The sequence below is a fragment of the Streptacidiphilus sp. BW17 genome, assembly GCF_041262485.1.
Lineage (GTDB): Bacteria > Actinomycetota > Actinomycetes > Streptomycetales > Streptomycetaceae > Streptacidiphilus.
The window spans coordinates 1-55,853 of the sequence record NZ_JBGCCR010000019.1 but is presented as its reverse complement, the minus strand read 5'-3'; the positions used below and the strand labels follow the sequence as shown (position 1 = coordinate 55,853).

Genomic DNA, 55,853 nt, shown 5'->3' with positions numbered 1-55,853 from the left:
GTACGCCGGGTCGTTGTACTGCGGCGGCAGCCAGACGTAGAGGCTGCCCTCGATGCCGGAGGTCGCGCCGACCGTGCGGGTCTTCATGACGCCGGGCAGGTAGGAGGTGAAGGTCAGCTTGCCGCCGGGCGCGACGCCGTCGCCGCCGTGGTGGGCGCTGTTCTCGGAGAGCGCGGTGTCGGTGACCGTGGTGCTGCCGCCGAAGAGGTCGCTCCAGCTGTCGTAGAACGGCCCCATGCTGTTGTTGACGTAGGTCAGCACCATGACCACGGCGGTGACCTGGCTGAGGACCGCCAGCCCGAGTCTGCCCGCCAGCCGGGCCGCGCCAGGGCCGGGTATTCGGTTCCAGAGCCCGAACAGCGCGGCGAGGGCGACGACCACGAGGACGGCGGTCAGCACGAAGAACGGTGTACCGGTGAGACTCATCGCGACCCTTCAGGAAACTCCCGCCGTCTCCTGGTGCGACTACCGGGCGAGAACCAGACTGTGTACCTCTTTTTCACGCTCGTTTTTCGAGCTCATTCGAGCCTACTCAGCCGATTGACAGCGTCTTCATACCCGCGGATGAACCCCGAACAGTCGGTCGGCGGGGTTACCCTCACCCGACTACCCCTCCCACGGCAGCGCGGCGAACATGTCCCGCAGCCGGTGCTTCAGCACCTTCCGCAGTGTCTCGTTGCGCGGCAACGCGTCGACGACCTCCAGCTGCTCCGGGATCTTCTGCGTCATGAGCCCCGCCGCCCGTAGCCGCGCCGCCACGTCGGCCAGCGTCGGCGGTTCGACGCCCGGCTTCCGTTCCACCACCGCGCAGACGCGTTCGCCGCGCACGGCGTCCGGCAGGCCGATCACGGCGACGTCGCCGACGCGCGGGTCCTGGTAGAGCAGGTCCTCGATCTCCTTGGCGGAGATGTTCTCCCCCTTGCGGATGATGATGTCCTTGAGCCTGCCGGTCAGCCGGACGTGCCCGTCGGGACGGACGTGGCCCAGGTCACCCGTACGGAACCAGCCGTCGGCGGTGAACGCGTCGGCGGTGAGTCCGGCGTCCGTGTAGCCGCGGCAGACCATCGGGCCGCGCAGCCACATCTCGCCGTCGACGACCCGGACCTCGCAGCCGCGCACCGGGTGGCCCTCGGTGTGGGCCAGCTGCTCGGGGGTGTCCCGGGGTGAGCCCATGGTGATGGCGGGGGCCTCGGTCATGCCGTAGCCGTGCGCGAGGACGACGCCCATCTCCTCGGTGACCTCCCGGTAGAGCTCGGGCGGCATCGGCGCGCCGCCGCCGGAGATGATCCGCAGGGTCGGTATCAGCCGCTCGCCCGGCGGCAGTCTGCGCTGCTCGGCCAGGAACGCGGAGTAGAACGCGGTGCTGCCGCCCGCCATGGTCACGCCGTTGCGCCGGTACGTGGGCAGCACGTCCGGCAGCGCGAAGACCTCCAGCAGCAGCGCCGGGAAGCCGTGCACCAGCAGCGCGACCAGGTAGTCGGGACCGCCGATGTGCGCGTAGGGGAAGGCGATCGAGCCGACGTCGTCCGGGCCCATGTCCAGCGCCCGCGCGAAGCCGCTGCCGCCCGCGATCAGCGTCCGGTCGGTGTGCCGGGCGCCCTTGGGCGCGGAGGTGATGCCGGAGGTGTAGTAGACCCACCGCACCGGCGCGTGCGCGTCGGTGAGGTCCGCGCGCGGCGCGGGCGGCAGGGTGGCCGGGTCGCCGTCGGGCAGGTCGGCGTCGTCGTACAGGACGCGGACGGCCGGTGGCCGTTCCCAGCCCCGGGTCAGCTCCTCGGCCATCTTGACGTAGTCGAAACCGCGCCAGACGCCGGGGACGAGGTAGAGCCGCGCGGCGGACTCACCGAGGATGTGGCCGACCTCCGCGCCCCGGTAGATGGCGATGATCGGCGTCTGCACCGCGCCGAGCCGGGACAGCGCGAGGGAGACCAGCACGGTCTCGATCCGCGTCGGCAACTGCCAGGCCACCGGCGTGCCGTCCTCGATCCCGTACTCGGCGCGCAGTCCCGCCGCGATCCGCTCCGCGCGGTCCCGCACCTGACGGTAGGTCAGCCGCCGGTCCGGCTCGCCCGCGGGGTCGGCGGTGTTGGCCGTGTCGGCGGCGTCGGCGGTCTGGATCAGCATCGGCGCGTCCGGCGTGGCCGCGACGCGTTGTTCCAGCAGGTCCCACAGCGATCCGGCGTCGGCGATGGTCACGAGTCTCTCCTTGCTCCAGCTGTTGTGGCTGATCCGGCGGCTTCGGCAGCTCCGGCGGCGAGCACGGCCGCCACGCCGGCGGTGTCGGTGAGGGTGGCGACGAGGGCGAGGGTGTTGGCCAGCACGGCCTCCGCGTACTCGGGCGGGGTCCCGGCGACCGCGTCGGTCGGGATCACCACCTGCAGTCCGGCGTCGACCGCGCCCAGGGTCAGCTCCAGCAGCGCGACGTTGACCGAGACGCCGGTGACGACGACGGTCGTGGCCCCGAGATTGCGCAGCACGGACGCCAACCCGGTGTCCTGGAACGGACCGAGGCCGTGCAGCCGGGGGAGGACCAGGTCGCGCTCCGGATCCGCGCCGATGCCCGCGTGCAGCGCCGGGTCGAAGGGCGTGCGCGCGGCGGCGGCGAAGAGCCGGGCGTTGGTGTTGGCGCCCAACCCGTCCGCGCGGCGCTCGGCGGTGCAGTGGACGACGGGCACGCGGGCCCGGCGGGCGGCCTCGCAGAGTAGCCGGACGTGCTCCACCAGTCCGGTCTTGGCGGCGGCCTCGGCCAGCGCCGGGAAGACGGCCCCCTCGCCGAGCACACCCTGCTGGCACTCGCAGGTGATGACGGCGGTGTGCGCCGGGTCGAGCAGTCGGTCGAGTAGCTGATCGAGCCGATTCTTTCCGTTTACACCCATCCGGTCCTCGCTCGCTTGCCGCTTCAGCTGTCCGTCATTAGTCTGAATCTGACGGACCGTCAGGTAAAGGGTTGTGGAGAGGGTGCCTCGCATGGATAACTCCGCCGAACTTCCGATGGTGGTGAGCGTCGACGACCACGTGATCGAACCGGCGCATCTCTTCGACACGTGGCTGCCGGCCAAGTACCGCGAGCGCGGCCCGCAGCCGCTCCGCGCCGGGATCGGTCAACTGGAGTACGTGGGCGGCAAGTACCGGATCAGCATGGACCCCGACGGACCGCCGACCGACTGGTGGATCTACGAGGACCTCCAGTTCCCGTACAAGCGCAACATCGCCGCCGTCGGCTTCAGCCGCGACGAGATGACGCTGGACGGCATCACCCGCGACCAGATGCGGCGCGGCTGCTGGGACCCCAAGGCGCGCATCGAGGACATGGAGAACAACCACGTCGAGGCGTCCCTGTGCTTCCCGACCTTCCCCCGGTTCTGCGGCCAGACCTTCGCGGAGGCGAAGGACAAGGAGGTCGCGCTGGCCTGCGTGCGCGCCTACAACGACTGGATGGTCGAGGAGTGGTGCGGCGACAGCGGCGGCCGCCTGATCCCGCTGTGCCTGATACCGCTCTGGGACGTGGAGTTGGCCGTCGCCGAGATCCGGCGCAACGCGGCGCGGGGCGTGCGGGCGGTGACCTTCAGCGAGATCCCGACCTATCTGGGCCTGCCGTCGATCCACTCCGGCTACTGGGACCCGTTCTTCGCGGTCTGCGAGGAGACCGGCACGGTGGTCAACATGCACATCGGCTCGTCCTCGCAGATGCCGGCCGCCTCCCCGGACGCGCCTCCGGCCGTGCAGGCGACGCTGAGCTTCAACAACGCGATGGCGTCGATGACGGACTTCCTCTTCTCGGGCGTGCTGGTGAAGTTCCCGAGGCTCAAGCTCGCGTACAGCGAGGGCCAGATGGGCTGGATCCCCTACGCCCTGGAGCGGGCGGACGACGTCTGGCGCGAGCACCGCGCGTGGGGCGGGGTCCGGGACGTCATCCCCGAGCCGCCGTCGACGTACTACTACCGGCAGATCTTCGCCTGCTTCTTCCGTGACCGGCACGGGGTGGCCTCGCTGGACACGGTGGGCGTGGACAACGTGACCTTCGAGACGGACTACCCGCACGTCGACTCGACCTGGCCGGAGACGAAGGCCGTCGCGGCGGAGCACATGGCCGGCTTGGCGCCGGAGGTTGTGTACAAGGTTTTGCGCGGCAACGCGATCCGCATGCTGGGGCTGGACCTGGACAAGCACCTCGACGCCAACGGACGGGCTCTTTAGGGGCGCGGGGAACTGCGCGACAAGCCACCCACCTAGTTGGCGCGCCGAACGGTCAGGGCCATCCGCACAGGGTGGTGTCTCGCGCAGTTCCCCGCGCCCCTGGTGGCTGCAGCACAAGGAGAGTGCACAGGTGCAGCTCAGCGATACAGCGGACGAGGCTGACTACCGTCGTCGTCTTCGCGAATGGCTCGGCAAGACCCTCCCCGAACTCCCGGCACCTCCAGATCCCTCCGACTGGCCGGGCCGCCGTTCCTACGACACGGCCTGGCAGCGGCGACTGTTCGACGCCGGGTACGCCGGCATCCACTGGCCAAAGGACGCCGGAGGCCGTGGCGCCTCGCCGTCCGAGCACCTGATCTTCCTTGAGGAGACCGAGCGCGCGGGCGCGCCCTACGTCGGGGCCAACTTCGTCGGCCTGCTGCACGCCGGGCCCACCATCGCCGCGGAAGGCACCCCCGCACAGCGTTCGCGCTTCCTGCCGCCGATCCTGCGCGGGGACGAGATCTGGTGCCAGGGGTTCAGTGAACCCGGCGCGGGCAGCGACCTCGCCGCCCTCCGCACCCGGGCCGTCCGGGACGGGGACGACTACGTCGTCACCGGCAGCAAGATCTGGACCTCGCACGCCGAAGTCGCCGACTGGTGCGAGCTGTTGGTCCGCACGGACCCCGACGCGCCCAAGCACCGGGGCATCAGCTGGCTGGCGATGCGGATGGACAGCCCGGGAGTCACCGTCCGGCCGTTGCGGACGCTGGCCGGGACGACCGAGTTCGCCGAGCTGTTCCTCGACGAGGTGCGGGTGCCGGTCGCCAACCGGGTCGGGGAGGAGAACGACGGGTGGCGGGTCACCATGGTCACCCTCTCCTTCGAGCGCGGGACGGCCTTCGCCGGCGAGGCCGTCGCCTGTCAGCGCGAGGTGCGTGAACTCGCCCGCGTCGCACGGCAGAACGGCGCCTGGGACGACCTGGAACTCCGCCGCGCGCTCGCCACGCTCGCCGCGGAGTTCACCGCGCTGTGGCGGCTGGTGCAGTGGAACGTGTCCGAGGCCGCGTCGCGCGGGGTGCCGGGCGCGGGCGGGAGCGTGTTCAAGCTGCGGTTCAGCGAGTCGCGGCAGCGTCTCCAGGACCTGGCCGCCCGCGTCGTCGGCGCGGAGGCGCTGGTGGACGGGCCGTGGACGGCGCAGCGGTTGCAGGGCCTCTCCTACACCATCGCCGCCGGGACCTCGCAGATCCAGCGCACCATCGTCGCCCAGCGCATTCTGGGCCTGCCGAAGGGACGGTGACGATGCACTTCCAACTGACCGACGACCAGCGCGCCCTCCAAGCGGGCCTGCGCGACGTCCTGAAGGGTGGCGGCGTCGAGTGGAGCGAGCTGGTCGACGTCGGACTCTTCACGCTGCGCCTGCCGGAGGCGGACGGCGGGGTCGGGCTCGGGCTGCCGGAGGCGGTCCTCGCCTTCGAGGAGGCCGGGCGCGCCCTCGTCCCCGGGCCCTTGGTCGGCACGGAACTGGCCGCCACGCTCGGGCTGACCGGCCGCGCCGAGGTGGTCCGCGTCCCCGCACGCGGCACGCTGCTCGTCCCGCACCTGCCGACGCTCGCCCAGGTTCTGCTCCTGGACGACCACGAGTTGACGGTCTTCGGCCCCGAGACGCTCGACGCCGAACCCGCCCGCGCCGTCGACCCGCAGACACCGCTCTGGCGCGTCACCGGACCGCTCCCCGCCCCGCGACAGCGCCTCGACCCACCCACCGCGCACCGCATCGCCGCCGAGGCGACCCTGCTGACCGCCGCGCTCCAGGCGGGACTCGCCGCCCGCACGGTCGCGGACGCCGTCCGCTACGCCCAGCAGCGCGAGCAGTTCGGACAGCCGATCGGTGCGTTCCAGGCCGTGCAACACCTGTGCGCCGACATGCTGGCGCGCGCCGAGCTGGCCCGGGTCGCCGTCTACGCCGCGGCGGTCTCCGGCGACGCCGACGAGATCGCGGGGGCCAAGCTGCTCGCGGACGACGCGGCGGTGCACGGCGCGCGGGACTGTCTGCAGGTCCACGGCGGTATGGGGTTCACCTGGGAGGCCTCGGTGCACCTGCTGCTCAAGCGGGCCTGGGCCTGGGAGCAGGCCTGCGCTGACCGCGACCGGTGCCTCGACCAGTTGGCCACCGGGCTGGCCGACGGGCTTGCTGAACACTTGTAGGAAGGGTGGTTTTGCCGCGACGCCCCCCAGTTTCCGGGCGTCGCGGCGCGCGTCGATTACGCTCACGGGAGTGCGCAGCAAGCAGTGCGTCCTGGGTTGCGGAGCGGCCGGGGCAGTATGCACCTCCGGGCGGCTCCTCGACTGGAATATGCCCGAAGACCATGCGGGTCGGCATGGCGCCGGATCATCCTTGGACGCAAACGCGCCGGTACGCGGCTCGCGCGGTCGCTCGGCCCGGTTGATCCCGCAAGCACGGGTGGTGTGACGAGTGCAGGTGCAGGCACAGGTGCTTCAGGTCCAGACGGCGGTCCAGGCCGACCCGGCAGAAGTGGGTCGCGCCCGCCGTTGGGCGCGTAGCCGTCTCACCGGCTGCGGCTTCGCGCCGGACGCCCCGATCGCGGAGACCCTGGTCCTGGTCGTCTCTGAACTGGTCACCAACGCGGTGGTGCACACGGGTTCGCCGGCCGTGCTCCGGTTGGTCTTCCCCGTCGGCGGCGACGCCGGGCACCGGCCGGTCCGGATCGAGGTCACCGACGCCTCCGACGTGCCGCCCGCGCCGCGTGCCGCCGCCGACGAGTCGACCAACGGACGCGGGCTGGAGCTGGTCAGTTTTCTGACGGCCCGTTGGGGCTGGTTCCCGGACGGCAGCGGCAAGCGGGTCTGGTGCGAACTGGCGCCGGACGCCGAGTGCCCGGCCGCCGGGCTCGCCTTCGACACCGAGGCCCTGCTGGCCGCAGAGCTCTGACAACCAGCAGGTGGCGTGGCGCGGTTGATCGACAGACAGAGCGGGAACGGGGACGGGGTGAACGCTACGACCTCGTCGGCTGCGACTTCGTGGGACGCGACGGAGGTCGTCCGCGCACTCGAAGGCGTCATCGACATCGAGTGGGCCGCCGACCGGTCCTGGGCGTTGCCCTGGCGGCTGCCCGTCGCCGATCTCGACCTGCACCACCCGGCGGTGGTGCTGCCCGCCATGTGCCCGAGCGGCGTCCGGCTGAGGGTGCGCACCGCGTCCACCCGGCTGCTGCTGGATGCGGAGTCCGTGCAACTCCAGGGCGGTCCGGTCTTCGAGGCCTGGTGCGACCTGTCCGTCGACGGCGAGCTGGTGCGCTCCACCGCGCTCGGCGTGGCCGGAGCGGTCTTCGGCGGGCTGCCCGCCGGGACGAAGGACGTCGAGATCGCGTTGCCCATCGCGCCCGCCGTACGGCTGCGCGGACTGCGTGCGCTCGACGGCGCGGCGCTGCACCCCTCGCCCGACGCGCGCCCACGCTGGACCGTCTACGGCAGCAGCATCACCCACGGCTGTGCCGCCACCCCGACGCAGACCTGGCCGGCCACGGCGGCACGGCTGCTCGACCGCAACCTGACCAATCTCGGTTACGGTGGCGGCTGCCTGCTCGACCCGCTGGTCGGGCGAATGCTGGCAAAACACCCAGCCGATTTCATGACGTTGGAACTCGGTATCAACGTCTACAACACGGCTGCTCTGCGCGAACGAACCTTCGCGCCCGCTGTGCACGGGCTGTTGGCCGAAATTCGCTCCCGTCGACCCGATCTTCCGATCACCGTTGTCGGACCGGTGTTCGGCGGCGAACGAGAGACCGAACTTGCGGACGGAATGCTGGAGCGCTTCGGTGATCTCACGCTCTCTCAGCTGCGCGGCGCGCTCCAGCGCGCCGTGGAACTGCTCCGCAAACGCGGCGACACCGCGCTGACCTGGACGGACGGCCGCAAACTCTGCTCCGCTGCGGACGCCGCCCGCGGCGTGCTGCCGGACGGTCTGCACCCGGACGCCGCACACCAGCAGGAGATGGGACGCCGATACGCCGCGGCCGAGACCGGCGGGTGACGGTGTTGCAGCAGGTTTGACTCCGGATACGGCAACGAACGGATGAAGTCTCAAACCGTACGCAACCAATCCGAATTCCGGACAAGCCATTGACGTGAAGTGTCCGCCTGATCACGCTTGGATTCAGCGATTCGTTGCGAGGGGACGTCAAGGGCGCCCGGTCCGTTGTGCTGCCCGCATCCTTGGCGAGTGCGAATCGTGTCGACGCTGGTCAGGGTCCAGGCGTCGACGGGGGCGCCCCCGACCGCAGGTCGGGGGAGAGGTGGCGGGGCGCCGTGCCGCGTGGAGAAGAACCGCGCACGGCGCCGCGCCACCCCCGAACCACCGAGAGCCGCTGTGTGAGCGTTACTTCACCGCGATCGGCGCCACCGGCGCGCCCACGCCGCCCGTGAACGGCTCCGGCGGTGCGGCGAGCAGGAACTCGTGGACGCCGTCCTCGGCGCAGTCCGCCGCCAGCCCCTCCAGGTTCCAGTTCTGGCCCTGCATCATGCCCATCTCCACCAGATCCAGGGCGTGGACGGGCAGATAGAGGCCCTCGATCTCGGGCGGGAAGATCTCGAAGGTGAGCGTGTCGTTGGCCACGGCCACCACGTCCCGGTCGTGGAACCACTCGGGGCAGCGCAGGCCGAGGCCGGGAGAGGGGAAGGCGTAGGCGTCGCGGTCGCCGCCCAGGTAGAGCTGGATCTGGCCGGTCCGGATCAGCACCACGTCCCCGGCCCGGACCTGCGTCCCGGCCGCCTCCTCCGCCGCGTCCAGGTCCTCGGGGGTGACCACGTGGTCGGCGGGCAGCCGGCCGACGCCGTGCACGCGGGCGATGTCCAGCAGCACGCCGCGGGTGACCAGCGGCGTCGTCTTCTCGATGCCGGAGCGGGTGGCGCCCTCCTGGGCGTTGATGGAGTCGGCGGGGCGGTTGTTGTAGATCCGGCCGCCGTGGCTGACATGGCCGAGGCCGTCCCAGTGGGTGCCCGCCTGCAGGCCGAGCGTGGCCACGTCGTCGCTTGTGGCGATGGAACCCGGCCCGAACATCTCGAAGTTGAGCGCGACCAGGCTGTGCAGCGGGTTGACCCGGCCCGGGATCATCCCGTTCTGCACGCCCTGCTGCTGCAACGGCAGGGCGAGCTCGAACCGCTTGCCGGTGCGGACGCAGGCGGCCGCGGCGCGGACGACCTCCGGCGTGATCAGGTTCAGCGTGCCGATCTCGTCCTCGGCGCCCCAGCGTCCCCAGTTGGAGATGCGCTTGGCGATGTCCCGGAACGCCTCGAAGTCGCTGGGTGCGGGCATGCGCTTCGCCTCCTCTTCCCGATCTCCTCGAAGGTCTCTTCCCGTTCGTCTCTTCTCGCTCCTAGAATCTAACGGTCCGTCAGATTCTTGAGGAGGGGTACGGCGTGGCTGAATTCCTGCGCGACAAGGTGGTTGCGGTGACCGGGGCCGGACGCGGCATCGGGCGTGCGGTGGCGCTCGCCTGTGCCGCCGAGGGCGCGAAGGTCGTGGTCAACGACTACGGCGTCGGCATCGACGGCTCCGCACCGACCAGCGAGGTGGCGGACGAGGTGATCAAGGAGATCGAGGCGGCGGGCGGCGAGGCGATCGCCGTCGCCGACGACATCGCCACCATGGCGGGCGGCGAACGCGTCGTGCGCGCGGCCGTAGAGGCCTTCGGGCGGCTCGACGGCGTGGTCTGCGTGGCCGGCATCCTGCGCGAGCGGATGCTCTTCAACATGTCCGAGGAGGAGTGGGACCCGGTCATCGCCACCCACCTCAAGGGCACCTTCACCGTCTTCCGCGCCGCCTCCGCGCTGATGCGCAAGCAGGGCGGCGGCACGCTGATCGGCTTCACCAGCGGCAACCACCAGGGGTCGGTCAGCCAGGCCAACTACAGCGCGGCCAAGGGCGGCATCATCTCGCTGGTCCGCAGCGCGGCCCTGGGGCTGAACAAGTACGGCGTGACGGCCAACTGCGTGGCCCCGGTGGCGCGCACCCGGATGTCGGCCAACGTCCCGATGGAGCTCAAGGAGATCGGCGAGCCGGAGGACGTGGCGGCGCTGGTGGTCTACCTGCTCTCCACACAGGCCAGGGAGATCACCGGCCAGGTCTACACCGTGGCCGGTCCGAAGATCGCGGTCTGGGCGCAGCCCCGCGAACTCCGGGCGATGTACGCGGAGTCGGGCAGCTGGACGCCGGAGCGCATCGCCGACTTCCTCCCCGGCACCGTCGGCGTCGACCCGATGCCGATGCTGGCGCAGCTGGAGGCGATGGCCAAGGCCGCCGCCTCCGACGAGCGTCCCAACGCGTAGCGGACGGCGGGTGGTTGGCGATGGATTTCGGGTTCGAGGCGGCGGACGAGGAGTTCCGCGCACGCGCGAGGGAGTGGTTTGCCGCACGGCTCGGTCCGGGCGGTGCGTTCGCCGACCTGCGCGGGGTCAAGACCCCCGAGGACGCCGGGCGACGCCGGGCCTGGGAACGGGAGCTGGGCGCGGGCGGCTGGATCGGCCTGGGCTGGCCGGACGGCAGCCTGACCCGACAGGTCGTCTGGTTCGAGGAGTACGCCCGTGCCCAGGCCCCGGACCCGCTCGGCATCGTGGGCGAGCAACTGCTCGCCCCGACGCTGCTGGCCCACGGCACGGACCAGCAGCGCGAGCGCTACCTGCCGGGCATCGCCTCGGGCGAGGCGATCTGGTGCCAGGGCTACAGCGAACCTGGCGCGGGCTCGGATCTGGCGGCCGTCCGGACCTCGGCGGTCCCGGCCGGGGACGGTTCCGGGGACTGGCTGGTCACCGGGCAGAAGACCTGGACCTCGCTGTCGCAGTGGGCGGACTGGTGCTTCGTCCTGGCCCGGACCGAGCCCGGCTCGCAGCGCCACGCCGGCCTCAGCCTGCTGCTGCTCCCCATGGACCAGGGCCCGCGGATCGAGGTCCGCCCGATCCGGCAGCTCAACGGCGTCAGCGAGTTCAGTGAGGTCTTCTTCGACCAGGCCCGTGCCGTCGACGTGCTCGGCGCGGTCGGCGACGGCTGGCGGATCGCCATGACGCTGCTCTCGTTCGAGCGCGGCGCGGGCATGTTGGGCCGTCAGATCGGTTACGCGCGCGACCTGGACGCGGTCCTGCGCGCGGCGGCGCTGACCGGCGCGGACCGTGACCCGGTGCTGCGCGAGGCGCTGACCCGCCAGTGGGCGGAGCTCCAGGTGATGCGGGCCAATGCGCTCCGCACGCTCGGCACGGCCGAGCCGGCCACGGCGGCGGTGGCCAAGCTGGTGTGGGCGGGCTGGCACCAGCGGCTCGGCGAGCTGGCCGTCCAGGTCCAGGGCCTGCCCGGCGCGTTCGCGGACGGTCGGCCCCATGAGGCCGACGGCTACCCGCTCACGGCCGCCCAGCACACCCTGCTCTTCTCACGCGCCGACACCATCTACGGCGGCAGCGACCAGATCCAGCGGAACATCATCGCCGAGCGCGTCCTCGGACTGCCCCGAGGCTGACCTGCGCCGACGCCCCACAATGCAGAAGGACGTGCTTCGCATGACCGACAAGCACCGGCTCTTCATCGACAACACCTGGCGCGAGGGCGGCGCCGGGACCTACCCGATCATCAACCCCGGCACCGAGTCCCTGGTCGGCCACGCCCCCGAGGCGTCCGCCACGGACGTCGCCGCCGCGATCGCCGCCGCGCGGCGGGCGCAGAAGCACTGGGCTGCCACCTCGCCCAGCGCCCGGGCTGCCCTGCTGGAGCGGATCGCCGACCTGGTGCTGGAGCGCGCCGAGGACTTCGTGCCGCTGCTCCAAGCCGAGACCGGCGCGACCATCCGCGTCGCCGGAGCCATGCAACTGCCGGTCGTCGCCGACCGGTTCCGCCGCTACGCGCGCGGCGCGCTGGAGCCGACCGTCGACTCCTTCCCCGCGCACCCGGTTGCCGCGACGCCGCTCGCGGCGGGCGGGCTGACCAACGCCGCCGCCGCGCGGCGTCCCGTCGGGGTGGTCGGCTGCATCACCTCCTACAACTTCCCGATCGTCAACCTGGCCGGGAAGCTCGCGCCCGCACTGGCGATGGGCAACACCGTCGTCGCCAAGCCCGCGCCGCAGGACCCGCTGGCCTGCCTCAAGTTGGGCGAGATATTCCTTGAGGCGGGCGCGCCCGCCGGGATCTTCAACGTGGTGACGGACTCGGGTTCGGCCGCCGGTGCGGCGCTGGTCGCCTCGCCCGACGTCGACATGATCAGCTTCACCGGCTCGACCACCGTCGGCCGCCGGATCGCCACCGACGGCAGCGCGACGATGAAGCGCCTGCTGATGGAGCTGGGCGGCAAGGGCGCGGCCATCGTGCTGGAGGACGCCGACCTGGGCAAGGCGGTCATGGCCATCGGCTCGACCTGGGCGTTCCACTCGGGCCAGATCTGCACCGCGCCGACCCGCGCGCTGGTCCACCGCTCCCGCTACGACGACGTGGTGGCCGGCTTGGCGCAGTTCGCCGCACGGCTGCCGGTCGGCGACCCGTTGTCGCCGAAGACGGTGGTCGGCCCGGTGGTCTCGGCGGTCCACCGGGACCGCGTCGAGAGCTACATCGCCGGCGCGATCGGCGAGGGCGCGCGCCTGGTCACCGGCGGGACGCGCAAGGAGCACACCGCCGACGCGGCCGAACTGCCCGGCACCGGCTTCTTCGTCGCGCCGACCCTGCTGGCCGACGTGACCCCGGAGATGACCATCGCCCGCGAGGAGGTCTTCGGCCCGGTCGTCGTGGTGATCCCGTTCGACGACGAGGAGGAGGCCATCGCCATCGCCAACTCCACCGAGTTCGGCCTCTACGACTACGTCTTCACCGCCGACGCCGCTCGCGCCTACGCGCTGGCCGCCCGGCTGCGCACCGGGAACGTCGGCATCAACACCGCACAGCGCCACCCGGAGACGCCGTTCGGCGGCTTCAAGCAGAGCGGCGTCGGCCGCGACGGGGGCTCCTACGGTCTCCACGCCTACAGCGAGCAGCAGGCCGTCGTCTGGCAGTCCTGAGCCAACAAAGGAGTGGATCAGCATGAAGGGCGTCATCTTCGACGGCAAGGCCCCACAGGTGGTGGACGACCTGACGGTGCGTGAGCCGGGTCCGGGCGAGGTCATAGTGAAGATCGCGGCGGCGGGCCTCTGCCACAGCGACCTGTCCGTGATCGACGGGACCATCCCTTTCCCGGTCCCGGTGGTCCTCGGGCACGAGGGCGCGGGCACGGTCGAGTCGGTCGGCGAGGGGGTGACCCACGTCCAGCCGGGCGACCACGTCGCCCTCTCCACCCTCGCCAGCTGCGGCACCTGCCGCGAGTGCGGACGCGGGCGGCCGACCATGTGCCGCAAGGCGATCGGCATGCCGGGCAAGCCGTTCACCCGGGACGGTCAGCCGCTCTACAACTTCGCCTCCACGTCCGTCTTCGCGGAGCGGACGGTGGTCAAGGCGGTTCAGGTGGTACCGATCGACCCGGCCATCCCGTTCACCTCGGCGGCGCTGATCGGCTGCGGGGTGCTGACCGGTGTGGGCGCGGTGCTGAACCGCGCCAAGGTGGACATCGGCGACACCGTCGCGGTGATCGGCTGCGGCGGCATCGGCCTCAACGTCATCCAGGGCGCGCGGATCGCGGGCGCCTCGCGGATCATCGCCATCGACGCGGTGGCGGAGAAGGAGTCCATCGCCCGCACCTTCGGCGCGACGGACTTCGTCGACGCCCGCGCCGTCGACGACACGGTGGCGGCGGTCCGCGCGCTGGTCCCGTACGGGGTGGACCACGCCTTCGAGTGCGTCGGCCCGACGAAGCTCACCCGGCAGGCCATCGACATGATCGACCGGCATGGGCAGGCGGTCCTGCTGGGCATGCCCGGTGTCGAGGCCGAGGCGCAGTTCCGCCCGGCGGAGCTGTTCCTGGACAAGTCCATCCTGGGCTGCCGGTACGGGTCGTCCCGACCGCAGCGTGACATCGCCCGGTACGCCCAGCTGTACGGCGCGGGGCGCCTGTTGCTCGACGAGCTGGTCACCTGCACGTTCCCTGTCGAGGCGTTCGAGGAGGCGGCGGAGGCGACGCACACGGGCGGGGTCGCCCGCGCGGTCCTGACCTTCTGAGGGGCCTTTCGCTCCCGCAAGTGGTTGCCCTATCAGGGGCGCGGGGAGCTGCGCGGCAAGCCACCCTGTGTGGTGAGTCCTCGAGCTGACAGGGCCATCCGCACAGGGTGGTTGCTCGCGCAGTTCCTCGCGCCCCTAGGTGTTCAGTCTTCTTGCAGGAGCCGGAACCCGCTGCGGTAGAACACCAACGGCCCCGCCTCCCCGCCGCGTGGCGCAGCCAACTCGCGGACCCGGCCCAGGACGATCAGGTGGTCGCCACCCGTGTGCACGGCGTGCACCGTGCAGTCGACCCACGCCAACGCCCCGTCCAGCCGCGGCGATCCGGTCGCCGCGGACCGTTCCCACCCCACACCCGCGAACTTGTCCGCGCCCGTCGACGCACTCACCGCGAAGGACCGACACAACTCATGCTGGTCATGAGCCAGCACGTTGACGCAGAACGCGCCCGCCCTCGCGATGCGCGGCCAACTCGACGACGTGCGTGCCACGTTGAAGCAGACCAGCGGTGGATCCAGCGACAGCGAGGCGAAGGACTGGCACGCGAAGCCGACCGGGGACCCGTCCTCCGCCGCCGCGGTGATCACGGTGATGCCGGTCGCGAAGTGCCCCAACGCCTCGCGCATCGCGCGGGCGTCCGCCTCCAGCTCGGGCTCGCCCTCGACCACCGCGTGCAGCGGCGTCGCCATCGGACCGGCGCTCAAGGGCGCGCCGGTCTCTCGCAGGTAGCGGACCGCCGCCACCGCCATGCCTTCGTGCCCCATGGATTCCTCCGGGTGCTCTGCTACTGCCATGAGACCTGACGGCACGTCATCCCGTCAGGAAAACCACAAACGCCGGGACGGCGGCGGCCTCAGCGTCCCTCGAACCGGGCGCCCCGCCGTTCGACGAACGCCCGCACGCCCTCCTGGGCGTCGGCCGTCGTCATGTTGATCTCCTGGGCAACCGCCTCCGCCTCGAAGGCGGTCGCCCGGTCGGCGTCCAGCGAGGCGTTGACCAGCGCCTTGGTCAGCGCGAACGCGCGCGTCGGACCGGCGGCGAGCCGGTCCGCCCACTCCGTCGCCGCCTTCTCCAGCTCCTCGGCGGGCACGACCTTGTTGACCAGGCCCAGCCGTTCCGCGTCCGCGGCCCGCAGCTTGTCGCCGAAGAAGAGCAGCTCCTTGGCCCGCTGCGGTCCGACCAGCCGGGGCAGCAGATAGGCCGCGCCGCCGTCCGGTACCAGCCCGCGCTTGGCGAAGACCTGGAGCAGCGAGGCGTTCTCCGCCGCGACGACCAGGTCGCAGGCGAGCGCGAGCTGCGCCCCCACGCCCGCCGCCACGCCGTTGAGCGCGCAGAGGACCGGCTTCTCGCAGTCCAGCACGGCCGCGACCATCCGCTGCACGCCGCGCCGCAGCATCCGCGCCACGTCCCCGGCGACCCGCTCGCCGCCTCCCGCACCACCGCTCAGGTCCGCGCCGGAGCAGAACGCCCGCCCGGCCCCGGTCAGCACGACCACCCGCACGGCCGGATCGGCGGACGCCGCCTCCAGCTCGGTGATCAGCCGCTCCCGCATCGCGGCGGTGATCGCGTTCAGCGCCTCGGGCCGGTTCAGCGTCAGCCGCCTGATCCCACCGACCGTCTCGACCAGCAGCTCGCTCACCGCGCGCTCGCTCACCGCGCGCTCGCTCACCGCACGCTCGCTCACCGCACGCTCGCTCACCGGCACACCGCCAACGCGTCCAACGCCACCGCTCCCTTGCCCCGTTCCAGCACCACCAGCGGGTTGATGTCCAGCTCGCCCAGGTCGTCGCCGAGTTCCAGCGCCATCCGCTGCACCCGCAGCACCACGTCCACCAGCGCGTCGACGTCCATCGGGGGCAGCCCGCGCACGCCCTCCAGCAGGGGCCAGCAGCGCAGTTCGCGCAGCATCGCGTGGACGTCCGCAGGGCCGAAGGGGGGGACCCGCACGGCGGTGTCGCGCAGCACCTCGACGAAGACGCCGCCCATGCCCACCGTCACCGTCGGGCCGAAGGTGACGTCCCGGCCCATGCCGACGACCATCTCCACCCCCGCGCCGACCATCTGGCAGACCAGCACCCCGTCCAGCCGGGGTATCCCGGCCGCCCGCGCGTTGTCCGTCAGCTCGCGGAACGCGTCGCGGACCTGACTGGCGCTGGTGAGGCCGACCTTGACCAGGCCGAGCTCGGTCTTGTGGGCGACACCGGGTGCCGATCCCTTGAGCACCACGGGGTAGCCGACCACCCCGGCCGCCCGGACCGCGCCCGCCGCGCTGTTGACCAGTTGCTCGCGCGGCACTCGGATTCCGTAGGCGCGCAGCAGTTGCTTGGCGGCGAACTCGCTGAGCTGCTCACCGGGCTTCAGCACCCGCTGCGCCTTCGCCTTGCCCGCGCAGGACTCCTTCGGCGCGGCGTCGAAGGGGGAGTGGTAGTCGCTGACGAACTCGTGGTGCTTCAGGTAGGCCGCGACCGCCTTGACGCAGTTGCCGAAGGTGCGGAAGACCGCGACCCGCGACGAACCGAGCAGCGTGGTCCGGTACGCCTCCTCGGTCCCGAGCGGCGAGCCCCAGATGACGCAGACCAGCTTGTCCGTCGTCTCGGCGACCTCGACCAGGTCCTGCGCCAGCTTGTCGCTCATCGGCGGGAAAGGGCCGGTGATCGGGCAGATCAGCACGCCGACGTCGGGGTCGGCCAGGATCGCGTCGAGGATCTTCCGGCCACGCCAGTCGCCCACCGGGTGGCCGCCGTTGTCGACGGGGTTGGCCACGCTCAGGTACTCGGGGATCCACTGGTGCAGCTCGTCCTGCTTGGCCTGGCCGAGCCGCGGCAGGGTGAGTCCGGCCGACGAGGCCATGTCGGCGAGGTGTGCTCCGGTCCCCCCGGAGATGGAGTAGACGACCACGCCCGGCGCCGTCGGCGGCTTGGCCCGCGCCAACAGGGCGGCGGTGTCCTGGAGTTCGTCCAGTCCGTCCACCCGGATCACGCCGTACTGCTTGAACGCCGCGTCCACCACGTCGTCCGCGCCGGTCAGCTTGCCGGTGTGGGACTGCGCCATCCGCGCGCCCTCGTCGGTGCGGCCGACCTTGACCGCGACCACCGGGACGCCGCGCCGGGCCGCGTGGTCGGCGGCGAGCAGGAAGCCGCGACCGTCCTTGATCCCCTCGATGTAGGCGGCGATCGCGCCGATCTCCGGCTGGTCGGCGAACCACTGGACGAAGTCGGCGACTTCGAGGTCCGCCTCGTTGCCGGTCGGCGCCCAGTGGCTCAGCCGGATGCCGAGCTCCTGGAGAGTGAAGAGCGGACGACCCTGGTGGCCGCTCTGGGTGATCAGCGCGATGGCCGGTCCGGTCAGGTCGTCGCGGAACCGCTCGAACGCGTTGAGGTTGGTGTTCGGGCCGAGCAGCCGCAGCCCGGTCGGCGCGTCCGCGATCAACTGCTCCAGGCGGAGCTGGGCCGCCTGGCCCTCCTCGCCGGTCTCGGCGAAGCCGGAGGCGAACGCGACCGCGAACCGCACCTTGGCCTCGATCAACTGCGGCACCACCGCGGCCGGGTCGGCCAGCAGGATCACCGCCAGGTCGATCGGGTCCTCGCCGGGCTCGGACGGGATGGACGCGAGGTCGGGATAGCAGGGCAGTCCGTCGACCGTCTCCCGGCCGGGGTTGACCGCGTGCATCCGTGCGCCGACCCGCTCCGACCAGGCGCGCAACTGCCGGGTGATCCCGGTGTTGGGGCGGCCCGGTGTGTCCGACGCGCCGATGACGGCGACGGCGGTGGGGCGGAAGAAGCGGTCCAGGTCGACCGTTCGCGGGCGCAGGGGCCGGCCGCTCACGTCGGTGTCGGGGTCGGCGTTGATGTCCGGGTCCCGCATGGCTGCCTCCGATCCTGACTGTGGGCGGGCAAGAGAATCTGACGTACCATCAGATTACTGTCGGGGAAGCGTTGCAGGAAGAGTCCGGGGCCAGCCAACTGACGGAGCGTCAGTAAACCTGGCCGGAAGCTCGCAAGGGGTGACTTCGGGTGCAGACGGTGCACACGTACGGGTTGTCGGCCGGGCAGTGGTTCGCGGTGCTCCGCATCGGCCTGGGGCTGTGGTGGCTGGAGAGCTGGCGGCACAAGGACAAGAAGGGCTGGTTGCAGCGCTCCACCGGCATCGACTGGGCCAAGGACGTGGCCTCCCGCCACCGTTGGCCGTTCGTCCGCTCCTCCTTCGAGCGGATCGTCGCGCCCAGGCCCAAGGCGATGGCCTACGTCGTCGTCTTCGCGGAGCTGGCGCTGGGCCTCGGGCTGACCGTCGGGCTCCTCAGCCCGATCGCGCTGGCCTGCGGGCTGCTGCTCAACCTCCTCTACTTCGTGCTGATGATCCACGACTGGGCCGAGCAGGGGCAGAACCTGATGATGGCGCTGGGCTCCCTGGTCTGCCTGCTGGCCATGAGCTGGCAGTGCTGGTCGCTGGACCGCGTCCTCCACCTCTTCGGCGCGTGACCCGCCGCTTTCGTTCCTTGCCGTCCTTCGTACTCCGGGAGCTGACACCGTGACGACCGCGCCCCACCGCACCGACCTGCCGGAACCCGACGCCTTCACCCAGCCGTACTGGGACGCTGCCGCCGCCTCTCCGGGGCAGTTGCTGCTGCGCCGCTGCGCCGCCTGCGGCCGGGCGCACCACTACCCGCGCGAGTTCTGCCCGCACTGCTGGAGCGAGGACGTCCGCTGGGAACCTGCCACCGGGCGGGCGACGCTCTATACCTGGTCCGTTGTCCACGCCAACGACCTGCCGCCGTTCCGGGAGCGGGTCCCCTATGTCGCCGCAGTGGTCGAGTTGGCGGAGGGCCCGCGGATGATGACGACGCTGGTCGACTGCGAACCGAAGCGTCTTCAGGTCGGTATGCCGCTTCTGGTCGCCTTCGCGGCGTTTGCGGCTGACGGTCAGCCGGGTCCCAAGGTCCCCGTCTTCCGTCCCGAGGTGGGGGTGAGCTGACGGGGCGACCGGGTGACGGCGTGAACCTGAGCGGCTGCTGTGAGCTTAGACACATCGGGTGATGTGTGTGCGGACGGACACCGTCCGCGATCCGGCCCGGTCGGCGGTGCGTCAGCGGCGCGGGGCACGAGCGTGCCGTCGGCTGATCCGGGCTCAAAAACGGGCTTGCCGCCGCATGCCGCTGCCGCTGGTGATCACTCGATGGGGGTAGCGTGACGCGGGTGATGCCGGCGCAGCAGGGTGCCGGCGGACGACCCGAAGGGTGGCTGCACGGCGGCTCCACGGTCCGCGTCACGTCGATCAGCTGCGAGGATCCCCTCTATGTCCAGCCACGTCCGAACCGGCTCCGCGTCGTACCAGGCCGCCCCGGCGGCTGAGGGCGCCCCGCGTCCCACGCGCGCCCAGGCCCGTGCGGCGGCCCGTGCCCGGGCACGGCGCAAGCGGCTGCGTCGTACGAGCTTCCTCGGCGTGGGCTCGGTCGCAGCGGTCGCGGTGATGGCGGTGGCCGGTCTGCTGCCTCCCCACCACACGGACGGCGCCGACGCGCAGGCGGCCGCCAGCGCGGCGCCGGTGCCCGCGCGGACGGGTCAGGGGGACTCCTCCCGTTCCGCCGACCGCGCCGCGCCCGCGTCGGAGCTGCGGCAACTGCCGGGCCTCGGCCAGGGTTTCCTGAGCAAGGTCCCCGCCGACGCGCAGCAGGTCCTGCTGGTCACCGGCAGGGGCAAGAACCAGAACACCGGCACCGCGGTCCTCTACACCCGTGCCGCCGACGGCAGCTGGCTCGCCGGCCCGACCTGGGCCGCCCGCAATGCCCTCGACGGCTGGACCACCGACCACCACGCGGGCGACCTGCACAGCCCGATCGGCGTCTTCAGCCTGACCGACGCCGGCGGTCTGGACGCGAACCCCGGCACCAAGCTGCCGTACCTGCACTCCACGGCGTTCACGTCACCGGGCACCGGCTTCGAGGGCGAGTCGCTGGCCGACGCGTTCGACTACGTGGTCGCGATCAACTACAACCACGTCCCCGGCACCACGCCGCTGAGCCCCGAGCGGCCGATGGGCACGTCGCGCGGCGGCGGCATCTGGGTCCACGTCGACCACGGCGGCCCGACGCACGGCTGCGTCGCGCTGGCCAAGCCGGACATGGCGATACTGCTCCGGGACCTGGACCCGAACAAGCACCCGGTCATCGTGATGGGCGACGCGGCCTCGCTGGCCCAGTAGCAGCAAGCGCTTTGTCCGGGATCTACAGCTACGACACGTCGATCCTGTCCCTAGCATCTTCGGCGACCCGTCGGTAACCGGCTTGAGTGGGAGCATGAACGGTTCCCGCATCGTCGCGCTGGGCCATTACCAGCCGTCCAAGGTGCTCACCAACGACGACCTCGCCGCCATGGTGGAGACCAACGACGAGTGGATCACCTCGCGCGTCGGGATCCGCACCCGCCACATCGCCGCCCCCGACGAGACCGTGGCCGACCTGGCCACCCGCGCCGCCGCGAAGGCCCTGGCGACCAGCGGCTTCGACGCCGTCTCGGTCGACCTGGTCGTCGTCGCGACCTGTACGGCCATGGACCGCAGCCCCAACACGGCCGCCCAGGTCGCGGCCCGTCTCGGCATCCCCGCCCCGGCGGCGTTCGACATCAACACGGTCTGCTCCGGCTTCTCCTACGCCCTGGCCACCGCCGACCACGCGCTGCGCGCCGGCGCAGCGACCCGGGCGCTGGTGATCGGCGCGGAGAAGATGTCGGACACGGTCGACTGGACCGACCGCAGCACCTGCGTGATCTTCGCCGACGGCGCGGGCGCGGCCGTCCTGGAAGCGACCGACACAGACGCCGGAACGGCCCCGGGCATCGGCCCGGTCGTCTGGGGCTCGGACCCCAGCCGCGGCGACGCTGTCCGGATCGACGGCTGGGACCCGACCATCAGCCAGCAGGGCCAGACCGTCTTCCGCTGGGCGACCACCCAGATCGCCCCGATCGCCCGCGAGGCCTGCGAACGCGCGGGCATCCGCACGGACGAGCTGGCGGCCTTCGTCCCGCACCAGGCCAACCTGCGCATCATCGACGCCATCGCCGGCCGCCTCGGCCTCTCCCCGGACGCGGTCGTCGCCCGCGACGTCGTCGACTCCGGCAACACCTCGGCGGCCTCCGTGCCGCTCGCCCTCTCCAAGCTGGTCGAACGCGGCGAGATCCCCTCCGGCGCCCCGGTCCTCCTCTTCGGCTTCGGCGGCGGTCTGGCCTACGCCGGCCAGGTGGTCCGCTGCCCCTGAGCGCGGAGCGCCGAAGTCCGACTCGGGCCGGATCAGGCGCTCTTCGCGTGCTCCACGAACTCAACCCGCAGTTCGAGGCCGAGGGCCTCGGCGAGCCGGTCGAGCAGCGGCAGCGTGGGCACGGCGCCTCCGGCCTCGAAGCGGGCGACGGCGGACTGCGTCATGTCGGCCCTGCGGCCGAGCTCGGACTGGGAAATCCCCAGTTCCGCCCGGCGGCGGCGGACTGCCTCGCCGAGTTCGAAGCGCAACCGCGCTGCGGCGTAGGCCTCCTGGACGATGGGGGAGGCGGCCCGTGCCTTCTTGGCCTCGGACAAGGTCATCCTGGTCTCGGCGGTCATGACTGCGGCTCCTCCTCGTCGAGCGTGTGTGCCTCGCGGCGGCACCTCTCCAGTGCCCTCTTCGCCCGCTCGACCTCCGCCCGTTCGCGCATGCGGGTCTTCGCGAAGACGGTCAGCATGATGATTCTCCGCCCTGGCGCGATCCAGTAGGTGAGCCGTGTCTGCTCGCCGCCACAGTAGAAACGCAGCTCTCGCAGCTTGCCGTCCAGTTGGCGCGTGTAGGGCTCACTCAGCAGGGGACCCCGTTCCTCCAGTAGGTCGAGATGCATCAATGCTTGCGCCCAGCGTTGGTCGTCGAGCGACGCGAGCCACTCAGCGACCTCTGCCTCCAGTTCCACGATACCCCAGCCCATAGCGTTGATGCTATGGGCTGGGGTCTTCGCTGAAACCTTTCGGCCGATCGGGTTCACTCCGACGAGGGAGGCGGGCCCGGCACGGGGTCTCCGCGCTGCTTCGGCTACCGCCCGAGGATCAGCGTCCCCGAGCTGCAGAACCAGCCGCCGGTGCCGCTGACCAGGGCGAGCTGCGGGGCGTTCGGGACCTGGCGTTCCGGCGCGGAGGTGGCGTACTCGTGTCGGAGTTGGCGTACCGCCTCGACGATCAGGAAGAGACCGCGCATCCCCGGGTGGCAGGCCGAGAGGCCGCCGCCGTCGGTGTTGGTCGGTAGCTCGCCGTCGAGCAGCAGGCGGCCCGCCTTGGCGTCGACGAAGGCGCCGCCGTCGCCCTTGGCGCAGAAGCCGAGGTCCTCGAGTGCCACCAGCGGCATGTAGGTGAAGGCGTCGTAGAGCTCGGTCAGGTCGATGTCGTCAGGGGTCACCCCGGCCCGCTCGTAGGCGAGGCGGCCGGACCGCGCGGTGGGGGAGACGGTGAAGTCCTCCCACTCCGACATGGCGCTGTGGCTCAGGTGCTCGCCGGAGCCCAGTACCCAGACCGGGTCGTGCACCGTGTCCGGGACGTAGTCCTCGGCGGCGAGCAGTACCGCGCAGCCGCCGTCCGAGCGGATGCAGCAGTGCAGCTTGGTGAACGGGTCGGCCATCATCGGCCCGGTCAGCACGTCGTCGACGGTGATCGGGTCCCGGTACATCGCGTCCGGGTTGGCCGCCGCGTTGGCGCGGGTCTGGACGGCGACACCCGCGAGCTGCTCCAGCGTGGTGCCGTACTCGTGCATGTGGCGGCGGGCCGCCATCGCGTACTTGGCTATCAGCGTGTGCCCGTAGGGCGCCTCGAACTGGAGCGGGCCGCGCGCCCCCAGCACGATGCCCGCCGTCCGCCGCCGCGCCTTCAGGTCCGCGCGCGCCGTGGAGCCGTAGACCAGCAGCACCGCGTTGGCGTGGCCCGCCGCGATCGCGTCGGCGGCGTGCCCGGCCATGACCTCCCAGGTGGAGCCGCCGACCGAGGTGGAGTCGGTCCAGGTGGGCCGCAACCCCAGGTACTCGGAGACCTCGACCGGCGCGAGTATGCCGAGCCCCGCCGAGGCCACTCCGTCGATCACGTCCTTGGGCAGCCCGGAGTCGGCCAGCGCCCGGCGCGCGGCCTGCGCGTGGAGTTGATAGGGCGTCAGTTCGTCCACCCGCCCGCAGTCGCTGAGGGCGACGCCGACGACGGCCACCCGCCTGCGTCGCCTGCCGCCGAGCGGCGCGTCGTCGGGGACGGGATGGCCGAGTCGGCCCGGCCGCAGAGCGCTGGGAGCAGCAGCAGTCATGGATCTGACGGTACATCAGATTTACTGCCCGCGCCCCTGTGCGTCTCGATCGCCTGCTCCTAGGATGACGATCCGTCAGTCAGGCGTTCAGTCACGGCTCAGCCTTTGCCCCGAGGCCAGGAGGCGGCATGGATCCCGCGCTCACCCAGGAACAGGACGCGATAGCCCGCGCCCTGCGCGACGCGCTCGCCAAGCAGGCCGGGCCGGACGAGGTCCGCGCCGCAGCGGCATCGGTCCTCGGCTACGACGCGGACCTGTGGAAACGCCTCGGCGAGCAACTCGGCCTGGCCGGGCTGGCCCTGCCCGAGCGCCACGGCGGCGCCGGGCTCGGTCGGATCGAGCTGGCGCTCGCCTGCGAGGAGACCGGCCGGGTGCTGCTGCCGTCACCGCTGCTGGCCAGCTCGGTGCTGGCGGCGGGGGCGATCGCGGCCTGCGGCACGGACGAACAGCGCGACACGCTGCTGCCCCCGCTCGCCTCCGGCGCGCAGACCGCCGCGCTGGTCCTGCCCGGAACGCCCGCGCTGGCCCTCGGCCTGGTGCCGGACCCGCGCACGGCGCCCCTGCCCGGTGACGTCCCGGCGGGCGGCGGCCGCGCGGGGGGCGTCCAGGCCAAGCCCGCGTCGTCCCCGGCGTCCGCGGCGTCCGCAGCGTCCGCGGCGTCCGCGGCGTCCGCGGCGGACGGATCGTGGTCGCTCTACGGCGAGGCCGAGTACGCGCTGGACGGCGCCCGCGCCGACCTGCTGGTCGTCGCCGCGCACGCCGGCGGCTTCCCGCGCAGCCGGACGGTGCTCTTCGTGGTCCCGGCCGACGCCCCCGGCGTCCACCGCGAACGCAGCGCGGGCATCGACCAGACCCGCAGCGTCGGCCGCGTCGAACTCCGCGACGTGGTGGCGCAACCGCTCGGCGACCCGACCCTGGACGCGGGCGGGGCGCTGACCCGGCTCGGCCGGGAGGCCGCGGTCGCCGTCGCCGCGGAGGCGGTTGGCGCGGCGGCGCAGGCGCTGGCGCGGACCGTCGAATACGTGCAGGTCAGGCAGCAGTTCGGGCGCGCGATCGGCTCGTTCCAGGCCGTCAAGCACCGGTTGGCCGACGTCTACGTCACGGTCGAGACCGCCCGCAGCGCGATGCTCTACGCCGTGTGGGCGGGCCCCGACCAGCCCGTCCCCGCGCTGCTCGCCCTCGCCCACGCGCTGACGGCGCAGCGGGTCGCGGCGGCGGAGGCGATCCAGCTGCACGGCGGCATCGCCATCACCTGGGAGCACGACGCGCATCTGTACTTCAAGCGCGCGGCGGCCGACGAACTGCTCTTCGGCCCACCGCATCTGCTGCGGGCGCGGGCGGCGGAACTGGCCGGTGTGTGGGGAGGAGCGCAGTGATGATGGAGTCCCTGATGCAGAAGGTCTCGGCGACGCCCACCTTCGCGAAGATCGCCCCCAGCATCGTGCCGCGCCTCGACAAGGCGGTGCACCGACTGAGCGGCGGCAAGTTCATGCTGAGTCAGTGGATGCTCCCGTCGCTGTTCCTGACGACGACGGGCCGCAGGAGCGGCGAGCCGCGGACCACGCCGCTGGCGTGCCTGCCTCGCGAGGACGGCTGTTTCCTGGTCGTCGGCAGCAATTTCGGGCGCACGTCCCATCCGGCCTGGACGGGCAACCTGCTCGCTGACGCGCACGCGAGCGTCGACTTCCGCGGCGGGATCGTCCCGGTCCGGGCCCGAATGCTGGAGGGCGACGAGCGGGAGGAGGCGTGGACGGCGCTGCTGCGGATGTGGCCGCCGTACGCGCAGTACCAGGCGCGGGTGGACCGGCAGATTCGGATCTTCTGCCTGGAACCGAAAGAGTGAGCTGCTGCACGCCGGGTGCGCGGAGATCCGCGCGAGACAGCTGCCACTTCCCCTTGCGTTGACCGCGGCAAAGGAAATGGTCAAGGGCGGCACCGTCAGGTCAGAGACGGTACCGCCCTAGTGGAAACGGATCATGGATGCGCAGGACGTACCTCCCCCGAGGCACAGCCCGGCGCTAGCGCCGGCGGACAGGCGACCGGGCCCATGGCTCCGTCATGAAGGGTGAAGCCTTTGCCCGAGGGCTACTTCGGCGGCTTCTTGCCGGTCATGCCGAGGTAGACCAGCAGGGCCAGGTTCGGAGTGAGCTCCTTGGCCTTGACGCCCCAGGAGTCGAACCCCTTCTGGTGCTCCGCGACGGCGGCCAGCATCGCCACCAGGGAGCCGGCGACGGCCGGTGCGCTGACCGACTTGTCCGCCTTGCCAGAGGCCTGCATGGCCTTGAGGGAGTCCGTGAGCGAGTTGGTCACGGCGTTGAGGATCTTCATGCGGATCTTGAAGAACCGCTTGTCCCCTTCGGCCGAGCCCAACGTCACGACACGGAGGATGGCCTCGTTGTCGCGCCAGAACGAGAGGAAGCCGTCAACCAGCTCCTCTGCCGTCTGGTAGCCGGCCTTGCCGACCCACGACTTGTCGGCGACCAGGTCCTTGAGGCCGGCGCCGTCCTTGGCCATGTCATCCGCGATTTCGAGGACAGCGCCCTCGACGTCGGGGAAGTACTGGTAGAAGGTTGCGGGGGAGGTACCCGCCATCCGGGCGACGTCGATGACCTTGACGTCCCGGTAGGGCGAGGTCGCCAGCATCTCGCGAAGGCAGTCGAGCAGCTTCTGCCGCGTCGCCTGCCCGCGCCGTCCGGCGACACGCCCATCGACGGTGCGAACTTGTCCTGTCATGCCGTCAGTTTACCGTGGCAAGATCCGGGCGCTATTCGGACGGAAATCTGAATGCTCCGTCAGGCTGACGGGCCCGCTGACAGGCCTGCCGGCGGACCCGCCGACGAGCCGGTCAGCGGGTCTGCTGACGGCGCGGCTGACGCGCCCCCGCCGAGCCATGCCCCGCGGCTGAGCGGGAGTCCACTGCGGCCCGCCGGATCGGTTCTGACGGCCAGGACCTGGTTGACCCCGATCCGGTTCTCCTCGAAGGCCAGCGCGCAGGCGGCCATGTAGAGCCGCCAGACCCTGGCCCGGCCGAGGCCCGCCAGCTTGACCGCCTGCGGCCACTCCTCGCGCAGGTTGGCCACCCAGCGGCGCAGCGTCAGCGCGTAGTGCTCGCGCAGCGACTCAACGTCGCGGACCTCGAAACCGGCGTCTTCCAGCCAACCGACCGTGCTGCCCACCGGGGCCAGCTCGCCGTCGGGGAAGACGTACGCCGCGATGAACGGGCTGAGCCGGTACGGCTCGCCCGGGGCGTTGGGACGGCGGGCGATCTGATGGTTGAGCAGGCGTCCGCCGGGCCGCAGCAGGCCGTGCAGGGTGTGGGCGTAGCGGCGGTACTGGACGGCGCCCACGTGCTCGGCCATGCCGATGCTGGAGATCGCGTCGAACGGACCGTCATCGACCTCGCGGTAGTCCTGCAGCCGGATCTCCAGCCGGTCCGTCAGCCCGGCCTCCGCGATCCGCTCCCGCGCCCCGCGAGCCTGCTCGGCGGAGAGGGTGACGCCGACACCGCTTATGCCGTAGTGCCGGGCCGCGTGCAGCAGCATCGAGCCCCAGCCGCAGCCGACGTCCAGCAGCCGGGCGTCCTCGCCCAGCTGGTGCAGGCCCAGTTTGCGGCAGATGAGGTCCAGCTTGGCCTCCTGCGCGGCCTCCAGCGTGGTGGTCCCCGGCGGCCAGTAGGCGCACGAGTAGACCAGCGAGGGGCCCAGCACCAGGCGGTAGAAGTCGTTGCCGACGTCGTAGTGGTGACTGATCGCGGCCCGGTCGCGGCGCAGCGTGTGGACCGGACCGGACTTGCGTCGCGCCTCCTCCGGCGGGATCGGCGGACGCGGACCGATCGCGCCCAGGCGCAGCGCCGCGCCGACCATCCGGCGTCCCTCCGGGCCGACCAGGGTCCGCGTGGACGGGCGCAGCGACAGTTCCGGGCGGTTCTCGGCGAGCTGGGCGAGCCGACGCAGCAGCTCGAACATCTGCTCGTCGTCCTCCGGACGGCCCGGGCCGCCGGTGCCGTCCTCCGCAATCGCCAGGTCGCCCGCGACGTAGGCGCGGGCCAGGCCGAGCTCGTTGGGGGCCCAGAGCAGGTGACGCAGCGCGCGCCGGTTCGCGACGGTCAGCAGCGGTCCGTCGGGTGGGCCCGCCTCGGCGTTGTCCCAGGTCCGCAGGCGGAAGGGAGGCTCGACACCGAGTAGTTCGGTGAGCAGTTCGCGCAGCGCCAGTGCACTGTCGCTCGTCATCACGGCTCCTCTCACGACGCGTCGGCACGTGATGGTCCGTCCCCAATCTAGATCGCCCACCACCGCTTGTGAGGGCATTCCGTTGCATTTGGCAGCGAGTCGTGACGAAGGGCGACCGGATGCCGCAGAGTCCGGCTCCAGCGGGTGCAATGAAGGGTGCGTTGAAGGCGCGATGAAGGGCGCGACGGGGGCGCGACGGAGGTCGGAGATCCGGACCGTTGCGTCCCGTTGCGCGGACTGTTGCGGTGTTGTGGCTGATGTCCTGCCGGATGGGTTGGTCCGCAGGGGGGTCCGCCGTGGAGAATCAGTGTGCGCCCCCGGGTGGGGCGCGGATGTGACCCAACGGGGAGGTGCTGAGGACGTGGACCAGCTGACGGCGCACGATCCGAGGAGGATCGGGCCCTTCGAGGTGCTGGGCCGGCTCGGCGCGGGCGGGATGGGCTTGGTGTACCTGGCGCGCTCGGCGGCGGGGCGCCGGGTTGCCATCAAGACGGTGCGGGGAGAGCTGGCCGAGGACCAGCTGTTCCGGGTGCGTTTCGCCCGCGAGATCGCGGCGGCGCGGACGGTCAGCGGTTTCTACACCGCTGCCGTCGTCGAGGCGGACGCGGACGCGGCGGTGCCGTGGCTGGCGACCGCCTACATTCCGGCCCCCTCGCTGGAGGACCTGGTCACCGAGTGCGGCCCGCTGCCGGTCGCCACCGTGCGCTGGCTGATCGCGGGGATCGCCGAGGCGCTCCAGTCGATCCACGCGGCCGGACTGGTCCACCGTGACCTGAAGCCGTCGAACGTCCTGGTCACGGAGGACGGCCCGCGCGTGATCGACTTCGGTATCGCAGCCGGGGTCTCGCACACCCGGCTGACGATGACGAACGTGGCGGTCGGCACCCCCGCGTACATGTCGCCGGAGCAGGCCAGGGACAGTCGGGGCGTCACCGGAGCCTCGGACGTCTTCTCGCTCGGCTCGCTGCTGGTCTTCTCGGCCACCGGGCACGCGCCGTACCACGGCGCCAACCCGGTGGAGACCGTCTTCATGCTGCTCCGCGAGTCGCCGGACCTCTCTGGTCTGCCGCAGGATCTGGCGCCGCTGGTCAAGGCCTGCCTGCGCCCGGCCCCGGAGCGCCGCCCCTCCCCGGAGCAGATCGCGGCCGAGCTCGGCCCGCACCTGTACGCCAGCGGAGACGGTGGCGAGGACGACTCCCGCGAGTGGCTGCCCCCGTCGGCGCTGGCGCTGATCGACGCCAAGCGCGGCCGTCGCACGCCGCCTCCGCCCCCGGTGGCGGTGCCGGCTCCGGCGCCGCAGCCCGTTCCGGCACCGGCTCCGGAGCCTGCTCCGGTGGCCGCGCCCGTCGGTGCGACCGGGGTCGACCCGCGTACCGAGGCCGCGCCCAAGGTGCGGCTGCCCGGGGTCCCCTCGCCGATCGGACCCGGGGTCCGCGTTCCGGCCGGCGAGCCCGCCCCGCCGGTCATGCCGCCCGGCACCGGCTGGGTCCGCAAGGGCGGCGCCCATGCCGCGCCCGCGCCGGTGGCCCAGCAGGCCGCCCAGCCCGCCGCTCACGCCGCCGCTCAGCCCACGCACGCCGCGCAGGCTGCCCAGACCGCTCCGTGGCGGCCGTGGCGGTTCCGGATGTCGCACGACGTCTGGGGCTCGCCGGTGGTCGCAGACGGTGTCCTCTACGTCACCAGCTTCGAGGTCCACGCCCTGGACATCGCCAGCGGACGCCGCCGCTTCCGCACCGGCGACGTCGCCTGGGCGCTCGCCGTGGCCGACGGCCGCGTCCACGCCGCCGACGGCCCGAGCCTGTTCACCCTCCACGCCGCCGACGGCACCGAGCGCTGGCGCGTCGCCCTCGACGGCTGGACCTACACGCTGGACGCGGCGGGCGGCGCGATCGTCGCGGGCACGCGCGGCGGCGGGGTCCAGGTCCGCTCCGCGATCGACGGCAGCGAGATGTGGCAGGCGAGAGACGCCCAACAGGACTACGAGAACAGCCAGTCGGGCCCCTGCGTCCTCGGCGACTCGGTCTACTACTACGGCGGCGGTCGGCTGCGCTCGGTCGAGTTGACGTCGGGTCAGCTGCAGTGGGCGCTTCCGCTGGGCGAGGAGGTCCCCTCCCGTCCGGTGCTCCACCGCGGCGTGGTCCACGTCTGCAACGGCACCAGAGTCCTGGCCCTGGACGAGGCCACGGGCCAGGAGCGGTGGCGCTTCGACGCCCCGGTCGCGCTCTTCACCTCCCCGGTGGTCACCGAGGAGGGGGTCTTCTTCGCCGACTACCTGGGCACCGTCTTCGCCCTCGACACGGCGACCGGCTCGCTCCGCTGGCACGTCCGCACGGGCGGTCGCCAGGGCGCGGACCCGGTCGTCCTCGCCGGGGGAGTGCTGCTGGTGAGCAGCGGCGACACGGTCCACGCGTTCGACGCCCGCACGGGCGCGGAGCACTGGCGCTACGCCGCTCGCGCGGAGCTGGCCGGCGTCCCCGCCTCGGCGGACGGCCTCGTCCACGTCGGCAGCCGCGACCACTCCCTGCACACCCTCGACCTCGCCACGGGCCGCCTCCGCTGGAAACTGGACACCGGCGGCGAGATCACCGGTACCCCGGTCGCCGCGGACGGCAAGGTCTTCGCCAGCAGCAAGGACCACTGCGTCTACGCCCTGGACGCTGCGCTGGGCACGGCGACGAAGCAGCCGTAGCGTCCGCGGGGAACTTGCAAACACCCAGGGGCGCGGGGCTCTGCTTGATCAACTGCGCGCGCGAACAGCCACCCTGTGCGGATGGCCCTGTTGGCTCGGGGACTCACCGCACCGGGTGGGTTGTCGCGCGCGCAGTTGATCAAGCAGAGCCCCGCGCCCCTCGTGGTGCAACTACCTGTGTGAGCAACAGCCATTCGCCGCTTCCCTTGGCCGGGCAGTTCCTCGCGCCCTTGGATTGAGCAGCCTCAGCTCTTGGGATCGTGTTGCCGGCGCCAGCCGGACCACGCGGAGGAGACCATCTCGGCGACGCCGAACCTCGCCTTCCAGCCCAGCTCCTGGGCGATCCGCTCCGAGGAGGCGACGACCCGGGCCGGGTCGCCCGCGCGGCGGGGGGTGATGACCGGGGTGGTGTCGCGGCCGGTGACCTCGCCGATCACGGCGAGCATCTCGTGGACCGAAACCCCCTCCCCACGGCCGATGTTGAGGACGAGATCGGTGCCGTCCGGCCGCTCCGTGAGCCGCCGCACCGCGGCGACGTGCGCGGAGGCGATGTCCTCGACGTGGATGTAGTCGCGGATGCAGGTGCCGTCGGGGGTCGGGTAGTCGTCGCCGAAGACGCGCGGGGGCTCGCCCGCGTCGAGGCGCTCGAAGACCATCGGGATCAGGTTGAACGCGCCCGGATCGGCCAACTCCGGCGCCGCCGCGCCCGCGACGTTGAAGTAGCGCAGCGATACCGTGCTCATGCCCGCCGCCCGGCCGGTCGCGCGGACCAGCCACTCACCGGCCAGCTTGGTCTCGCCGTAGGGGTTTATCGGAGCGCAGGGGGTGTCCTCGGTGACCAGGTCGACGTCCGGCATCCCGTAGACCGCCGCCGAGGAGGAGAACAGGAAGCGGCTGACGCCCGCGTCCACCGCGGCCTCCAGCACGACGCGGAGGCCCTCGACGTTCTCCCGGTAGTACCGCAGCGGCTGCTCGACCGACTCGCCCACCTGCTTCTTCGCCGCGATGTGCAGCACGCCGACCACCGCGTGCTCACGCAGCACGGTGTCGAGCAGCGGGCGGTCGAGCGTCGAGCCGGCCACGAGTGGCACGCCTGCGGGCAGGCGTGCCACGTCGCCCGTGCTGAGGTCGTCGAGGACGACCACCGGGTGGCCTGCCTCGACCATCGCACGGACGACGTGGGCACCGATGTAGCCGGCACCGCCGGTGACGAGCCAAGTCATGCCGTCACTCTACGCGGCGGTCACCCGCCGCCTGTGTCAGCGCTTGTGCTTGCGGGCCCGCAGTCGCAGACGCCACGGCACGAGGGCCGACTCGAGCTGGACCGCGAAGCTCATCTTGGACTCGCCCGCGCGGCGCTCCTCGAAGCGGATCGGCACCTCCATCGCGCTGAACCCGGCGTGGACGGCGCGGAACTTGAGCTCCACCTGGAAGCTGTAGCCGGCGCTCTCCAGCGTGGCCAGGTCGACCGCGCGGATGGTCTCCGCGCTCCACAGGTTGAAGCCTGCGGTGATGTCCCGGACGCGGGTGGAGAGGATGGTGCCGGCGTAGGTGTTGGCCCAGCGCGACAGCAGGCGGCGGTGCCAGCCCCATTCGTCCGCGAGCTCGCCGCCCGGGACGTAGCGGCTGCCGACGACCAGACCGGCGCCGGTGGCCAGTGCGGTGCCGAGCATCTGTGGGATGGCCTCGGCCGGGTGGCTGCCGTCGGCGTCCATCTGGACGACGAAGCGGGCACCCTCTTCGACGGCGAGGGACATACCGGCGGCGTACGCCTTGCCCAGACCGTCCTTACCCTTGCGGTGCAGCACGCTGATGCGCGGCTTGCCGTCCGACAGGTGGCGCTGGGCGAGCTTTTCTGCGAGCTCACCAGTGCCGTCGGGGCTGCTGTCATCGACGATCTTGAGGTGCAGGCCGGGCAGCTTGAGTGCCATCACCTGCTCGACAGTGGCCTCGAGGCTGCCGATCTCGTTGTAGGTCGGCATGACGACGGTCACGGGCGTCTCCGCCCAGTCGTCGGGCAGCTCGACGGGCTTGCTGGTCACGATGGCTCCTGGTCCTCTTTACGGGCCTGTGCGAACGCTGCGGAACGCGGCACGGACGACCTTGGACTGTAACCCATCCATACGAGAGTACGGTCAGGAGCAGAGCTAGTTCACCGGGAAGAAACGCATTGTTCCTGAGGTCGGCGCTCTTTACCGTGTTTCACCCGTTTGCAGGAGTTCGCGACGGGACCGACTTTGACCGCGCGGGCTTCCGGCTCTCGACGCGCTCGACGCGCTCGACGCCTCAGCCGGCGCAGAGCGCCCAGCGCGGGACGGTCACCTCCGGCGTCATCGCCCAGAAGACCACCTGGACCGGCGCCCCGATCCGCAGTCGCTCCGGTGGAACCGCGTTCCACGGCGCGTTCGGGCGCCGCACGGACGAGGTGACCGTGCCGACCAGGCGGACAGTCGGATCCTCGTCCAACTCCACTACCACGACCGGGTAGGGAGCACGCTCCGCGTAGGCGGGCAGCAGCGGCGGGTGGGCGACGACGAAGGACCAGATCCGCCCCCGCCCGGACATCAGCCGCCACTCGTCCTCGAAGCTGCCGCAGTGCGGGCAGCACGGACGCGGCGGGAACCGGAGTCGGCCGCAGTCCGCGCAGGCCTGGATCCGCAGTTCGCCGCGCCGGGCGTACTCCCAGAACGGCTCGCCGTCGTCGTCGGGCCAGGGCAGCAGCAGACCGTCGGCGGTCAGGGTGTCCATGCGGGTCCTCTCGTCGAAGAGCTTCCAGGGCTCAGGCGCGCAGCAGCAGGGCCGAGGTGGGCACGCCCTCGCCTCCGGTGACCAGGCAGGTCGCGGCGTCGGGGACCTGTGCGGTGGAGCTGCCGCGCAGTTGCTTCACGCCCTCGTTGATCAGGTTGAAGCCGTGGACGTAGCCCTCGGAGAGCCCGCCGCCGCCGGTGTTGATCGGCAGCCTCCCACCCAGCTCCAGTGCGCCGCCCTCCGTCCACGCCGCGCCCTCGCCGCGTCCGCAGAAGCCGTAGCCCTCCAGGGAGAGCGGGATCAGCGGCGTGAAGGCGTCGTAGATCTGCGCCACGTCGACGTCCTCGGGGCCGAAGTCGGCGGTCTTCCACAGCTGCCGGGCAGCGGCCCAGGCGGGGCCGGTCAGCGGGTCGTCGTTCCAGTAGTTGACCATGCCGTGGTGCTGCGAGGGCAGGCCCTGGGCGACCGAGTGGAGGTAGACCGGCTTCGACCGGCAGTCACGCGCCCGCTCGGCGCTGACCACGACGCAGGCGAGCGCACCGTCGGTCTCCAGGCAGTTGTCGTAGAGGCAGAGCGGTTCGCTGATCCAGCGGGCGTCCATGTACATCTCGCGGGTCATCGGCCGGTCGTACATGATCGCGTCGGGGTTCTGGTTGGCCCGGTTGCGGCAGGCCAACGCCACGTTGAAGAGGTGGTCCCGGGTCGCGCCGTACTCGTGCATGTAGCGGCGGGCCAGCATGCCGATCTCGTCGGCCGGGCGCAGCAGGCCGAAGGGCCGGGTCCACTGGGCCGGGGTCGGCAGCTGCTGGGCAGTGTTGGTCCACGGCCGCTTGCCGCTGCCGCGCTTGCGGCTGCGCCAGGCGACGCCGACGCTGGCCTGCCCGGTGGCGACGGCCATGGCCAGGTGCGCGACGGTGGCGCAGGAGCCGCCGCCACCGAAGCCGATCCGGGAGAAGAAGGTGACGTCGCCCGCGCCGATGGCCTTGGCCAGCTCGACCTCGTCGGTCTCCTCCATGGTGTAGGAGGCGAGCGCGTCCACCTCGTGGGGCTCGATCCCGGCGTCCTCCAGCGCGGCCAGAACGGCGCGGCAGGCGAGGGCCTTCTCGGACTCCTCCAGATGCTTGGCGAAGCGCGTCTGGCCGATGCCGACGATCGCCGTGCGGTCCTTGAGCATGGCAGCCCCCGCTCTCCCCGCGCCCCGGCGGTGTGTTCTTGATTATCTGACGCTCCGTCAGACTAGAGGGCGTGAACTCTTCCGGGAAGGCCGCGGCCAGCCTAATCTGACGTGCAGTCATATTGCAGCAGTCGGACGGAGGGCAGACCGATGCGGGCGGATCTGGAGTGGGGCACGATCGCCGAGCTGGTCCAGCGGGCGGGTGACCGCTACGGCGACCGCGAGGCGGTCGTCGGCCCGCGCACCCGGATCGACTACTGCCAACTCGCCCAGCGGGTACGGCGGGCAGCCGCAGGCGTGATGGCGGCCGGGGTACGCCCCGGCGACCGCGTCGGCATCTGGGCGCCCAACACCCCCGACTACGTCGTCGCGGCGCTCGGCGCGGTCAGCGCGGGCGCGGTCCTGGTGCCGCTGGGCACCCGGCTCAAGGGCGGCGAGGCGGCCGAACTGCTGCGCCGGACCCGGGCCAGGATGCTCTTCGTCACCTCCAACTTCCTCGGCGTCAGCTACGTCGCGGCGCTGAAGGCCGCAGGCCCGCTGCCCGGCCTGCGGACAACCGTGATGCTCGGCGAGAGCGGGCCCCAGGCGGTTCCGGAGGGGCTGCTCGGCTGGCACGACTTCCTGGCCGGGGGCGCGGACATACCCGAACGCGCCGTCCGTGAGCGCATCGCGGCCGTTCGTCCGGACGACCCGGCGGACATCATGTTCACCTCCGGCACGACCGGCCTCCCCAAGGGCGCGGTCACCACGCACGCCCAGACCCTGCGCGCCTTCGGCACCTGGGCGGAGCTGGCCGGGCTGGTCGAGGGCGACCGCTACCTGGTGGTCAACCCGTTCACCCACACCTTCGGCTGGAAGGCGGGCATCCTCGCCTGCCTGATGAGCGGCGCGACGATCCTGCCGCAGCCCGTCTTCGACATCGAGGCGGTGCTGGCCAAGATCTCCACCGAACGCGTCACCGTCCTCCCGGGCGCGCCCACGGTCTACCAGTCCCTGCTGGACCACCCCGCGCGCGGTCGCCACGACCTGTCCTCGCTCCGCCTCGCCGTCACCGGCGCGGCGGTCGTCCCGCTGGAACTGGTCACCCGGATCCGCGACGAGCTGGGCCTGACGACGGTGCTCACGGCGTACGGGCTGACCGAGTCCAGCGGCATGGTCACCATGTGCCGCCGCGACGACGCGCCGGACACGGTGGCGGCGACGTCGGGCCGCGCCGTCCCCGGCGTCGAGGTCCGCGTCCGCGTCGGCGGTAGTGGCGATGGCGATGGCGGTGGCGGAGCCGAAGGCAGAGAAGGCAGCGACGGCAGCGATGCCGCCGACGGCAAGGACCAGCCGCCCGGCATGCCGGGCGAGGTCCAGGTCCGCGGGTACACGGTGATGCGCGAGTACTTCGAGGACCCGACCGGCACGGCCGACGCCTTCACCCAGGACGGTTGGCTCCGCACGGGCGACATCGGCGTCCTGGACGCCGACGGCAACCTGCGGATCACGGATCGTCTGAAGGACATGTACACCGTGGGCGGCTTCAACGCGTACCCGGCGGAGATCGAACGGGTTCTCACCCGGCACCCGCTGGTCGCGGACGCGGCGGTGGTGGGCGTCCCGGACGCGCGCCTGGGGGAGGTGGGCCGGGCGTTCGTGGTCCCGAGGAGCTCGGCCGACGCCGAGGCGGCGACGGAGCTGATCGCCTGGTGCAGGCGGGAGATGGCGAACTACAAGGTGCCGCGCGAGGTGGTCTTCGTGACCGAGCTGCCGAGGAACGCCTCCGGCAAGGTGCTCAAGGGTGAGCTCAGGAGCCGGAGTTAGGCGGCGGTCCGGTCGCCCTGGACCGGGGCGCAGCGCCCCGCGCCCCTGATCGTGCAACGTCCCCGCGCGCTCTGACGCCTACCTCCTGCCTACGCGCAGCACAGCTTCAGCACAGGGCGTCAGCGAACAGTTCTGGGCATGAACCATTCGCCCGCGCCGGCGGCGCTGTCCGCGGCTCACCCCGCCCCTCCAGGAACGGAAAGGGACGGCACCACCACCAAGCTGGTCGAGGTGGTCGTCCCCGTCTACAACGAAGAGCACGTCCTCGCGCACAGCATCCGTACGCTGCACGGCTATCTGCGCGAGACCTTCCCCTACCGCTTCCGCCTCACCATCGCGGACAACGCCAGCACCGACCGCACCCGGCAGGTCGCCGAGGACCTCGCCGCCTCGCTCGCGGAGGTACGCGTCGTCCATCTGGACCAGAAGGGGCGCGGCCGTGCCCTGCGTCACGTCTGGGGGAGCAGCGACGCCGACGTCGTCAGCTACATGGACGTCGACCTCTCCACCGGGCTGGAGGCCTTCCTCCCGCTGGTCGCGCCGCTGCTGTCCGGGCACAGCGACCTGGCCATCGGGTCGCGGCTGCACCGCGGTTCCGCCGTCGTCCGGGGGCCGAAGCGGGAGATCATCTCGCGGACCTACAACCTGCTCCTCCGGGCCACCCTCGCGGCCAAGTTCTCCGACGCGCAGTGCGGCTTCAAGGCCGCCCGCACCGAGGTCGTGCAGGCACTGCTGGCCGAGGTCGAGGACGAGACCTGGTTCTTCGACACCGAACTGCTGCTGCTCGCGGAGCGCAGTGGCCTGCGGATCCACGAGGTGCCGGTGGACTGGATCGACGACCCGGACAGTCGCGTCGACATCGTGCGGACCGTCAAGGACGACCTCAAGGGCATGTGGCGGGTGGGCAGGAAGGCCCTCTCCGGGGCCACCCGGCTGCCCGTCCCGCCGCGCGTCAGCCGGGCCCAGCTGCCGACCGGGATGCGGTGGCAGCTCTCCAGCTTCGCGGTGATCGGGGTGCTCAGCACCCTCGCGTACCTGGTGCTCTACCTGGCGCTGCGGCAGGCAGCCCCGGCCGAACTGGCCAACGCCGTCGCGCTGTTCGTGACCGCCATCGCCAACACCGCGGCCAACCGGCGCTTCACCTTCGGGGTGACCGGCTCCCGTGACGGGCTGCGGCACCAGGTCGAGGGCGGGATCGCCTTCCTGATCGGGCTGGTGCTGAGCACGCTCGCGCTCGCGCTGGCCGGGGCGGTCGCGCCGCACGCGTCGCACCTGGTGGAGCTGGCCTGGCTGGTGGCGGCGAACGCGCTGGCCACGGTGGTGCGCTTCGTGCTGCTGCGCGCCTGGGTGTTCCACCCGCGTCGAGCCGCCCGGCAGGCCCGTGCCGCCGAACTGAACACGATCGAGCAGGAGTTGCACCGTTGAGCGCCTACGTCCAAGCCCCGTCGGCCGGTGCCGCCGCGCGGCCGTCCGCATCCCGCCGTTCCCGCCGTTCCCGTCGTTCCCGCTCGGCCCGCTGGGTCCGGCCCGCCTACTGGGGCAGCCTGCTGCTCGCGGCGCTGGTCTACTGCTACGGCCTGGGGACCAATGGGAACGCCAACTCCTACTACGCGGCAGCCGTGCTGAGTGGCACCAAGAGCTGGTCCGCGATGTTCTACGGCTCGTTGGACGCGGGCAACTACATCACCGTCGACAAGCCGCCGTTCGCGCTCTGGCTGATGGAGGTCTCCTGCCGGGTCTTCGGCTTCGGCAGCTGGCAGATGCTGCTGCCGATCGCCGCCTGCGGCATCGCCTCCGTGGCCGTGCTGTACAGCGCGGTACGGCGCAGCTTCGGGCCCACGGCGGCGACGGTCGCTGCCGTGGTGCTGGCGATCACGCCGATCACCGTGGCGATCAACCGGGACAACAACCCTGATCCGGTGCTGGTGCTGCTCACCGTCTCGGCGGCCTGGTTCTGCCTGGAGGCGATCCGGCGCGGCACGCTGCGGCATCTGCTGATCAGCGCCGTGCTGGTCGGGTTCGCCTTCAACACCAAGATGCTGCAGGCCTACATCGTGCTGCCGGCGTTCTTCCTCGCCTATGTCTGGGCCGCCCCGGGCGGCGTGTGGCGGCGGGTGCGCAACCTGCTGGTCGCGGGCGTCGCGCTGGTGGTGTCGAGCGGCTGGTGGATGGTGATCGTCGACTCGACCAAGAACCACCCGTTCATCGGCTCCAGTTCGGACGGCACGGTGTGGAACCTGGTCATCGGCTACAACGGGCTGGAGCGGGTGCTGGGCGCGAGCGGCGCGTCCGCTGCGGGCGGTTCGACGTCCGGTGCTGGTGGCGGCAGCGGCGGGGGAGCGGTCGCGGGTGGCGCCAACTTCGGCGGGACCTCGGGCGCGGGGCGACTGTTCAACGACATCCTCGGCGGGCAGATCTCCTGGCTGATCCCCTTCGCGGTGATCGCGCTGGTCGGCGCACTGGTGCTGCGTGGCCGACGCCGCCGGACCGACATGCAGCGGGTGTCGCTGCTGCTGTGGGGCGGCTGGCTGCTGACGCACTACGTCGTCTTCAGCTTCGCCTCGGGGACCTTCCACCCGTACTACACGACGATGCTGGCCCCGGCGATCGCGGCGCTGACCGGCGCGGGCGGGACCATGCTGTTCCGCGCGCTGCGTTCCCCGTCGCGGAAGCCGGTCTGGGCGGCGGTGCTGCCGGCCGCGGTCGTGGTGTCGGCGGTCTGGGCGGCGGTTCTGCTGCGGCGGACGACGTCGTTCGCGCCGTGGCTCTGGCCGACGGTCGCGGTGTTGGCAGCGGCCGCTGTGGTGGCGCTGCTGGTCGCCCGCTTCGGCGTGAGCGCGGCACTGGTCGCGGTGCGCGGACGCCTGCTCGCCGTGGGCGCGCTGACGGCGGCGCTCGCCCTGCTGGCCGGTCCCGCCGCGTATGCGGCGGACACCGCCACGGCGGGCGCGATCCAGGGCGTCAACCCGACGGCCGGTCCGACCACGGCGGGCGGCTTCGGCGGGATGCCGGGCGGTGGTCGCGGCGTCGGCGGCGCGGAGGGCCGCGCAGGTTTCCGGGGCGAGCTGCCGGGCGGTAGCGGTGGCGCGCCCAGTGGTACCGGGCAGGGCGGGTTCCCCGGCGGCCTGGCCGGGGGCGAACAGCCGGGCATGTCCGGGGGCGGCGGCTTCGGTGGCATCGGCGGCTCTGGCAGCTCTGGCGGCTCGTTCGGTGAGGGTTCCGCTCGAAGCGGGACGCATGCGGGCCTTGGCGGCGCGGCTGGTTTCGGCGGCGGAGCGGGCGGTCCCGGCGGAGTTGTGAGCTCGGCGCTCCTTTCTTACCTGGAGCGGAACCAGGGCGGCGCGACGTGGCTGGTCGCCGTCTCCAGCGCGCAGACCGCGGCGGACATGATCCTGCAGTCCGGGGGCAGGCCCGTGATCGGCATGGGCGGCTTCACCGGCTCCGACCCGGCGATGCCCCTCACCAAGCTGAAGTCGTACATCGCCTCCGGCAAGCTGCGCTACGTCCTGCTCGACAGTGCAAGCGGCGGTTTCGGCGGCGGCATGGGCGGACCGGGCGGCGGCCAGGCCAACAGCGCGGCCACGGCCTACGTGAAGTCGACCTGCACGGTCGTGCCCGCCTCCGCCTACGGCGCGGGCAGCAGCACGAGCAGCAAGACCACGGCGACCACGGCCACGTCGGGCCAGACGCTCTACGAGTGCACCAAGGGCTAGTAACAGGTCCTGGCTGTGCCGGTCGCTCGATCCCTCCGCCTCACAGCGGGTCCGCGGTGCTCCGCTGGACCCGCTGTGAGGCGCGCGGGCGCAGGCGACGGAGCTCGGCGTCGCGCAGTCCGGGTCGTCGGCTGTCGACGGCCGCCGTCACCGCGCAGAGCGTGAACCCGGCCAGGAACCAGCCGGCCAGCACGTCGCTGGGCCAGTGCACGCCGAGGCCGATGCGGGTCCAGCTGACCAGCAGCACCGACCCGCCCGCCACAGTCGCGGCGAGCACCCGCGCGGAAGATCGTCGAAGCCTGGGCCAGGCGATCGCGAGCAGCAGCGGCAGGATCGTCGCCGCCGTCATCGCGTGCCCGGACGGGAACGCCCAGTCGGTGGCGACCGCCACGGGATGCGGCAGCGCCGGGCGGGGGCGCGCCACGGCCTCCTTGACGCCCACCTCCAGGGCCGCCTGAACCACTCCACAGGCCGTCGCCCAGACGGCGGCGATCCGCGCGCCGCGCCACCAGAGCCAGACCACCACCACGGCCAGCAGCACCCGCAGCACCGTCGGCTCCAGGACGGCGCTGATCGTCCGCATCGAGCCGGTCCAGGCGGCCTGGCGCAGGGCGGCGTTGTGCAGGTGCTGGTCGACGGCGAGGTCGAACCGGAGCAGCGGCTGCCAGGGCGCCTCGACGAGGGCCAGCATGGTGCCGAAGAGCAGCAGGAACGCTGCCGCGCCCGCCCACAGGCGCCATTCCCGCACGTCAGGCTCCCTCTGCTCGGCTCTCGTCGGCATCTCTCAAGGGCCCGATCCGTCACCGAGTCGGTGACCACATTTCGTCGCGCGGGGAACCAGGGCCAGGCGGACAATCGTCCCAGAGAGTGATAGAACCGGACGTCCGCCCCACCGTAACCGGGCGACGACGCTGCGTCGATGATCGGGAATAACCCGCCAGCATACTGCGACCGGCGAAGAAAAACACCACTTCGGGAATGATTCTTCGGAACTCGTCGTTGAGCCGTTACGTAAGCAGTTCCCAGGTACGGGCCAGCCAGGCCCGTCACGTCCCCGAGGGAGTACGTATGGCCACCCGTGCCGTCGTCCGCGGCAAGGCCGATCGGACCCGCTCCGTGCGGCCCACCGCAGGTGAGGCCGACCGCGACCTCGTCGGTATGTACCTGGACGAGATCGCCCGGACCCCGCTGCTGGACGCGGAGCAGGAGGTTCAGCTGTCCACCCGGATCGAGGCCGGCGTCTTCGCCGAGCACCTCCTCGAAGCGGGGCAGACGGTCGGTGACGCCACCGAGGACGAGCTGCGTGCGATATCCGCGGACGGGCAGCGGGCGAAGGACATCTTCATCCGGTCCAACCTGCGCCTGGTCGTCGCCGTCGCCCGTCGTTACCCGCGCAGCGGGTTGCCGCTGCTGGACCTGATCCAGGAGGGCAACGCCGGGCTCGTCCGTGCCGTCGAGAAGTTCGACTTCGGCAAGGGCTTCAAGTTCTCCACCTACGCGACCTGGTGGATCCGTCAGGCGATCACCCGGTCGATCGCCGACCAGTCGCGCACCATTCGCCTCCCCGTCCACCTGGTCGAGGAGCTGGGCCGGATCCGTCGCGTCCAGCGCGAGAAGTCCAAGGAGCTCGGGCGCGACGCCGAGCTCGCCGAGGTCGCGGCCGAGCTGGACACCACCGAGGACCGGATCAAGGACGTCCTGGACTGGGCACGCGACCCGGTCAGCCTCAACATGACCGTCGACGACGACGGTGAGACCCAGTTCGGCGACCTGGTCGAGGACACCGGCGCGGAGTCCCCCGAGGACGCCGTCATGGTGATGATGCGTCGTGAGGAGCTCGAGCGCCTGATCGACCGGCTGGACGACCGCACCGCCTCGATCATCCGCTCCCGCTACGGCATCGAGGACGGCCGCGAGCGGACGCTCACCGAGGTGGGCAAGCAGCACGGCCTGACCCGTGAGCGCATCCGCCAGATCGAGAAGCACGCGCTCGCCGAGCTCCGCAAGATCGCCGACCACGCGGGCTTCGAGGCCGCGTGACACGTGTAAGACCGCGTCAGCGGTCGGGCGACGCCGAGCCCCCGCCAAGAGCCCCCGTTTCACCCCAGGTGGAGCGGGGGCTCTTGGCATCCCGTGCCGCCTACCCTGGAGGGATGAGCGGCAGGGATGACGAGCAGAGCAAGGCCAGGCGGAGGATCGTCTTCGACGACCCGGTCAGCGGGCGCGGCAAGGACGACACCGACTCGGGCTGGGGCGAGGAGCGCAGCGAGGGCGCTCAGCGTCGGGACCTGGACTGGTACCTGCGCGAGACCCCGCCGCACCACGGGGACAAGTAGTCCGGCGTGCGGCCGGCTCAGCTGTGCTGCGCCGGTGGCATGGCGGGCGGCGGCTCGGCTGCGACCTGCGGGAACGCACCCGTCTGAGCATGGGCGCGCGTTCCGGCGGCCGCTGCTGATTCACCCGATCCGGGAGGCTGTCGCAACGATCCGACGGCGAGCGTCGTCGCCGCGACGAGCAGCCCGGCGGCGACAGGACCCGGCCGTCGCCGCACCGGCCCGGGCAGCCGATGCCGCCCGCGTCCCGCGCGGATGGGCGGGAAGGCGGCGATGCAGTAGGTGGGCGGGATCGAAAGGGACATGCTGGCCTCCTCCGGAGCAGGTTCTTCGCTACGGGGACAACGCTGCCGCGAGGCGGGGACCAGAACCAGGAGGGGCTGCACAGCCTGTGGACAACTCCGGGCTGTGGAGAACTTCTCCTCAAAAGGGTGAGCTGCATGACGTAGGGGCGAGGCCCCTGTCATGCAGCTGCAGCTCTGCCGAGCTCAGGCCGCCGAGCCGGAGGAGCCGGACGAGGAAGCGCTGGAGGACGAGCCCGAGGAGCTCGTGGAGGAGCTCGACGAGGAGGACGACGAACCCGAGGAGCTCGACGAACCCGAGGAGCCCGACGCCGAGCCCGCGGAGGTGATGCTGCTGCTGGACGACGAGCGGCTGTCGGTCCGGTAGAAGCCGGATCCCTTGAAGACCACGCCCACCGCCGAGAAGATCTTGCGCAGCTTGCCGCCGCACTCGGGGCACTCGGTCAGCGCGGCGTCGCTGAACTTCTGCACGGCCTCGAGACCGTTGCCGCACTGGGTGCACTGGTACTGGTACGTCGGCACTTGTTTCCTCCTGGCACTCTAAGGCTATGAGTGCTAACGATCCTCAATGATGCGGCATTCCGGGTGGAGAAGTCCACTGATCGGGGATGTGAGCCTGGGTACTCCACCTCGCCCCGGCCGCCCTCCGGGGCGGCTCGCGGCCTCAGTACTCGGTGCGGGTGCCGCTGAGCCAGCCGGCCAGTTTGCCGCCCTGGTCGACCGCGCGGATCCGCCGCTCGGCCCGGTCGCGGACCTGGTCGGTGGCCACCACCAGTAGGTCGTCGCCGTGCCGCAGCAGCGTGGTCGGGCCGGGGACGAAGCTCTCGCCGCCGCGCACGATCAGGGTCACCGCCGCTCCCTTCGGCAACCGCAGCTCGCTGATCTCGACGCCCGCGAGACGTGACTCGGGCCCGACCGAGACGGAGAGGAGATGGCCGTGGAGTCGCTCCAGCGGGGCCGATTCGACCTCCAGGTCGTCGGCGTGGGCGGAGTCGGAGATCCGCAGGCCGCGTGCCAGCCACGGCAGGGTCGGGCCCTGGAGCAGGGTGAAGACCACCACCAGCAGGAAGACCGTGTTGAACAGCTGGTCCGCCCCGGGCACCTTGTGCACCACCGGGATGGTGGCCAGCACGATCGGCACCGCGCCGCGCAGCCCGGCCCAGCTCAGCAGCACCTGCTCACGCCAGGTGATCCGGAACGGCGTCAGGGTCAGCAGGACCGAGGCCGGGCGGGCGGCCAGCACCAGCACCAGACCGACCACCAACGCGGGGACGATCGCGTCGGCCATGGTGTGCGGGTTCACCAGCAGCCCCAGCATCACGAACATGCTGATCTGCGCGATCCAGGCCAGGCCCTCGGCGAAGCCGCGGGTGGCCGGGCCGTGGGGGAGCCTGGCGTTGCCGAGCAGCAGAGCGCAGATGTAGGTGGCGAGGAAGCCGGAACCGTCCAGCAGCGCGCCGCCCGCGTAGGCGAGGATCGTCAGGGCGACGACCGCGATCGGGTAGAGGCCCGAGGAGGGCAGCGCGACATGGCGCAGCGTCAGCGCGCCCAGCCGGCCCACCACCAGGCCGACCACGACCCCGATGGCGAGCTCCGCGATCACGGTGCCGGTGAGCACGTACCAGGAGTCGATCGGCCCGGCGGTGGCGAACGCGACGACCAGGATCACCACGGGGGCGTCGTTGAACCCGGACTCGGCCTCCAGCAGTCCGCTCAGCCGGGACGGGAGCGGGACGCGGCGCAGCACCGAGAAGACCGCCGCCGCGTCGGTCGACGAGACGACCGCGCCGAGCAGGAGTGAGACGCGCCAGTCCGCCCCGGTGAGCAGGTGCGCGCCTACCGCGACGACACCGACGCTGATCGCGGTGCCGATCGTGGCGAGCACGGCGGCGGCCGGGACCGAGGGTTTGATGTCGGACCACCAGGTGCCGAGGCCGCCCTCGGCGAGGATCACCACCAGTGCGGCGTAGCCCAGGACCTGGGTGAGCTCGGCGTTGTCGAAGGTGATGCTGCCGATGCCGTCATGGCCGAGCAGGACGCCGATGCCGAGGTAGAGGAGCAGGCTGGGGAGCCCGCTGCGGGAGGAGAGCCGGACCGCGGCCACGGCCACCAGCAACACCAGGGAGAACAGCAGGAGGAGCAGATCGAGCCGGTGGACGGACACGCAGGGGCACCTCGCGCGCTGGGCCTGCCGCTTCCCGTAGGGAAGCGGGGGTTCACAGCAGAATCGTTGCTTCCACTTGTCTGGAGCAAGATTTTACCGATCTGACGGCGCATTCACCGCGCGGTCCAAAGGGTGGTCACCAGCGCGGACACGATGTCCGGCGGCGGTCGGGTACCGCTCCGGCGCTGTTCGAGCAGGCCCCGGACAGGCAGCGGCCCAGCAGCCGTCGGAGACCCGCTCCGCCCGCGGCGCGACCGCCGCGCGTCATGGGTTCCGCTTCGGGTGTTAGCGTCAGCACCGCCGCTCTGCGCGGTACGCCGCGGTAAAGTCACTGCCCCTCACAAGGACCCTGATGCCCCGCTCCTCCCGTCCCAAGCGCCCCAAGAAGTCGCGTCGCCTTCGTTTCATGGTGGTGCTGGTCGTGCTGCTGCTCGTCGGCGGCGTCGCCTTCGGCGGCTGGTACGGCGTGCGCCAGGTGCGCGCGTCGCTGCCGCAGACCACCGGCACGATCCACCTCCAGGGCGTCACCGGCCCGGTCCAGGTGATTCGTGACTCCTCGGGCATCCCGCAGATCTACGCGTCCAGCCCCGAGGACCTGTTCATGGCCCAGGGCTACGTGCAGGCGCAGGACCGGTTCTGGCAGATGGACGTGGACCGTCACATCACCAGCGGGACGCTCTCGTCCATGTTCGGCTCGGGACAGCTGCAGACCGACGCCTTCATCCGGACCATGGACTGGCAGGGCGTCGCGCAGCAGGAGTTGCAGAGCCAGCTCTCGCAGACCACCAAGGACTACCTGACCGCCTACACCGACGGCGTCAACGCGTGGCTCAAGCAGCACCCGGGCGGGGCGGGGGCGTCGCTGGAGTACGCGCTGCTCGGCGTCGCCCACAGCGGCTACAAGCCCGCGCCGTGGACGCCGGTGGACTCGGTCTCCTGGTTGACGGCGATGGCCTGGGACCTGAGCGGCAACATGCAGCAGGAGATCGACCGTTCGCTGCTGTCGGGGACCTTCAACACGCAGGAGATCTCGCAGCTCTACCCGTCGTACCCCTACACCACCAACGGCACGATCCTGAAGACCGGTGAGGTCTCCAAGGACGGCACCTACGTTCCGGCCGAGGGCGCCCGGACGGCGCCGGTGGTCTCCGACGGCTCCGGCTCGTCGAGCTCCTCCAGTTCTTCCAGTTCGTCGGGGTCTCCGAACACGTCGGGCTCGTCGAGCAAGTCCGGCGGCGCGACCAACGCCTCGTACCAGACGGCCGGTGGCAGTTCCGCGGCGCAGGGCGCGCAGACGGCCGCGCAGGCGCTGGCGAACAACCTCTCCGTGCTGCCGACCATGCTCGGTCGCCCGGGCGCGGCCGGGATCGGGTCCAACTCCTGGGTGGTCGACGGCGCGCACACCACGACCGGCAAGCCGCTGCTGGCCAACGACCCGCACCTGTCGCCGCAGATGCCGTCCATCTGGTACCAGATGGGCCTGCACTGCACGACCGTCAGCGCGCAGTGCCCGTTCGACGTCACCGGCTTCACCTTCCCCGGCATGCCCGGCGTGATCATCGGCCACAACCAGAGCGTCTCCTGGGGCTTCACCAACGTCGGCACCGATGTCCAGGACCTCTACCTGGAGCAGGTCAACAGCGACGGCACCTACCTCTACGACGGCAAGAACCTCCCGCTGGTGACCCGTCAGGTGAGCATCCCGGTGGCCGGCAGCTCGCCGCAGACGATCACCATCCGCTCCACGCAGGACGGCATGCCGATCATCTCCGACCACAGCACGCAGGAGCAGAGCGTCGGTGTCAGCGCGCCCGTCGACGGTGCCGCGCCCCCGCGCGGCGGCGGCTACGCGATCGCGCTCAAGTGGACCGCGCTGACGCCGAACAAGACCATGGACGCGGTCTTCGAGCTCGACAAGGCGCAGAACTTCGGCGAGTTCCGCGGCGCGGCCAAGGACTTCTCGGTGCCCGCGCAGAACCTGATCTACGCGGACACCAAGGGCGACATCGGCTACCAGATGCCGGGTCAGGTCCCGATCCGGCCGAAGATCGCCGGTGACGACGGCACCTACCCGCAGCCCGGCTGGGACTCGCGCTACAAGTGGACCGGCCAGTACGTGCCGTTCGACGCGCTGCCGTGGGTGGAGAACCCGCCCGAGGGCTACATCGTGACGGCCAACCAGGCCGCGGTGGACCCGAACTACCCGTACCTGATCACCAACGACTGGGACTACGGCACCCGCGCCAAGCAGATCGACACGCTGATCCAGGGCAAGCTCAACGGCGGCGGCAAGATCTCGCCGGACGACATGGCCTCGATCCAGCAGGACGACACCAGCGTCTTCGCCAAGTCCCTGGTCCCGTACCTGCTCAACGTGAAGCTGACCGGCTCGTACTACACCCAGGCCCAGGACCTGCTGCGCGGTTGGAACTTCCAGCAGGACGCGGGCTCGGCTGCGGCGGCCTACTACAACGCGGTCTGGTCGAACCTGCTGCACCTGGCCTTCGACGAGAAGTTCCCGGCGTCCGTGCGTTCCACTACCGACTGCATCATGGTGGTGCCCGCCAGCCAGCAGGGGCTGCCCGCGGACGACGTCAACGGCACCCCGCAGCGCGTCCGCACCTGCGGACTGCGCGACGACGCGACCGCCCAGCCGGACGGCAACGACCAGTGGACCACCGTGGTTGGCGCGGTGCTGGACCAGCCGAACAGCGAGTGGTGGAACTGGACCGACGCCACCGGCAAGCAGTACTCCGGCCGGGACAGCCTGCTGGCCCAGGCGATGGTCGACGCCCGCAAGCAGCTGACCTCCCTGATGGGCAAGGACATCAGCACCTGGAGCTGGGGTCGGATCCACACCCTGGAGCTGCAGGAGCGCACCCTCGGCTCGGACGACTCGAACATCGCCTCGGGCGCGGTCCACTGGCTGCTCAACCGCGGCCCCTACGAGCTGAGCGGCGGCAGCGCGGCGGTCGACGCGTCCAGCTGGGACGCGGCCAACGGCTTCACCGTGGACGAGGCCCCGTCGATGCGCATGATCGTCGACCTGTCCGACTTCGACGCCTCCCAGTGGATCAACATCGGCGGCGCGTCCGGGCACGCGTTCAGCGCGAACTACGACGACCAGATGCAGCTGTGGGCCAACGGCCAGATGCTGACCTGGGCCTACAGCAAGCAGCAGGTCCAGGCGGCGGGCAAGGCCACACTCACGCTCGAACCCTGAGAGGGAGTCAGGCGGTTCGGCCGCCGACGTCGAACACGACCGTCCGGGCGGGCGTCACCACGGCGTCCACCGGGCGGTCGTGTGCTTCCGTCGGCAGACCGGGCAGCAGCTCGGCGTCGAAGAGCAGGGTGACCAACCGGGCCGCCGAGCCGGCCGAGGCGAGCCGGGCCAGCACCCGGTCGTAGCTGCCGCCGCCGCGCCCGAGCCGCAGTCCCGTCGCCGGGTCGACGGCCAGGCCCGGCAGCAGCACCAGGTCGGCGGCGGCGACGGCGCCCACGCCGAGCCGCGGGCCGGTCGGCTCCAGCAGCCCGAGCCGGGCCGGGGCCAGACCCTCCGCGCCCTGGTAGACCGCCCAGTCCAGGTCGTTGTCCGGCAGCAGCACCGGCAGCAGCACCCGCACGCCCCGCGCGCGCAGCGCGTCGAGCAGCGGACGGGTACCGGGCTCGGAGCCCATCGAGACGTAGCAGGCGACCGTCGCGGCCTGCGTCTCCGCTGCGAACGCCAGTGCCCTTGCCGCCAGGGTGTCCGCAGCCGCGTCCCGCTCGACGGGTGACATTGCGGCGCGTGCGGCGAGCAGGCGTGACCTCAGGGGCTTCTTGTCGTTATCCATCAGATGGGACGGCCTTCCGTCTCGTCGGTGCTTTCGGCTCGTCGGTGCTTTCGGCGGAGGGACGACCATGCTGCCCGTCCTCGCGGACATCCTCGCCGTTGTCTGCCTTCCCGCGCTGCTCGCGGCCTGGCTGTTCGGGCGCGGTCGGGCGCGTGCCCAGGCGGTGCTCGCCGTCCGGAGCGAGGAGCTCGCCGCGCTCCGCACCGGCCGCGCCGAGCTGGAGCGCACCTCCTGCATGGACCCGTTGACCGGGGTCTGGAACTACCGCTACCTCCAGCTGGCGCTGGACCGGGAGATCGCCCGCTGCAAACGCCGTTCCGGCGAGCGCGTCCTCGCGGTCCTGCTGCTGGAGATCGAGGGCTTCGGCGACATCCGCCGCGAGCACGGCTACCAGCGGGCCGGCGCGGTGCTGCGCGACCTGGCCCAGCGGCTGGCGATGGAGGTGCGCGAGGAGGACGTCTTCGGCCGCTACGGCGGCGAGGAGTTCCTGGTGCTGCTCCCGGAGACGGACGAGCAGGGGGCCATGACCGTGGCCGACCGGCTGTCCTGGACGGTGCGGCGGCATCCGCTGGCGCTGCCCTCGGTCCCGGTCCACCAAAACGAGTGTGGAAGTCTCCCCGGGAACGGTCTGTCGGCCCGGGTCGGCATCGGCCTGCTGCCCAGGGACGGTTCGCATGCAGCGCTGTTGCTCAGGGCCGCTGACAAGTCTTTGACAGGGGAGAGATATCTGACGGACACAGTCCGGCAGCTAAAGTCGTCCGTATGACGAAAGCTCGTACGCGCCAGATCACCAAGGCGGTCATCCCCGCGGCAGGTCTCGGCACCCGCTTCCTGCCGGCCACCAAGGCGACTCCGAAGGAGATGCTGCCGGTGGTCGACAAGCCCGCGATCCAGTACGTCGTGGAGGAAGCGGCGTCGGCCGGGCTGACCGATGTGCTGATGATCACCGGGCGGAACAAGCGTCCGCTGGAGGACCACTTCGACCGGGCCTACGAGCTGGAGGAGCAGCTCGCGCGCAAGGGCGACCAGGCCAAGCTGGACCGCGTCCGCGAGTCCAGCGAGCTGGCCACCATGCACTACGTGCGGCAGGGCGACCCCAAGGGCCTGGGCCACGCGGTGCTCTGCGCGGAGCCGCACGTCGCGGACCAGCCGTTCGCGGTGCTGCTCGGCGACGACCTGATCGACCCGCGCGACCCGCTGCTGTCCAAGATGATCGACGTCCAGCGCGAGCTCGGCGGCAGCGTCGTGGCGCTGATCGAGGTCGACCCGGCGCTGGCCCACCTCTACGGCTGCGCCTCGATCCGTCCGGCGGAGTGGCACGGCTCACTCGGCGGCGACGAGGACATCGTCCGGATCACCGACCTGGTCGAGAAGCCCGCCCCCGGCGAGGCCCCGAGCAACTACGCCGTCATCGGCCGCTACGTGCTCGACCCGTCCGTCTTCGACGTGCTGCGCGACACGCCGCCCGGCAAGAACGGTGAGATCCAGCTCACCGACGCGCTCCGGGTCCTGTCCCAGCGCACGCCGGGCCGCGGCGGTCCGGTGCACGGCGTGATCTTCCGTGGTCGCCGCTACGACACCGGTGACAAGGGCGACTACCTGCGCGCCATCGTCCGGCTCGCCTGCGAGCGCGAGGACCTCGGTCCGGAGTTCCGCGCCTGGCTCAAGGAGTTCGTCGGCAGCGGCGAGCTGGACGGCAAGAGCGGCGGCGTCGAGCTCTGAGTCCGAGCGTGTCCTGGCCCGGGTCTGTGCCGTGAGCACGGCGCCCGGGCCGACGCGTGTCCGACGTGCCTCCGACGCGCGTCCGGCGGTCGGACGGTCCGGGGGTTGTCGGTGGCGACGAGTAGTGTCGACTGCGTCACATGGCCCGGCTGCGCGCCGGGCCCGCAGCACCGAACCGCAGCACCGAACCGCACCGCCACGGGGGAGCGCACCATGACCGACCACCAGCACCACGGCCACGACCAGGGGCATGCGCACGGCCGTGCGCACGACCACGGCCTCGGTCAGGACGGTGGTGCCGGGCTCGCGGAGGACCCGTGCGCGGCCGAGGCGGCGCCGGGCGCGGAGAAGTCCGGCGGCGGGCGGCTGTGGACGGTCGACGAGCACCTCGCCGACATCCTGGCGGCCGTCGCCCGGGTCGCGCCGCTGCCGCCGCTGGAGCTGCAGCTGCTGGAGGCCCAGGGCTGCCTGACCGTCGACGAGCTGGTCTCCGGCGTCGCGCTGCCGCCCTTCGACAACAGCTCGATGGACGGCTACGCCGTGCGCGTCGCCGACCTTGAGGGGGCGACCAAGGACTACCCCTCCGTGCTGGCTGTCGTCGGCGATGTCGCGGCGGGCGCCGCCGCGCTGCCGGTGATCGGTCCGGGCCAGTGCGCGCGGATCATGACGGGCGCGCCGATCCCGCCCGGCGCCGAGGCCGTCGTGCCGGTCGAGTGGACCGACGCGGGCACCGGCTCCGACAAGGCCGCCACCACCATGGCCCCGCAGGGCGGCGAGCCGGTCGCCTCCGGCGGCGAGGTGCGGATCTTCCAGCCGGTCGAGTCCGGCGCGTTCGTCCGACGACGCGGTGACGACATCGCCGAGGGCCAGTCGCTGCTCCCGGCCGGCACCCGCCTCGGTCCGACGCAGATCGGCCTGCTCGCGGCAATCGGCCGGGACACGGTCCGGGTGCGCCCGCGTCCGCGTGTCGTGGTCCTCTCCACCGGCAGCGAGTTGGTCCAGCCGGGCTCGCGCGTCGGCCCCGGCCAGATCAGCGACTCCAACAGCTTCGCGCTGACCGCCGCCGCCCGGGACGCCGGAGCGATCGCGTACCGGGTGGGCGGCGTCCCTGACGACGCCGAGAAGCTGCGCGAGGTCATCGACGACCAGCTGATCCGCGCGGACCTCATCGTCACCAGCGGCGGCGTCAGCGTCGGCGCGTACGACGTGGTCAAGGAGGCGCTGGGGGAGCAGGTCTCCTTCCGCAAGCTGCGGATGCAGCCCGGGAAGCCGCAGGGCTTCGGCGTGCTGGAGGGCTCCGGCGGCCCGGTGCCGATCCTGGCCCTGCCCGGCAACCCGGTCAGCGCCTACCTCTCCTTCGAGCTCTTCGTCCGCCCGGCGATCCGGGCGATGCTGGGCGCGCCGGACATCCACCGGCCGGTGGTCACCGCACGGCTCACCGAGGGCCTCGGCTCGCCCACGGGTCGACGCCAGTTCGCGCGCGGCTCGTACGACCCGGTCGCGGGCACGGTGACGCCCGTCGGTGGCGCGGGCTCCCACCTGCTCGGCGCGCTCGCGCACGCCAACGCGCTGATCGTGGTCCCCGAGGACGCGACGTCCGTCGCGTCCGGCGCGGAGGTCGAGACCGTGCTGCTGGACTGACGGGCCCCGCCCTCCCGCTGGGGCACCCCCACTGATCCGACGATGCGGCGTTCCGTGGTCTCAGCGATACTCTGACGCCGCACCCGCCCGTCGCGATCGCAGGAGCACACAGTGACCACCAGCAATCCCGTCCCGTCAGGGTCCGGCCTGACCCATGTCGACGCATCGGGTGCGGCCAGGATGGTCGACGTGTCCGAGAAGGCCACCACGGCGCGCACCGCGCGGGCCACCGGTCGCGTCGCGGTCTCGTCCACGGTCGTGGAGCTGCTCCGCGGTGAGGGTGTGCCCAAGGGCGACGCGCTCTCGGTCGCCCGGATCGCCGGGATCATGGGCGCCAAGCGGACGCCCGACCTGATCCCGCTCTGCCATCCGATCGCCGTCTCCGGCGTCACGGTGGAGCTGGAGGTCGCCGACGACGCCGTCGAGATCACGGCCACCGTGCGCACCGCCGACCGCACCGGCGTCGAGATGGAGGCGTTGACCGCCGTCGCCGTCGCCGGGCTGACAGTGATCGACATGGTCAAGGCCGTCGACAAGGGCGCCCGGATCGAGGCGGTCCAGGTCGAGCAGAAGACCGGTGGCAAGAGCGGCGACTGGCGCCGCGAGGAGCTGGTCGACGGCCGGATCGCAGACGGGGGCACCGACGCGGGCGCGGGCGAGAGTGCTTCGGGGGAGCAGGAGGTGACGTCATGACAGAGCAGCACCCGATCAAGGCCTTTGTGCTGACCGTCTCCAACCGCGCGTTTGCGGGCGTCTACGAGGACCGCGGCGGTCCGCTGATCGCGTCCGGGCTGGCCGGGCTCGGCTGCCGCGTGGTCGGCCCGGTGGTCGTCCCCGACGGTGACCCGGTCCTGATCGCCCTGCGCAAGGCGGTCGCCGACGGCTACGACGTCGTGGTGACCACGGGCGGCACGGGTCTGACGCCGCTGGACCTGACTCCGGAGATGACCGCGCAGGTCATCACCCGTCCAGTGCCCGGCATCGCCGAGGCGATCCGCGCCTACGGGCGGGAGAACGGCGTGCCGACGGCGGCGCTCTCGTGCGGGCTCTCCGGCCTGGCCGGAAGCACGCTGATCGTCAACCTTCCCGGCTCGCCCGGCGGCGTCAAGGACGGCCTGGCCGTGCTGGGCCCGCTGCTGGTCCACGCTGTCGACCAGATCGCCGGCGGTGACCACGCCCCGCACGGCGGCGCGCCGACCGCCGTCCCCTCGGCGCAGGAGCACGACAGGCAGGGGAACGGCAAGCAGGATCGCGGCGAGCGCGAGCACGACAGGCAGGAGCACGGCAGAGGAGGCCCGCACTGAACGCCTTCTGGCCGGTGGAACTGCAGGACGGGCCGATCGGGCTGCGTCCCATCCGCATGCGCGACCAGCGCTCCTGGCAGGAGGTCAGTCGACGCAACCGCGACTGGCTGCGCCGCTGGGAGGCCACCGTTCCGCCGACCCGCGCCGGACAGCCACCCGCGCTGCGCCCGACGTACCGTCAGATGGTGCGCTTCCTGCGCGGGGAGGCCCAGGCCGGGCGGATGCTGCCGTTCGTGGTCACCTACCAGGGCCGCCTGGTAGGGCAGTTGACCGTCGGTGGAATCACCTGGGGGTCGATGTGCTCGGCTAATATCGGCTACTGGATCGACGAGGCATATGCCGGTCGCGGCATCATCCCCACGGTGGTCGCGCTTTCCGTGGACCATTGCTTCGAGGCCATGGGGCTGCACCGCATCGAGGTGTGCATCCGGCCGGAGAACATCCCGAGCCGCCGTGTGGTCGAGAAGCTGGGCTTCCGCGAGGAGGGCCTGCGCCCGCGCTACCTGCACATCGACGGCGGCTGGCGGGACCACCTGGTCTACGCCCTCACCGTCGACGAGGTGCCCGAGGGAATGCTGGCACGTTGGCACCGGATTGAGAGTCACCATCCACATAAATAGGTCGATATGAAGAAGATTCAGCGACACACCGGTCGAAATAGCCGCCGGGCCGTCCCTCACGCCCGTACGGTGTGAAGCGTGAGCAGTAGCGGCCTCATTTACGCGGTCATTGTTGGGGCCTGGGCCGCGTATCTGGTCCCCATGTGGCTCCGCCGGCAGGACGAGCTCAACGAGGCGCGTCCGACGGAACGGTTCAGCACGGCCATCAGGCTGCTGTCGGGTCGCGCAGCGATGGAGCGGAAGATCTCCCGCCAGCTGGAGGAGACCCAGGCGCTCACCCCGCCCGCCGACCTCCTGGCCCAGCCGCCCGCGCCGCGCGGCGCGGAGGCCACCGCGCGCCCTGCGGCCATGCTTCCCACGCCTCCCGCGCCCGTCGCCGCTGCCACCGCCGCCGCCCCGGCGGGCGGCACCGCGTCGCGTCGGCGTGCGGCGCTGCTGGCGCGGCGTCGGCGCATGGTGATGGTGCTCTTCGCGGCGTTCACGATCGGCATGGTCCTGGCGGCGGTCGGCGGCGTCGCGCTGCTCTGGATCCCGGCGGTCCCGGCGGTGCTCTTCTCCCTCTACATCGCACAGATGCGTCGGCAGGAGCATCGCCGCTACGAGGTGAAGCTCGACCACCGTCTCGCTGCCGAGGCGGCCCAGCGCGTCCGCCAGCAGGCGGCCTCCCGCCGCGTGCAGGAGGCCCGCGTGCAGCACGCCCGCGGGCAGGAGGCGGAGACGATGGCGCATCCGCCGCCGTCCGCGCGGGCTGCGGCCGCTCCGGGCGAGGTGACCACGTCCGGCACGGGTTCGCTTGCTGCCTCGGCCGGCGCCGCTGCGGGAGCAGGTCAGGCGGCGACACCCGAGCCGTGGGCGGACGACGACCGGCCCGAGCACGCCTCGCCGTCGACGGGACGTCCGGGCGACGACGCCTGGAACCCGGTCCCGGTCCCGCTGCCCACCTACGTCACGGCCCCGGTCGCCCCGCGCGCCACCCTGGGCCTCGACCTCTCCGCGCCGGACACCTACTCCTCCGCCCGCGCACCCCGCCCCTCGGCCCAGCCCCCGGCCCCGCGCCGCCGCCCGGTCCAGCCCCCGGCCACCCCGCTCTTCGACCAGTACGCCGACGACGCCCCGCGCGCCGCCAACGAGTAGCCCGGTCACGAGTACCCCTCCGGACCTGCTAGAGTTTCTTCTCGTTGGGGCTGTGGCGCAGTCCGGTAGCGCACCTCGTTCGCATCGAGGGGGTCAGGGGTTCGAATCCCCTCAGCTCCACCCAACAGAGGCCCGGTCGGTTTATCCGACCGGGCCTCTGGCGTTGGAGCGGGCGGCGCGCTTGGTACGGGTGTGGCGTGGGTCACCGCCGCCACCAGGGATCTCGTCGCGCTACCATTTCTGATGCTCAGTCAGATGACTCGTGGATGCGGGTCAGCAGCATCATCAGCTGCTGGCGTTCGGTGGGGGAGAGTGGCGACAGTAGTTCGGCGTTGGCCTGTTCGGCCAGGGTGGCGCAGCGTTCCAGTGTGCGGGTGCCCTGCGGTGTGACCGTGACCGCGTTCTTGCGCCGGTCGCGCGGATCGGGTGAGCGGAGCAGGAGTCCGGCGTCCTCCAGGTGGTTGAGGAGGAGGACCACGTCCTTGGCGTCGATGCCCAGGCGGCGGACGAGGTCCGCCTGCGCCACCGGTCCGTACTCGGAGACCGCGGCGAGTACCGCGTGGTGCGGGAGTTTCAGGCCCTCTGTGGCGATCGCCTCGGCGACCAGGCTCCGGCCGCGAGCCGCGACGCGACCGGCGAGCCAGCTGGGCAGGGACTGGATGTGCTGCAGGGCGTGCAGCGGCTCGGGGGCGGTCATGGGTGCAGGATATCCGGAGACCGTTGGACATCCCAATGAATCCCGCCTAGTGATCTGGTTCTGAGATGCGCGTGCAGTAGCGGCAGATGCGGTCGAGGATCTGGTCGGCGGTCTTGGTCCAGCGGAAGGGCTGAGCGGACT

50 protein-coding genes, 1 tRNA gene and 1 pseudogene (1 of these 52 running past the window's edge) are annotated in these 55,853 nt (G+C 71.8%); 30 read left to right on the top strand and 22 right to left on the bottom strand.

The annotated features are described in order from the left end of the window. The 3 genes from ABH940_RS22765 to ABH940_RS22755 form a co-directional block, all read right to left on the bottom strand. Nucleotides 1–426 carry the beginning of an alpha/beta hydrolase gene (locus ABH940_RS22765; RefSeq protein ID WP_370106071.1) on the bottom strand. Its footprint begins 669 nt before the window's first position, so the window shows 426 of its 1,095 coding nt (coding positions 1–426); the start codon lies at nucleotides 424–426; the stop codon falls past the left edge of the window. A gap of 180 nt (nucleotides 427–606) precedes the next feature. After that, nucleotides 607–2,196, bottom strand: a complete 1,590-nt coding sequence (locus tag ABH940_RS22760) for a class I adenylate-forming enzyme family protein (protein ID WP_370061671.1) — start codon at nucleotides 2,194–2,196, stop codon at nucleotides 607–609. Next, complete coding sequence (locus tag ABH940_RS22755; protein WP_370061669.1) at nucleotides 2,193–2,876, bottom strand: isochorismatase family protein; 684 nt, start codon at nucleotides 2,874–2,876, stop codon at nucleotides 2,193–2,195. The genes ABH940_RS22760 and ABH940_RS22755 overlap by 4 nt, the downstream gene beginning before the upstream one ends. 91 nt (nucleotides 2,877–2,967) lie before the next feature. Between ABH940_RS22755 and ABH940_RS22750 the strand changes: the two genes are divergently transcribed. The 5 genes from ABH940_RS22750 to ABH940_RS22730 all read left to right on the top strand — a co-directional run bounded on the left by ABH940_RS22750 (nucleotide 2,968) and on the right by ABH940_RS22730 (nucleotide 8,233). After that, complete coding sequence (locus tag ABH940_RS22750) at nucleotides 2,968–4,197, top strand: amidohydrolase family protein (RefSeq protein ID WP_370061667.1); 1,230 nt, start codon at nucleotides 2,968–2,970, stop codon at nucleotides 4,195–4,197. A gap of 130 nt (nucleotides 4,198–4,327) precedes the next feature. Continuing rightward, nucleotides 4,328–5,476 carry an acyl-CoA dehydrogenase family protein gene (locus ABH940_RS22745; protein WP_370061665.1) on the top strand — a complete coding sequence of 383 codons (1,149 nt, stop codon included), beginning with the start codon at nucleotides 4,328–4,330 and terminating at the stop codon, nucleotides 5,474–5,476. Nucleotides 5,477–5,478: 2 nt separating this feature from the next. Beyond that, entirely contained in the window at nucleotides 5,479–6,384 is a 906-nt protein-coding gene (locus ABH940_RS22740) for an acyl-CoA dehydrogenase family protein (RefSeq protein ID WP_370106070.1), read from the top strand. A gap of 286 nt (nucleotides 6,385–6,670) precedes the next feature. After that, nucleotides 6,671–7,129 (top strand): ATP-binding protein, encoded by a 459-nt coding sequence (locus ABH940_RS22735; protein ID WP_370061661.1) that lies wholly within the window; start codon nucleotides 6,671–6,673, stop codon nucleotides 7,127–7,129. A 57-nt stretch (nucleotides 7,130–7,186) separates the two neighbouring features. Then, complete coding sequence (locus tag ABH940_RS22730; protein WP_370106069.1) at nucleotides 7,187–8,233, top strand: GDSL-type esterase/lipase family protein; 1,047 nt, start codon at nucleotides 7,187–7,189, stop codon at nucleotides 8,231–8,233. A gap of 345 nt (nucleotides 8,234–8,578) precedes the next feature. Here the strand turns inward: ABH940_RS22730 and ABH940_RS22725 are convergent, their stop codons facing one another. Next, nucleotides 8,579–9,514, bottom strand: coding sequence for a cyclase family protein (locus tag ABH940_RS22725; protein WP_370061657.1), 936 nt, complete (start codon nucleotides 9,512–9,514; stop codon nucleotides 8,579–8,581). Nucleotides 9,515–9,618: 104 nt separating this feature from the next. Here ABH940_RS22725 and ABH940_RS22720 point away from each other — a divergent pair, with 104 nt between their 5' ends. From ABH940_RS22720 to ABH940_RS22705, 4 genes are read left to right on the top strand one after another with little or no spacing between them, the layout of a single operon-like run. Beyond that, nucleotides 9,619–10,527, top strand: a complete 909-nt coding sequence (locus ABH940_RS22720) for an SDR family oxidoreductase (protein WP_370061654.1) — start codon at nucleotides 9,619–9,621, stop codon at nucleotides 10,525–10,527. Between the two features lie 20 nt (nucleotides 10,528–10,547). After that, entirely contained in the window at nucleotides 10,548–11,705 is a 1,158-nt protein-coding gene (locus ABH940_RS22715) for an acyl-CoA dehydrogenase family protein (RefSeq protein WP_370061652.1), read from the top strand. Between the two features lie 40 nt (nucleotides 11,706–11,745). Beyond that, entirely contained in the window at nucleotides 11,746–13,227 is a 1,482-nt protein-coding gene (locus ABH940_RS22710) for an aldehyde dehydrogenase (RefSeq protein WP_370106068.1), read from the top strand. Between the two features lie 22 nt (nucleotides 13,228–13,249). Further along, nucleotides 13,250–14,317: a Zn-dependent alcohol dehydrogenase gene (locus ABH940_RS22705; protein WP_370106067.1), complete on the top strand. Its 1,068-nt coding sequence runs from the start codon at nucleotides 13,250–13,252 to the stop codon at nucleotides 14,315–14,317. 143 nt (nucleotides 14,318–14,460) lie between these two features. Here ABH940_RS22705 and ABH940_RS22700 read toward each other — a convergent pair whose 3' ends face one another. The 3 genes from ABH940_RS22700 to ABH940_RS22690 all read right to left on the bottom strand — a co-directional run bounded on the left by ABH940_RS22700 (nucleotide 14,461) and on the right by ABH940_RS22690 (nucleotide 18,178). Further along, the gene (locus tag ABH940_RS22700) at nucleotides 14,461–15,078 is read right to left on the bottom strand and encodes a flavin reductase family protein (RefSeq protein WP_370061646.1); all 618 of its coding nucleotides are present in this window, start codon (nucleotides 15,076–15,078) and stop codon (nucleotides 14,461–14,463) included. Nucleotides 15,079–15,167: 89 nt separating this feature from the next. Then, on the bottom strand, nucleotides 15,168–15,968 hold the full coding sequence (locus tag ABH940_RS22695; protein ID WP_370061899.1) for an enoyl-CoA hydratase/isomerase family protein: 801 nt from the start codon (nucleotides 15,966–15,968) through the stop codon (nucleotides 15,168–15,170). A gap of 41 nt (nucleotides 15,969–16,009) precedes the next feature. Then, nucleotides 16,010–18,178 (bottom strand): acetate--CoA ligase family protein, encoded by a 2,169-nt coding sequence (locus tag ABH940_RS22690; protein ID WP_370061644.1) that lies wholly within the window; start codon nucleotides 18,176–18,178, stop codon nucleotides 16,010–16,012. Between the two features lie 158 nt (nucleotides 18,179–18,336). On the opposite strand from ABH940_RS22690, the gene ABH940_RS22685 reads away from it, so the two are divergent. From ABH940_RS22685 to ABH940_RS22670, 4 genes are all read left to right on the top strand, one after another. After that, nucleotides 18,337–18,792: a DoxX family protein gene (locus ABH940_RS22685; protein ID WP_370106089.1), complete on the top strand. Its 456-nt coding sequence runs from the start codon at nucleotides 18,337–18,339 to the stop codon at nucleotides 18,790–18,792. Nucleotides 18,793–18,841: 49 nt separating this feature from the next. Continuing rightward, nucleotides 18,842–19,285 carry a Zn-ribbon domain-containing OB-fold protein gene (locus tag ABH940_RS22680; protein ID WP_370106066.1) on the top strand — a complete coding sequence of 148 codons (444 nt, stop codon included), beginning with the start codon at nucleotides 18,842–18,844 and terminating at the stop codon, nucleotides 19,283–19,285. Nucleotides 19,286–19,606: 321 nt separating this feature from the next. Then, nucleotides 19,607–20,512 (top strand): L,D-transpeptidase family protein, encoded by a 906-nt coding sequence (locus ABH940_RS22675; RefSeq protein ID WP_370061639.1) that lies wholly within the window; start codon nucleotides 19,607–19,609, stop codon nucleotides 20,510–20,512. Nucleotides 20,513–20,606: 94 nt separating this feature from the next. Further along, nucleotides 20,607–21,563 carry a beta-ketoacyl-ACP synthase III gene (locus tag ABH940_RS22670; protein WP_370061637.1) on the top strand — a complete coding sequence of 319 codons (957 nt, stop codon included), beginning with the start codon at nucleotides 20,607–20,609 and terminating at the stop codon, nucleotides 21,561–21,563. A gap of 32 nt (nucleotides 21,564–21,595) precedes the next feature. Here the strand turns inward: ABH940_RS22670 and ABH940_RS22665 are convergent, their stop codons facing one another. From ABH940_RS22665 to ABH940_RS22655, 3 genes are all read right to left on the bottom strand, one after another. Beyond that, the gene (locus ABH940_RS22665) at nucleotides 21,596–21,901 is read right to left on the bottom strand and encodes a helix-turn-helix domain-containing protein (RefSeq protein ID WP_370061635.1); all 306 of its coding nucleotides are present in this window, start codon (nucleotides 21,899–21,901) and stop codon (nucleotides 21,596–21,598) included. Then, nucleotides 21,898–22,254 (bottom strand): type II toxin-antitoxin system RelE/ParE family toxin, encoded by a 357-nt coding sequence (locus ABH940_RS22660; RefSeq protein WP_370106065.1) that lies wholly within the window; start codon nucleotides 22,252–22,254, stop codon nucleotides 21,898–21,900. The genes ABH940_RS22665 and ABH940_RS22660 overlap by 4 nt, the downstream gene beginning before the upstream one ends. A 104-nt stretch (nucleotides 22,255–22,358) precedes the next feature. Beyond that, nucleotides 22,359–23,603, bottom strand: coding sequence for an acetyl-CoA acetyltransferase (locus tag ABH940_RS22655; RefSeq protein WP_370106064.1), 1,245 nt, complete (start codon nucleotides 23,601–23,603; stop codon nucleotides 22,359–22,361). Between the two features lie 128 nt (nucleotides 23,604–23,731). Here ABH940_RS22655 and ABH940_RS22650 point away from each other — a divergent pair, with 128 nt between their 5' ends. Together ABH940_RS22650 and ABH940_RS22645 are read left to right on the top strand one after the other, a co-directional pair. Continuing rightward, on the top strand, nucleotides 23,732–24,979 hold the full coding sequence (locus ABH940_RS22650) for an acyl-CoA dehydrogenase family protein (protein ID WP_370106063.1): 1,248 nt from the start codon (nucleotides 23,732–23,734) through the stop codon (nucleotides 24,977–24,979). After that, nucleotides 24,979–25,446, top strand: a complete 468-nt coding sequence (locus ABH940_RS22645) for a nitroreductase family deazaflavin-dependent oxidoreductase (protein WP_370106062.1) — start codon at nucleotides 24,979–24,981, stop codon at nucleotides 25,444–25,446. Before ABH940_RS22650 ends, ABH940_RS22645 begins: the two co-directional genes overlap by 1 nt. 242 nt (nucleotides 25,447–25,688) lie before the next feature. Here the strand turns inward: ABH940_RS22645 and ABH940_RS22640 are convergent, their stop codons facing one another. Continuing rightward, entirely contained in the window at nucleotides 25,689–26,336 is a 648-nt protein-coding gene (locus ABH940_RS22640) for a TetR family transcriptional regulator (protein WP_196196750.1), read from the bottom strand. 59 nt (nucleotides 26,337–26,395) lie between these two features. Further along, nucleotides 26,396–27,832 (bottom strand): class I SAM-dependent methyltransferase, encoded by a 1,437-nt coding sequence (locus ABH940_RS22635; protein WP_370106061.1) that lies wholly within the window; start codon nucleotides 27,830–27,832, stop codon nucleotides 26,396–26,398. A gap of 361 nt (nucleotides 27,833–28,193) precedes the next feature. Between ABH940_RS22635 and ABH940_RS22630 the strand changes: the two genes are divergently transcribed. Further along, complete coding sequence (locus ABH940_RS22630; protein WP_370061622.1) at nucleotides 28,194–30,521, top strand: serine/threonine-protein kinase; 2,328 nt, start codon at nucleotides 28,194–28,196, stop codon at nucleotides 30,519–30,521. Nucleotides 30,522–30,766: 245 nt separating this feature from the next. Here ABH940_RS22630 and galE read toward each other — a convergent pair whose 3' ends face one another. From galE to ABH940_RS22610, 4 genes are all read right to left on the bottom strand, one after another. Continuing rightward, nucleotides 30,767–31,744, bottom strand: coding sequence for a UDP-glucose 4-epimerase GalE (gene galE, locus ABH940_RS22625; RefSeq protein WP_370061619.1), 978 nt, complete (start codon nucleotides 31,742–31,744; stop codon nucleotides 30,767–30,769). A 36-nt stretch (nucleotides 31,745–31,780) separates the two neighbouring features. Further along, on the bottom strand, nucleotides 31,781–32,503 hold the full coding sequence (locus ABH940_RS22620; RefSeq protein ID WP_370061895.1) for a polyprenol monophosphomannose synthase: 723 nt from the start codon (nucleotides 32,501–32,503) through the stop codon (nucleotides 31,781–31,783). Nucleotides 32,504–32,807: 304 nt separating this feature from the next. After that, a complete protein-coding gene (locus tag ABH940_RS22615) occupies nucleotides 32,808–33,269 on the bottom strand; it encodes a Zn-ribbon domain-containing OB-fold protein (protein WP_370061617.1) in 462 nt (153 codons plus the stop codon). A 31-nt stretch (nucleotides 33,270–33,300) separates the two neighbouring features. Continuing rightward, entirely contained in the window at nucleotides 33,301–34,443 is a 1,143-nt protein-coding gene (locus ABH940_RS22610) for a lipid-transfer protein (RefSeq protein WP_370061615.1), read from the bottom strand. Nucleotides 34,444–34,593: 150 nt separating this feature from the next. Between ABH940_RS22610 and ABH940_RS22605 the strand changes: the two genes are divergently transcribed. From ABH940_RS22605 to ABH940_RS22595, 3 genes are all read left to right on the top strand, one after another. After that, nucleotides 34,594–36,249: a FadD3 family acyl-CoA ligase gene (locus tag ABH940_RS22605; protein ID WP_370106060.1), complete on the top strand. Its 1,656-nt coding sequence runs from the start codon at nucleotides 34,594–34,596 to the stop codon at nucleotides 36,247–36,249. Nucleotides 36,250–36,387: 138 nt separating this feature from the next. Beyond that, on the top strand, nucleotides 36,388–37,674 hold the full coding sequence (locus ABH940_RS22600) for a glycosyltransferase (RefSeq protein ID WP_370061611.1): 1,287 nt from the start codon (nucleotides 36,388–36,390) through the stop codon (nucleotides 37,672–37,674). After that, nucleotides 37,671–39,962 carry an ArnT family glycosyltransferase gene (locus ABH940_RS22595; RefSeq protein ID WP_370106059.1) on the top strand — a complete coding sequence of 764 codons (2,292 nt, stop codon included), beginning with the start codon at nucleotides 37,671–37,673 and terminating at the stop codon, nucleotides 39,960–39,962. Before ABH940_RS22600 ends, ABH940_RS22595 begins: the two co-directional genes overlap by 4 nt. Before the next feature lie 40 nt (nucleotides 39,963–40,002). On the opposite strand, the gene ABH940_RS22590 is transcribed toward ABH940_RS22595, so the two are convergent. Beyond that, complete coding sequence (locus ABH940_RS22590) at nucleotides 40,003–40,710, bottom strand: phosphatase PAP2 family protein (RefSeq protein WP_370061607.1); 708 nt, start codon at nucleotides 40,708–40,710, stop codon at nucleotides 40,003–40,005. A 320-nt stretch (nucleotides 40,711–41,030) separates the two neighbouring features. Between ABH940_RS22590 and ABH940_RS22585 the strand changes: the two genes are divergently transcribed. Together ABH940_RS22585 and ABH940_RS22580 are read left to right on the top strand one after the other, a co-directional pair. After that, complete coding sequence (locus tag ABH940_RS22585; protein WP_370061605.1) at nucleotides 41,031–42,002, top strand: sigma-70 family RNA polymerase sigma factor; 972 nt, start codon at nucleotides 41,031–41,033, stop codon at nucleotides 42,000–42,002. A 113-nt stretch (nucleotides 42,003–42,115) separates the two neighbouring features. Continuing rightward, nucleotides 42,116–42,298, top strand: coding sequence for a hypothetical protein (locus ABH940_RS22580; protein ID WP_370061603.1), 183 nt, complete (start codon nucleotides 42,116–42,118; stop codon nucleotides 42,296–42,298). 17 nt (nucleotides 42,299–42,315) lie between these two features. On the opposite strand, the gene ABH940_RS22575 is transcribed toward ABH940_RS22580, so the two are convergent. The 3 genes from ABH940_RS22575 to ABH940_RS22565 form a co-directional block, all read right to left on the bottom strand. Next, entirely contained in the window at nucleotides 42,316–42,600 is a 285-nt protein-coding gene (locus ABH940_RS22575) for a hypothetical protein (protein ID WP_370061601.1), read from the bottom strand. 183 nt (nucleotides 42,601–42,783) lie between these two features. After that, nucleotides 42,784–43,119, bottom strand: coding sequence for an FmdB family zinc ribbon protein (locus ABH940_RS22570; RefSeq protein WP_370061599.1), 336 nt, complete (start codon nucleotides 43,117–43,119; stop codon nucleotides 42,784–42,786). A gap of 142 nt (nucleotides 43,120–43,261) precedes the next feature. Further along, a complete protein-coding gene (locus ABH940_RS22565; protein WP_370106058.1) occupies nucleotides 43,262–44,761 on the bottom strand; it encodes a potassium/proton antiporter in 1,500 nt (499 codons plus the stop codon). Between the two features lie 352 nt (nucleotides 44,762–45,113). Between ABH940_RS22565 and ABH940_RS22560 the strand changes: the two genes are divergently transcribed. Next, the gene (locus ABH940_RS22560) at nucleotides 45,114–47,984 is read left to right on the top strand and encodes a penicillin acylase family protein (protein WP_370061595.1); all 2,871 of its coding nucleotides are present in this window, start codon (nucleotides 45,114–45,116) and stop codon (nucleotides 47,982–47,984) included. Between the two features lie 7 nt (nucleotides 47,985–47,991). On the opposite strand, the gene ABH940_RS22555 is transcribed toward ABH940_RS22560, so the two are convergent. Continuing rightward, nucleotides 47,992–48,594 carry a 5-formyltetrahydrofolate cyclo-ligase gene (locus ABH940_RS22555; protein WP_370106057.1) on the bottom strand — a complete coding sequence of 201 codons (603 nt, stop codon included), beginning with the start codon at nucleotides 48,592–48,594 and terminating at the stop codon, nucleotides 47,992–47,994. Between the two features lie 67 nt (nucleotides 48,595–48,661). Between ABH940_RS22555 and ABH940_RS22550 the strand changes: the two genes are divergently transcribed. From ABH940_RS22550 to ABH940_RS22515, 8 genes and pseudogenes are all read left to right on the top strand, one after another. Next, nucleotides 48,662–49,360, top strand: a complete 699-nt coding sequence (locus tag ABH940_RS22550) for a GGDEF domain-containing protein (RefSeq protein WP_370061591.1) — start codon at nucleotides 48,662–48,664, stop codon at nucleotides 49,358–49,360. Beyond that, a complete protein-coding gene (locus ABH940_RS22545; RefSeq protein WP_370061589.1) occupies nucleotides 49,357–50,316 on the top strand; it encodes a UTP--glucose-1-phosphate uridylyltransferase in 960 nt (319 codons plus the stop codon). Before ABH940_RS22550 ends, ABH940_RS22545 begins: the two co-directional genes overlap by 4 nt. A gap of 213 nt (nucleotides 50,317–50,529) precedes the next feature. Continuing rightward, nucleotides 50,530–51,957 carry a gephyrin-like molybdotransferase Glp gene (glp, locus tag ABH940_RS22540; RefSeq protein WP_370106056.1) on the top strand — a complete coding sequence of 476 codons (1,428 nt, stop codon included), beginning with the start codon at nucleotides 50,530–50,532 and terminating at the stop codon, nucleotides 51,955–51,957. Nucleotides 51,958–52,137: 180 nt separating this feature from the next. Next, nucleotides 52,138–52,560, top strand: a pseudogene (moaC, locus tag ABH940_RS22535) (cyclic pyranopterin monophosphate synthase MoaC); the annotation flags it as partial. Between the two features lie 86 nt (nucleotides 52,561–52,646). Then, nucleotides 52,647–53,261, top strand: coding sequence for a molybdenum cofactor biosynthesis protein B (locus tag ABH940_RS22530; protein ID WP_370106055.1), 615 nt, complete (start codon nucleotides 52,647–52,649; stop codon nucleotides 53,259–53,261). Then, nucleotides 53,258–53,881, top strand: a complete 624-nt coding sequence (locus ABH940_RS22525; protein ID WP_370061893.1) for a GNAT family N-acetyltransferase — start codon at nucleotides 53,258–53,260, stop codon at nucleotides 53,879–53,881. Before ABH940_RS22530 ends, ABH940_RS22525 begins: the two co-directional genes overlap by 4 nt. A gap of 78 nt (nucleotides 53,882–53,959) precedes the next feature. Then, the gene (locus tag ABH940_RS22520) at nucleotides 53,960–55,015 is read left to right on the top strand and encodes a hypothetical protein (protein ID WP_370106053.1); all 1,056 of its coding nucleotides are present in this window, start codon (nucleotides 53,960–53,962) and stop codon (nucleotides 55,013–55,015) included. A 46-nt stretch (nucleotides 55,016–55,061) separates the two neighbouring features. Further along, nucleotides 55,062–55,135: transfer RNA gene (locus ABH940_RS22515), tRNA-Ala, on the top strand. A gap of 127 nt (nucleotides 55,136–55,262) precedes the next feature. Here ABH940_RS22515 and ABH940_RS22510 read toward each other — a convergent pair. Further along, entirely contained in the window at nucleotides 55,263–55,712 is a 450-nt protein-coding gene (locus ABH940_RS22510; protein ID WP_370061581.1) for a MarR family winged helix-turn-helix transcriptional regulator, read from the bottom strand. Nucleotides 55,713–55,853 lie beyond the last annotated feature (141 nt).

What these genes read in the sequence shown, in the direction of transcription:
- ABH940_RS22755 (WP_370061669.1), bottom strand. Translation starts at nt 2,876, where the DNA reads ATGGGTGTAAACGGAAAGAATCGGCTCGATCAGCTACTCGACCGACTG.
- ABH940_RS22750 (WP_370061667.1), top strand. Translation starts at nt 2,968, where the DNA reads ATGGATAACTCCGCCGAACTTCCGATGGTGGTGAGCGTCGACGACCAC.
- ABH940_RS22740 (WP_370106070.1), top strand. Translation starts at nt 5,479, where the DNA reads ATGCACTTCCAACTGACCGACGACCAGCGCGCCCTCCAAGCGGGCCTG.
- ABH940_RS22725 (WP_370061657.1), bottom strand. Translation starts at nt 9,514, where the DNA reads ATGCCCGCACCCAGCGACTTCGAGGCGTTCCGGGACATCGCCAAGCGC.
- ABH940_RS22715 (WP_370061652.1), top strand. Translation starts at nt 10,548, where the DNA reads ATGGATTTCGGGTTCGAGGCGGCGGACGAGGAGTTCCGCGCACGCGCG.
- ABH940_RS22710 (WP_370106068.1), top strand. Translation starts at nt 11,746, where the DNA reads ATGACCGACAAGCACCGGCTCTTCATCGACAACACCTGGCGCGAGGGC.
- ABH940_RS22705 (WP_370106067.1), top strand. Translation starts at nt 13,250, where the DNA reads ATGAAGGGCGTCATCTTCGACGGCAAGGCCCCACAGGTGGTGGACGAC.
- ABH940_RS22700 (WP_370061646.1), bottom strand. Translation starts at nt 15,078, where the DNA reads ATGGGGCACGAAGGCATGGCGGTGGCGGCGGTCCGCTACCTGCGAGAG.
- ABH940_RS22690 (WP_370061644.1), bottom strand. Translation starts at nt 18,178, where the DNA reads ATGCGGGACCCGGACATCAACGCCGACCCCGACACCGACGTGAGCGGC.
- ABH940_RS22675 (WP_370061639.1), top strand. Translation starts at nt 19,607, where the DNA reads ATGTCCAGCCACGTCCGAACCGGCTCCGCGTCGTACCAGGCCGCCCCG.
- ABH940_RS22670 (WP_370061637.1), top strand. Translation starts at nt 20,607, where the DNA reads ATGAACGGTTCCCGCATCGTCGCGCTGGGCCATTACCAGCCGTCCAAG.
- ABH940_RS22665 (WP_370061635.1), bottom strand. Translation starts at nt 21,901, where the DNA reads ATGACCGCCGAGACCAGGATGACCTTGTCCGAGGCCAAGAAGGCACGG.
- ABH940_RS22660 (WP_370106065.1), bottom strand. Translation starts at nt 22,254, where the DNA reads ATGGGCTGGGGTATCGTGGAACTGGAGGCAGAGGTCGCTGAGTGGCTC.
- ABH940_RS22655 (WP_370106064.1), bottom strand. Translation starts at nt 23,603, where the DNA reads ATGACTGCTGCTGCTCCCAGCGCTCTGCGGCCGGGCCGACTCGGCCAT.
- ABH940_RS22650 (WP_370106063.1), top strand. Translation starts at nt 23,732, where the DNA reads ATGGATCCCGCGCTCACCCAGGAACAGGACGCGATAGCCCGCGCCCTG.
- ABH940_RS22645 (WP_370106062.1), top strand. Translation starts at nt 24,979, where the DNA reads ATGATGGAGTCCCTGATGCAGAAGGTCTCGGCGACGCCCACCTTCGCG.
- ABH940_RS22640 (WP_196196750.1), bottom strand. Translation starts at nt 26,336, where the DNA reads ATGACAGGACAAGTTCGCACCGTCGATGGGCGTGTCGCCGGACGGCGC.
- ABH940_RS22635 (WP_370106061.1), bottom strand. Translation starts at nt 27,832, where the DNA reads ATGACGAGCGACAGTGCACTGGCGCTGCGCGAACTGCTCACCGAACTA.
- galE (WP_370061619.1), bottom strand. Translation starts at nt 31,744, where the DNA reads ATGACTTGGCTCGTCACCGGCGGTGCCGGCTACATCGGTGCCCACGTC.
- ABH940_RS22620 (WP_370061895.1), bottom strand. Translation starts at nt 32,503, where the DNA reads ATGCCGACCTACAACGAGATCGGCAGCCTCGAGGCCACTGTCGAGCAG.
- ABH940_RS22615 (WP_370061617.1), bottom strand. Translation starts at nt 33,269, where the DNA reads ATGGACACCCTGACCGCCGACGGTCTGCTGCTGCCCTGGCCCGACGAC.
- ABH940_RS22610 (WP_370061615.1), bottom strand. Translation starts at nt 34,443, where the DNA reads ATGCTCAAGGACCGCACGGCGATCGTCGGCATCGGCCAGACGCGCTTC.
- ABH940_RS22605 (WP_370106060.1), top strand. Translation starts at nt 34,594, where the DNA reads ATGCGGGCGGATCTGGAGTGGGGCACGATCGCCGAGCTGGTCCAGCGG.
- ABH940_RS22600 (WP_370061611.1), top strand. Translation starts at nt 36,388, where the DNA reads ATGAACCATTCGCCCGCGCCGGCGGCGCTGTCCGCGGCTCACCCCGCC.
- ABH940_RS22585 (WP_370061605.1), top strand. Translation starts at nt 41,031, where the DNA reads ATGGCCACCCGTGCCGTCGTCCGCGGCAAGGCCGATCGGACCCGCTCC.
- ABH940_RS22580 (WP_370061603.1), top strand. Translation starts at nt 42,116, where the DNA reads ATGAGCGGCAGGGATGACGAGCAGAGCAAGGCCAGGCGGAGGATCGTC.
- ABH940_RS22575 (WP_370061601.1), bottom strand. Translation starts at nt 42,600, where the DNA reads ATGTCCCTTTCGATCCCGCCCACCTACTGCATCGCCGCCTTCCCGCCC.
- ABH940_RS22560 (WP_370061595.1), top strand. Translation starts at nt 45,114, where the DNA reads ATGCCCCGCTCCTCCCGTCCCAAGCGCCCCAAGAAGTCGCGTCGCCTT.
- ABH940_RS22555 (WP_370106057.1), bottom strand. Translation starts at nt 48,594, where the DNA reads ATGGATAACGACAAGAAGCCCCTGAGGTCACGCCTGCTCGCCGCACGC.
- ABH940_RS22550 (WP_370061591.1), top strand. Translation starts at nt 48,662, where the DNA reads ATGCTGCCCGTCCTCGCGGACATCCTCGCCGTTGTCTGCCTTCCCGCG.
- ABH940_RS22545 (WP_370061589.1), top strand. Translation starts at nt 49,357, where the DNA reads ATGACGAAAGCTCGTACGCGCCAGATCACCAAGGCGGTCATCCCCGCG.
- glp (WP_370106056.1), top strand. Translation starts at nt 50,530, where the DNA reads ATGACCGACCACCAGCACCACGGCCACGACCAGGGGCATGCGCACGGC.
- ABH940_RS22530 (WP_370106055.1), top strand. Translation starts at nt 52,647, where the DNA reads ATGACAGAGCAGCACCCGATCAAGGCCTTTGTGCTGACCGTCTCCAAC.
- ABH940_RS22510 (WP_370061581.1), bottom strand. Translation starts at nt 55,712, where the DNA reads ATGACCGCCCCCGAGCCGCTGCACGCCCTGCAGCACATCCAGTCCCTG.